Source organism: Lampropedia aestuarii (assembly GCF_004803635.1).
Taxonomy (GTDB): Bacteria; Pseudomonadota; Gammaproteobacteria; order Burkholderiales; family Burkholderiaceae_C; genus Lampropedia; species Lampropedia aestuarii.
The window spans coordinates 113,324-170,994 of the sequence record NZ_SSWX01000002.1 but is presented as its reverse complement, the minus strand read 5'-3'; the positions used below and the strand labels follow the sequence as shown (position 1 = coordinate 170,994).

Annotated in this window: 45 protein-coding genes and 1 pseudogene (2 of these 46 running past the window's edge); 30 read left to right on the top strand and 16 right to left on the bottom strand. The window is 58.0% G+C overall.

The annotated features are described in order from the left end of the window. The 8 genes from E8K88_RS02165 to E8K88_RS02130 form a co-directional block, all read left to right on the top strand. Positions 1-746: the 3' portion of a sulfate ABC transporter substrate-binding protein gene (locus E8K88_RS02165; RefSeq protein WP_136405003.1), read on the top strand. 289 nt of this gene lie to the left of the window's left edge; only the last 746 of its 1,035 coding nucleotides appear in the window; the start codon falls outside the window, past its left edge; the stop codon is at positions 744-746. Between the two features lie 57 nt (positions 747-803). Beyond that, the gene (locus E8K88_RS02160) at positions 804-1,448 is read left to right on the top strand and encodes an NAD(P)H-dependent oxidoreductase (protein ID WP_136405002.1); all 645 of its coding nucleotides are present in this window, start codon (positions 804-806) and stop codon (positions 1,446-1,448) included. Between the two features lie 69 nt (positions 1,449-1,517). Next, on the top strand, positions 1,518-1,793 hold the full coding sequence (locus E8K88_RS02155; protein WP_136405001.1) for a hypothetical protein: 276 nt from the start codon (positions 1,518-1,520) through the stop codon (positions 1,791-1,793). A 283-nt stretch (positions 1,794-2,076) separates the two neighbouring features. Further along, entirely contained in the window at positions 2,077-3,087 is a 1,011-nt protein-coding gene (locus E8K88_RS02150; RefSeq protein ID WP_136405000.1) for a sulfonate ABC transporter substrate-binding protein, read from the top strand. Between the two features lie 137 nt (positions 3,088-3,224). After that, a complete protein-coding gene (gene ssuD, locus E8K88_RS02145) occupies positions 3,225-4,385 on the top strand; it encodes an FMNH2-dependent alkanesulfonate monooxygenase (protein ID WP_136404999.1) in 1,161 nt (386 codons plus the stop codon). A gap of 102 nt (positions 4,386-4,487) precedes the next feature. After that, entirely contained in the window at positions 4,488-5,414 is a 927-nt protein-coding gene (gene ssuC / locus E8K88_RS02140; protein WP_136404998.1) for an aliphatic sulfonate ABC transporter permease SsuC, read from the top strand. A gap of 13 nt (positions 5,415-5,427) precedes the next feature. After that, complete coding sequence (locus E8K88_RS02135) at positions 5,428-6,357, top strand: ATP-binding cassette domain-containing protein (protein WP_136404997.1); 930 nt, start codon at positions 5,428-5,430, stop codon at positions 6,355-6,357. A 28-nt stretch (positions 6,358-6,385) separates the two neighbouring features. Beyond that, positions 6,386-6,601, top strand: coding sequence for a TOBE domain-containing protein (locus E8K88_RS02130; RefSeq protein ID WP_136404996.1), 216 nt, complete (start codon positions 6,386-6,388; stop codon positions 6,599-6,601). 96 nt (positions 6,602-6,697) lie between these two features. Here E8K88_RS02130 and E8K88_RS02125 read toward each other — a convergent pair whose 3' ends face one another. The 3 genes from E8K88_RS02125 to E8K88_RS02115 form a co-directional block, all read right to left on the bottom strand. Then, positions 6,698-8,173, bottom strand: coding sequence for a glutamate synthase subunit beta (locus tag E8K88_RS02125; RefSeq protein ID WP_136404995.1), 1,476 nt, complete (start codon positions 8,171-8,173; stop codon positions 6,698-6,700). A gap of 76 nt (positions 8,174-8,249) precedes the next feature. Beyond that, positions 8,250-13,025, bottom strand: coding sequence for a glutamate synthase-related protein (locus tag E8K88_RS02120; protein WP_136404994.1), 4,776 nt, complete (start codon positions 13,023-13,025; stop codon positions 8,250-8,252). Positions 13,026-13,690: 665 nt separating this feature from the next. Continuing rightward, the gene (locus tag E8K88_RS02115; protein ID WP_136404993.1) at positions 13,691-14,503 is read right to left on the bottom strand and encodes an IclR family transcriptional regulator; all 813 of its coding nucleotides are present in this window, start codon (positions 14,501-14,503) and stop codon (positions 13,691-13,693) included. Positions 14,504-14,635: 132 nt separating this feature from the next. Here E8K88_RS02115 and E8K88_RS02110 point away from each other — a divergent pair, with 132 nt between their 5' ends. From E8K88_RS02110 to E8K88_RS02065, 10 genes are all read left to right on the top strand, one after another. Then, entirely contained in the window at positions 14,636-16,351 is a 1,716-nt protein-coding gene (locus E8K88_RS02110; protein WP_136404992.1) for an FAD-dependent oxidoreductase, read from the top strand. A gap of 62 nt (positions 16,352-16,413) precedes the next feature. Then, positions 16,414-17,190, top strand: coding sequence for an SDR family NAD(P)-dependent oxidoreductase (locus E8K88_RS02105; protein ID WP_240754274.1), 777 nt, complete (start codon positions 16,414-16,416; stop codon positions 17,188-17,190). A gap of 68 nt (positions 17,191-17,258) precedes the next feature. Further along, complete coding sequence (locus E8K88_RS02100) at positions 17,259-18,455, top strand: ABC transporter substrate-binding protein (RefSeq protein ID WP_136404991.1); 1,197 nt, start codon at positions 17,259-17,261, stop codon at positions 18,453-18,455. A gap of 57 nt (positions 18,456-18,512) precedes the next feature. Beyond that, positions 18,513-19,436, top strand: a complete 924-nt coding sequence (locus E8K88_RS02095; RefSeq protein WP_136404990.1) for a branched-chain amino acid ABC transporter permease — start codon at positions 18,513-18,515, stop codon at positions 19,434-19,436. Continuing rightward, positions 19,433-21,223 carry a branched-chain amino acid ABC transporter ATP-binding protein/permease gene (locus E8K88_RS02090; RefSeq protein ID WP_136404989.1) on the top strand — a complete coding sequence of 597 codons (1,791 nt, stop codon included), beginning with the start codon at positions 19,433-19,435 and terminating at the stop codon, positions 21,221-21,223. The genes E8K88_RS02095 and E8K88_RS02090 overlap by 4 nt, the downstream gene beginning before the upstream one ends. A 10-nt stretch (positions 21,224-21,233) precedes the next feature. Next, a complete protein-coding gene (locus E8K88_RS02085; RefSeq protein WP_136404988.1) occupies positions 21,234-21,944 on the top strand; it encodes an ABC transporter ATP-binding protein in 711 nt (236 codons plus the stop codon). Positions 21,945-21,979: 35 nt separating this feature from the next. Continuing rightward, positions 21,980-22,939 carry an MBL fold metallo-hydrolase gene (locus E8K88_RS02080; RefSeq protein WP_136404987.1) on the top strand — a complete coding sequence of 320 codons (960 nt, stop codon included), beginning with the start codon at positions 21,980-21,982 and terminating at the stop codon, positions 22,937-22,939. Positions 22,940-23,108: 169 nt separating this feature from the next. Beyond that, positions 23,109-24,281, top strand: a complete 1,173-nt coding sequence (locus E8K88_RS02075; RefSeq protein ID WP_136404986.1) for an MFS transporter — start codon at positions 23,109-23,111, stop codon at positions 24,279-24,281. A gap of 83 nt (positions 24,282-24,364) precedes the next feature. Continuing rightward, complete coding sequence (locus E8K88_RS02070) at positions 24,365-25,552, top strand: NADH:flavin oxidoreductase/NADH oxidase (RefSeq protein ID WP_136404985.1); 1,188 nt, start codon at positions 24,365-24,367, stop codon at positions 25,550-25,552. 13 nt (positions 25,553-25,565) lie between these two features. Next, a complete protein-coding gene (locus tag E8K88_RS02065; RefSeq protein ID WP_136404984.1) occupies positions 25,566-26,261 on the top strand; it encodes an EthD domain-containing protein in 696 nt (231 codons plus the stop codon). Between the two features lie 311 nt (positions 26,262-26,572). On the opposite strand, the gene E8K88_RS02060 is transcribed toward E8K88_RS02065, so the two are convergent. The 9 genes from E8K88_RS02060 to E8K88_RS02020 all read right to left on the bottom strand — a co-directional run bounded on the left by E8K88_RS02060 (position 26,573) and on the right by E8K88_RS02020 (position 38,510). Next, entirely contained in the window at positions 26,573-28,321 is a 1,749-nt protein-coding gene (locus E8K88_RS02060) for a PhoH family protein (RefSeq protein ID WP_136404983.1), read from the bottom strand. A 218-nt stretch (positions 28,322-28,539) separates the two neighbouring features. Beyond that, on the bottom strand, positions 28,540-30,054 hold the full coding sequence (locus E8K88_RS02055; RefSeq protein ID WP_136404982.1) for an ABC transporter substrate-binding protein: 1,515 nt from the start codon (positions 30,052-30,054) through the stop codon (positions 28,540-28,542). Between the two features lie 231 nt (positions 30,055-30,285). Beyond that, positions 30,286-31,311, bottom strand: coding sequence for a class 1 fructose-bisphosphatase (locus E8K88_RS02050; RefSeq protein WP_136404981.1), 1,026 nt, complete (start codon positions 31,309-31,311; stop codon positions 30,286-30,288). Positions 31,312-31,758: 447 nt separating this feature from the next. After that, complete coding sequence (locus E8K88_RS02045; protein ID WP_136404980.1) at positions 31,759-32,754, bottom strand: Bug family tripartite tricarboxylate transporter substrate binding protein; 996 nt, start codon at positions 32,752-32,754, stop codon at positions 31,759-31,761. A 99-nt stretch (positions 32,755-32,853) separates the two neighbouring features. After that, the gene (locus E8K88_RS02040) at positions 32,854-34,563 is read right to left on the bottom strand and encodes a dynamin family protein (protein ID WP_240754273.1); all 1,710 of its coding nucleotides are present in this window, start codon (positions 34,561-34,563) and stop codon (positions 32,854-32,856) included. Continuing rightward, complete coding sequence (locus E8K88_RS02035; RefSeq protein ID WP_136404979.1) at positions 34,560-35,876, bottom strand: GTPase; 1,317 nt, start codon at positions 35,874-35,876, stop codon at positions 34,560-34,562. The genes E8K88_RS02040 and E8K88_RS02035 overlap by 4 nt, the downstream gene beginning before the upstream one ends. 27 nt (positions 35,877-35,903) lie before the next feature. Next, entirely contained in the window at positions 35,904-36,179 is a 276-nt protein-coding gene (gene catC / locus E8K88_RS02030; protein WP_136404978.1) for a muconolactone Delta-isomerase, read from the bottom strand. Between the two features lie 145 nt (positions 36,180-36,324). Continuing rightward, positions 36,325-37,260, bottom strand: coding sequence for a catechol 1,2-dioxygenase (catA, locus tag E8K88_RS02025; protein WP_136404977.1), 936 nt, complete (start codon positions 37,258-37,260; stop codon positions 36,325-36,327). 62 nt (positions 37,261-37,322) lie between these two features. Further along, positions 37,323-38,510, bottom strand: coding sequence for a muconate/chloromuconate family cycloisomerase (locus tag E8K88_RS02020; protein ID WP_136404976.1), 1,188 nt, complete (start codon positions 38,508-38,510; stop codon positions 37,323-37,325). Positions 38,511-38,716: 206 nt separating this feature from the next. Here E8K88_RS02020 and E8K88_RS02015 point away from each other — a divergent pair, with 206 nt between their 5' ends. Then, positions 38,717-39,625, top strand: a complete 909-nt coding sequence (locus E8K88_RS02015; protein ID WP_136404975.1) for a LysR family transcriptional regulator — start codon at positions 38,717-38,719, stop codon at positions 39,623-39,625. 10 nt (positions 39,626-39,635) lie between these two features. Here the strand turns inward: E8K88_RS02015 and E8K88_RS02010 are convergent, their stop codons facing one another. Beyond that, a complete protein-coding gene (locus tag E8K88_RS02010) occupies positions 39,636-41,381 on the bottom strand; it encodes a sigma-54-dependent Fis family transcriptional regulator (RefSeq protein ID WP_136404974.1) in 1,746 nt (581 codons plus the stop codon). A gap of 404 nt (positions 41,382-41,785) precedes the next feature. Between E8K88_RS02010 and E8K88_RS02005 the strand changes: the two genes are divergently transcribed. The 6 genes and pseudogenes from E8K88_RS02005 (at position 41,786) to E8K88_RS01980 (ending at position 46,636) form a co-directional block, all read left to right on the top strand. Then, entirely contained in the window at positions 41,786-42,016 is a 231-nt protein-coding gene (locus E8K88_RS02005; protein WP_240754272.1) for a phenol hydroxylase subunit, read from the top strand. An 80-nt stretch (positions 42,017-42,096) separates the two neighbouring features. Beyond that, positions 42,097-43,089 (top strand): ferritin family protein, encoded by a 993-nt coding sequence (locus E8K88_RS02000; RefSeq protein WP_136404973.1) that lies wholly within the window; start codon positions 42,097-42,099, stop codon positions 43,087-43,089. A 57-nt stretch (positions 43,090-43,146) separates the two neighbouring features. Further along, positions 43,147-43,428 (top strand): MmoB/DmpM family protein, encoded by a 282-nt coding sequence (locus E8K88_RS01995; protein ID WP_136404972.1) that lies wholly within the window; start codon positions 43,147-43,149, stop codon positions 43,426-43,428. Positions 43,429-43,483: 55 nt separating this feature from the next. After that, a complete protein-coding gene (locus tag E8K88_RS01990; RefSeq protein WP_136404971.1) occupies positions 43,484-45,052 on the top strand; it encodes an aromatic/alkene/methane monooxygenase hydroxylase/oxygenase subunit alpha in 1,569 nt (522 codons plus the stop codon). After that, positions 45,049-45,405 (top strand): phenol hydroxylase subunit P4, encoded by a 357-nt coding sequence (locus tag E8K88_RS01985; protein ID WP_136404970.1) that lies wholly within the window; start codon positions 45,049-45,051, stop codon positions 45,403-45,405. The genes E8K88_RS01990 and E8K88_RS01985 overlap by 4 nt, the downstream gene beginning before the upstream one ends. 165 nt (positions 45,406-45,570) lie before the next feature. Further along, positions 45,571-46,636, top strand: a pseudogene (locus E8K88_RS01980) (2Fe-2S iron-sulfur cluster-binding protein). Positions 46,637-46,691: 55 nt separating this feature from the next. Here E8K88_RS01980 and E8K88_RS01975 read toward each other — a convergent pair. After that, positions 46,692-47,603, bottom strand: coding sequence for a LysR family transcriptional regulator (locus E8K88_RS01975; protein ID WP_136404969.1), 912 nt, complete (start codon positions 47,601-47,603; stop codon positions 46,692-46,694). 84 nt (positions 47,604-47,687) lie between these two features. On the opposite strand from E8K88_RS01975, the gene E8K88_RS01970 reads away from it, so the two are divergent. The 5 genes from E8K88_RS01970 (at position 47,688) to E8K88_RS01950 (ending at position 54,579) form a co-directional block, all read left to right on the top strand. Next, on the top strand, positions 47,688-49,076 hold the full coding sequence (locus E8K88_RS01970) for an acyclic terpene utilization AtuA family protein (protein ID WP_136404968.1): 1,389 nt from the start codon (positions 47,688-47,690) through the stop codon (positions 49,074-49,076). A 12-nt stretch (positions 49,077-49,088) separates the two neighbouring features. Next, positions 49,089-49,523, top strand: coding sequence for an AtuA-related protein (locus E8K88_RS01965; protein WP_205880000.1), 435 nt, complete (start codon positions 49,089-49,091; stop codon positions 49,521-49,523). Positions 49,524-49,590: 67 nt separating this feature from the next. Continuing rightward, positions 49,591-50,562, top strand: a complete 972-nt coding sequence (locus tag E8K88_RS01960) for a Bug family tripartite tricarboxylate transporter substrate binding protein (protein ID WP_136404967.1) — start codon at positions 49,591-49,593, stop codon at positions 50,560-50,562. A 207-nt stretch (positions 50,563-50,769) separates the two neighbouring features. After that, the gene (locus E8K88_RS01955; RefSeq protein ID WP_136404966.1) at positions 50,770-52,887 is read left to right on the top strand and encodes an alpha/beta hydrolase domain-containing protein; all 2,118 of its coding nucleotides are present in this window, start codon (positions 50,770-50,772) and stop codon (positions 52,885-52,887) included. Between the two features lie 93 nt (positions 52,888-52,980). Then, positions 52,981-54,579 (top strand): tannase/feruloyl esterase family alpha/beta hydrolase, encoded by a 1,599-nt coding sequence (locus tag E8K88_RS01950; protein ID WP_136404965.1) that lies wholly within the window; start codon positions 52,981-52,983, stop codon positions 54,577-54,579. Between the two features lie 133 nt (positions 54,580-54,712). Here E8K88_RS01950 and pepN read toward each other — a convergent pair whose 3' ends face one another. Continuing rightward, complete coding sequence (gene pepN / locus E8K88_RS01945; RefSeq protein WP_136404964.1) at positions 54,713-57,418, bottom strand: aminopeptidase N; 2,706 nt, start codon at positions 57,416-57,418, stop codon at positions 54,713-54,715. Between the two features lie 212 nt (positions 57,419-57,630). Beyond that, positions 57,631-57,671, bottom strand: the 3' end of a protein-coding gene (locus tag E8K88_RS01940; RefSeq protein WP_136404963.1) for a TIGR04438 family Trp-rich protein. Its footprint extends 208 nt past the window's final position; 41 of the gene's 249 nt are visible here — the last part of the coding sequence; its start codon lies off the right edge, out of view — the gene reads right to left on this strand; it ends in the stop codon at positions 57,631-57,633.

Sequence of the window (57,671 nt, the reverse complement as noted above, 5' to 3'; positions counted from 1 at the left end):
CCTTGGCCGGTGACGTGGATGCCTTGCATACCAATGGCAATTACCTGCCTGAGAACTGGCAAGCCCGTTTGCCGCACAATTCAGCGCCGTACACGTCCACCATTGTGTTCTTGGTGCGCGCTGGCAACCCCAAGGGCATCAAAGATTGGGATGATTTGATCAAGCCAGGTGTTGAGGTGATTACACCCAATCCCAAAACCAGCGGCGGTGCGCGCTGGAACTACCTGGCTGCATGGGAATATGGCAGTCGCCACTACGGTGGTGATGACAAAGCCAAAGAGTATGTGCAAAAACTGTTTGAACACGTGCCCGTGCTGGATGCCGGTGCACGGGGTGCCACGGCATCGTTCACGCAGCGCGGTTTGGGCGATGTGCTGCTGGCCTGGGAGAACGAAGCATTTCTGGCTTTGAAAGAAGTGGGCAGCAGCCAGTTTGAAATTGTTGTGCCTTCTCTGAGTATTTTGGCTGAGCCCTCGGTCAGCGTGGTCGACAAAGTGGTGGACCGCAAAGGCACGCGCGAAGTGGCCAATGCCTACCTGGAGTATTTGTACAGCGAAGAGGGCCAGGACATTGCCGGGCGCAATTTCTACCGTCCAACCAACGCCGCCATCAAAGCCAAATACGCGGAGCAATTCCCCCAACTGGAGTTGTTCACGATCGACGAGAAGTTCGGCGGGTGGAGCAAGGCTGCGGCAGACCACTTTGCCGACGGTGCTTCGTTTGACCAGATCTACACCAAACGCTGATTGCACACGCCCAACCTGGGCTGCTTTTTACCACGCACCACATCGCAGGAGTTAGTCATGGGAATCATCTTGGTCAATGCCAGTCCAGTGCCACGCTCGCGCAGTGCTGCCTTGTTGGCAGCAGCTCGGCAAAAGCTCAACGTGCTTGGACATTCGCCTCGCCAGCTGTGCATTGCGGACTTGCCATCGGCCAGCCTGCTGAGCCAGTCGGTGCAAGAAGGCGCGATTCGCTTGGCCGTGCAAGCTGTCGCACAAGCGCAAGCGGTGGTGATTGCTGCGCCGGTTTACCAAGCGGCATTCAGCGGTTTGCTCAAGGTGTTTCTGGACGTGCTGCCTGCTGATGCCTTGCAAGGCAAAACCGTGGCGCTACTGGCCACTGGCGTGCAAAAAGGCCAGACGGTCACGCTGGCGCAAACCATTGCGCCGGTCCTGCAGTCCTTGGGCGCCGAGCGCATTGTGCCCGGCGTGTATGCGCAGGACCACCAAGTGACGCTGCTGCCAGAAGGCGCCAGCTATGTGGTGCACCAGGACGTTTTGCAGCGTTTGGATGAGGTTTTGCAAGCCGTGCTCAGCAGCAAGGCGGCCACACAGGCCTGGTGGTTGCACGCGCAGGATTCAGCGGCCTTTGAAGCCGCGCAGTACCGCGCCATGGGCAGTTCGCTGGCCAGTGCCTATGCACGTATTCCGGCTTACGGTGTTTGAAACCAGGGCCATTGTCGAGTCGCCATCGAGTGATTGATGGGCGTTAGCAAACCAGTCAGGAGAGTCACCATGCCATTGAAAGTCAAGAGAAGGTCCCAAAAATCCCATATCCAAGCCAATGCCCCGGTGACATCCAGGCAGCAGGGCAAAGGCTTGACTTTGGCTGTGACCTGCGCTGCTGATGTGAGTGACCCCCAGGCCCGCCATGCATCGATATGGCTGCGTATCAAAGAAACCACGGCCTTTCACTGGGGCATGGGGGGTGTCAACCAGGCTGTACCGCAGCCTGTGTTGGCCGACTTCAAGCCCATTTGCCACCGTGCGACGGTGTGGTTTGCCAACTGATGGCGCCCAGCACGGCGGCTGTCTTACAAGCCAGCGCACAGGCACAGCAGCATGCATGAGGAGCCAGGCTTGCCAGTGTCACGGTCATGTGTAGACGCCCGCTAGCTTCCCAAAAACACGGCTCCATTGACTGAAATCGGCCTTGCCGCTTATCAGTGCAGGGGGTGCTGCGCCTTATTTTTTTTTTTGAATGTGCATGAGGTTGCGCTTGAGCTTGAGCTTGCTTGGTATGGCAGCTATGAGCTGCAGCCTTTCCACCCCATTTTTTTGATCGGCATAGGCCATGAAGAAAATCCATTCCGAATCGACACAGCCCAGCGCGCAAACGCTGCCATCGCGCTTGAGTCGCAGACAGGCGTTGCAAGGCTTGGGCCAGCTTGCGCTGGCCACGTTGCCGGCGTGGTCCTTGCCCGCGTTTGCGCAGGCCAGCCAGCCAGCACGCACACGCGTGCTGCGCATTGGCCACCAAAAAGGACTTTTGAGTCTGCTCAAGGCGCGCGGTACTTTGGAGGAAAAGCTGGCGCCACTGGGCGTGCGCGTGACCTGGACCGAATTCAATGCCGGCCCGGTGCAATTGGAAGCCTTGAATGTCGGCGCGATTGATTTTGGCGATGTCGGCGAAGCACCACCGATTTTTGCCCAAGCTGCAGGGGCCCCTTTGGCTTATGTGGCCTCTACCCCGCCACGGCCGCAGCTGGAGGCCGTGATCGTGCCCAAGGATTCGCCGATTCAAAGCGTTGGCGACCTCAAGGGCAAGCGTGTGGCTTTCAACAAGGGCTCGAACGTCCAGTATTTCCTGGTCAAGTTGCTGGAAAAGCATGGCTTGCAGTATTCGGATGTGCAACCGGTGTTCTTGCCGCCTGCCGATGCCCGTGCCGCTTTTGAACGTGGCGCAGTCGATGCCTGGTTGATTTGGGATCCGTTCCTGGCCGCTGCAGAAACCAGTCTGGAGGCGCGTCAAATCGCCAATGCCAAGGACGTGGTGAACAACCGTGGTTACTACTTCTCATCGCTGGATTACGCCAAGAACAATGCCGATGTGATCGCTGCAGTGATTGATGAGCTCAATGCCGTTGATGTGTGGGTGCGTGATAACCGCGAGGCAGCGGCACAAGAGCTGGCCGCCATATTGGGCCTGCCGCTGCCAGTGGTGCAGCGCTACCTCAGTCGTGGCGAGTTTGGCGTGCTGCCGATCACGCCTGAGGTATTGGCCGAGCAGCAGCACATTGCTGACACGTTCCTTGAGCTGAAACTCATCCCCAAAGCTTTGAACTTGAAAGAGGCCGCTGTGTAAGAGCTTGCTCAAATTCTCCGCTGAGCCGCTGCTCAGCAAGAGTCTGGGCCGCCAGGGCAGGCCGTAATGCCCTGCCTGTGATTTTGCAACTGAGCGTGTGCTGCCTATTCCCATGCACACCATGACGAGAACACACCATGTCGATTTTTTGGTTTATTCCTACGCACGGCGACAGCCGCTATCTTGGCACTGCCAAAGGCTCCAGAAATCTGGATTTGAAATACCTGCAGCAAATCGCCACTGCCGCCGACAGCCTGGGCTACGAAGGCGTGTTGATTCCGACTGGCCGCTCTTGCGAAGACCCGTGGGTCGTGGCGTCAGCGTTGCTGCCCGTGACGCAGCGCCTGAAGTTCTTGGTGGCAGTCAGACCCGGCCTGCACCAGCCCGCCTTGGCTGCGCGCATGGCAGCGACCTTTGACCGTTTGTCTGGGGGGCGTTTGCTGGTCAATCTGGTCACTGGTGGCAGCGAAGAAGAACTGGCAGGTGACGGCTTGTTTCTCAACCACGCCCAGCGCTACCAGGAATCGGAAGAATTCATTCGTATTTGGCGCGAGATTTTGACGCGCAGCCACACCGGTGAGCCCTACGACTATGACGGCCAGTATCTGAGCGTCAAGGGCGCGAGGCTGCTGTACCCGCCGCTGCAAAAACCGTATCCACCGGTGTTCTTCGGTGGCTCCTCTGAAGCGGCGCACCACTTGGCCGCTGAGCAAGTAGACACCTATTTGACCTGGGGTGAGCCGCCTGCAGCGGTGGCAGAAAAACTCGCGGATGTACGTGAAAAAGCCCAGCGGCGTGGTCGCACATTGCGTTATGGCATTCGCTTGCATGTGATTGTGCGAGAGACCGAAGAAGCCGCTTGGCAGGCAGCCGATGAGTTGATCAGCCATGTGTCTGAGCAAACAGCAGCCGTCGCGCATGCTGCGTTTGCGCGCATGGACTCGGTTGGCCAGCAACGCATGGCCGCACTGCACAAAGGCCGTCAAGGCAAAACCAGAAAAGACCTGGAAATCAGCCCCAATCTGTGGGCCGGTGTGGGCCTGGTGCGCGGCGGCGCTGGCACGGCCTTGGTCGGCAGTGCTGAACAAGTGGCTGAGCGCATCAAGGAATATGCCGCTTTGGGCATTGAAGACTTTGTGTTGTCTGGCTACCCACACCTGGAAGAGTCGTACCGCTTTGCCGAATTGGTCTTTCCATTGCTGCCGCCCTCCTTGCACAAGGGCTTGCAAGGCCAGCACGACTTCAGCATTGGTGAAGTGGTGGCCAATTTGTACACCCCGAAGGTGGCACAAAGCTAAGAACGTAAACGCGTTCTTAGGCGATGAGCGGCCTGCACGCCGCTCGACATGGGCTGCTGACAGTGTGTCCGCACGCTTGCATTTGATATCAAGGAGAGGCTTATGCCATCACCGGTTCAAGAGCTATCGACCTCTGCAATGCCTTCATTGCAGCAGGCTCCGTCTGAGCGATCTGCTTGGCGTGGGTTCAGTCAAGCGTGTAAGAGGGTGCGCAGCCAGACAAGCAGTAAGGCGGGCGATCAACTGCAAGCACAACACAAGCGCCTGCTTGCAGGCAGTGTAGGGGTGCTGCTGCCCTGGTTGGTGCCGCTGTTATTGGTCGCAGTGTGGCAGCTGTCGTCGTCGCTGGGCTGGTTGTCTGCCCGGGTCTTGCCATCGCCAGTACATGTGGTGCTGGCATTCTGGAATTTGGCGGTGTCCGGAGAGCTTTACAAGCATGTGCTTGTGAGTACGCAGCGCGCCTTCTTGGGGCTTGCCATTGGTGGCGGGCTGGGCTTGCTGTTTGGCCTTGTGAACGGCTCGGCCAAGTGGTGCGATGCCTTGTTCGATTCCAGCATCCAGATGGTGCGCAATATCCCGGCGCTGGCGATGATTCCGCTGGTGATTCTGTGGTTCGGCATTGACGAGGCCGCCAAGCTGTTTCTGATTGCTGTGGCGGTGTTTTTCCCGATCTACATCAACACCTACCACGGCATTAAAAGTGTTGACCCGCAGTTGGTGGAGATGGGGCGCGCCTATGGCTTATCGCGCTGGCAGCTGTATTGGCAAGTTGTTGTGCCGGGTGCTTTGGCCTCGATTCTGGTTGGTTTGCGTTTCGCGCTGGGTTTGATGTGGGTGATTTTGATTGTGGCCGAGACCATTTCATCGCAGTCCGGCATTGGTTATCTGACGATGAATGCCAGAGAGTTCTTGCAAACCGATGTGGTGCTGGTGGGCATCTTGCTGTATGCGATTTTGGGCAAGATGGCAGATTCGCTTGCTCGTTTATTAGAGAAGCGCTTGCTGCGCTGGAATCCGAACTACCGTTAAGCAGGAGCAGGCGATGCCTTTATTCAAACGATTTGCCACAGAGTTGGCCGCCGCTGCACGGGCATCGGCCTATGAGTCAGCCGCACATACCGGTAGTTTGTACACCACTCAGGCTACTGCTGCGCAGTCTGCCAGCCAAGAGCCGGCCAAGGCCCAGCCTGTGCCGGGTGTGCGCTTGCAGTTGCAGGCGGTGAGCAAGCGCTTTGGCGAGCGCGAGGTGTTGCACCCGATTGATTTGGAGGTGCAGCCCGGTGAATTCGTTGCGATTGTCGGGCGCAGCGGCTGCGGCAAAAGCACGTTGCTGCGTTTGGTCGCGGGCCTGGAGGCAGCCAGTACTGGCCAGTTGTCGCTCGATGGCCAGCCCTTGAAGGGCCTCAATGAGAACACCCGCATCATGTTCCAGGATGCGCGTTTATTGCCCTGGAAGTCGGTGCTGCACAACGTCGCTCTGGGGCTGCCCAAGTCGCAGCAACAACATGCACTGCAGGTTCTGGCGCAAGTGGGCTTGCTCGACCGGGCGCAAGATTGGCCAGCGAATTTGTCTGGTGGGCAACGCCAGCGTGTTGCACTGGCTCGCGCTTTGGTGCATGAGCCCCGGCTGCTGTTGCTCGACGAGCCCTTGGGGGCTTTGGATGCCCTCACGCGCATTGAAATGCATGCGCTGATTGAGCGCTTGTGGAGCCAGCTGGGCTTTACCGCACTCTTGGTCACGCACGACGTGCAAGAGGCGATTGCCTTGGCTGACCGTGTCCTGCTGATTGAAGACGGTGCGATCGCATTGGATGAGCGCATCACGCTGGCACACCCACGTGTGCGCGGCAGTGCTGAGTTTGCCGCGATAGAGCAACGCTTGCTCGGCCGTGTGCTGGCCAAGCCGGCGCAGGCGGAGCCACCGCAAGCACCACCCAGTCCCACGCCAGCGCGCTGGCAGTGGGCCATTTAATCCATACAACACGCTTTAAGGAGTCAGCATGTCCATTCAAGCTATCAATGTCCGCAACCAGTTCAAAGGCCAGATCAAGGAAATTATTCGTGGCGATGTGGTCTCCGAAGTGGATGTCCAAACGCCGTGGGGCGTTGTGACGTCGGTGATTACTACGCGCTCGGTCGATGAGTTGGGCTTGCAGGTGGGCTCTGAGGTCGTGGCCTTGGTCAAGTCGACCGAAGTGTCGATTGCCAAACTGTGATTGTTGTGCAGTCGCGCGCACTGGATTGATTGATACTCGTAAAAAAAGCGACATGCGCATCAGTGCATGTCGCTTTTTCATTGTGCTTGGCTGGTGTCAGCGTGGCAGTTCGCTCGCACCCATCAGGAACTCATCGACTGCGCGCGCTGCCTGGCGGCCTTCGCGGATTGCCCAGACAACCAGGGACTGGCCACGGCGGATATCGCCTGCGGCAAACAGTTTTGGCACGCTGGTTGCATAGCCGCCGACCAGCTCGGTGCTGGCGCGTACATTGCCGCGTGCATCGGTGTCAGCACCAAAGGCTTTGAGCACGGTTTGCACCGGGCTGACAAAGCCCATGGCCAAAAACACCATATCGGCTTTGATGGTTTGTTCGCTGCCAGGCACTTCGGTCATCTTGCCGTCTTGCCACTCCAGGCGCACGGTTTTGACGGCTGTCAATTTACCTTTCTCACCGACGAATTCCTTGGTCGCAATCGCGAATTCACGGATTGCACCTTCTTCATGGCTGGAGCTGGTGCGCAGTTTGATTGGCCAGTAAGGCCAGACCAAAGGCTTGTTCTCTTGCTCGGGCGGCATGGGCATCAGCTCGAATTGCGTGACGCTGGCCGCGCCATGGCGGTTGCTGGTGCCTACGCAGTCGCTGCCGGTGTCGCCGCCGCCAATGACCACCACGTGCTTGCCGTCAGCGCGCAATTGGTTTTTCAGCTTGTCGCCCGCATTGGCCTTGTTTTGCTGCGGCAGGAATTCCATCGCGAAATGCACGCCATCGAGCTCACGGCCTGGCACGGGCAGGTCACGGCTTTGTTCGGCACCACCGGTCAGCAAGACGGCGTCGAACTCGGCCATCAGCGTTTCCGGGGCAATCGTTTCTTTGGCCCAGTTGGTCACTTTGCTGTCTTTACCCAGACCATCTTTGCCAGCAATCAGCACGCTGGTGCGAATCTTCACACCTTCGGCCACGAGTTGCTCCACGCGTTGGTCGATGTGGCTTTTGTCGAGTTTGAAGTCAGGAATGCCGTAGCGCAGCAAACCGCCGACACGGTCGTTTTTCTCAAACAGCGTCACATCATGGCCGGCGCGGGCAAGCTGCTGGGCAGCAGCCAGACCCGCAGGTCCTGCGCCCACCACTGCGACCGTTTTGCCGGTTTTGGTCTTTGGCAATTGCGGCTTGACCCAACCTTCTTGAAAGGCGCGGTCGATGATCGCGTGTTCAATGCTCTTGATGCCAACTGCATCATCGTTGATGTTCAGCACGCAAGCGGCTTCGCAGGGGGCCGGGCAAATGCGGCCGGTGAACTCTGGGAAGTTGTTGGTGCTGTGCAGCACGGCAATCGCAGCGCGCCAGTCCTGGCGGTAGACCAGATCATTGAAGTCTGGAATGATGTTGTTGACTGGGCAGCCGTTGTTGCAAAACGGTGTGCCGCAGTCCATGCAACGCGCGCCCTGGATCTTGGCCTGCGAGTCGTCCAGCGCAATGACGAACTCCTTGTAGTCCTTCAAGCGCTTTTGCACTGGCAAATAGCCTTCTTCAATCCGGTCGTATTCTAGAAAACCTGTGGTCTTTCCCATTTTAGGAATCCTTGTTCATCGTGGCAGAGGCGCTGGACTGGAGCACCGTGCGGTCCGTCCAGCGCCGCTCATGGTTTTATTTGGCGGCGGCTTCAGTCTTGCTGGACTTGCGTTTTGGTGCGACCTGCTCAGCTGCTTGCACACCGTTGTTGACGGCCACTGCCGTGCCTTCTTCGCGCAGCTGGCGGCGCTCGTACAGCTCGGCCAGGGCGCGCTTGTATTCGCTTGGGAATACTTTGACGAACTTGGTGCGGGCGCTTTGCCAGTTGTCCAGCAACTCACGGGCGCGGCGGCTGCCGGTCCACTGATTATGGGCTTCGAGCAGGGCGCGCAATTGCTTGTCGTCGGTCTGGTCTTTGTGCCAGATGTTCGGATTGATTTGCGACACATGCTCATCGTGCGGCAGCACGCGTTCGAGTGCGACCGAGGCGGTGTTGCAGCGGCTGGCAAATTCGCCATCTTCGTCGTAGACGTAAGCCACGCCGCCGCTCATGCCGGCAGCAAAGTTGCGGCCGGTTTTACCCAGTACGACCACGGTACCACCGGTCATGTATTCGCAGCCGTGGTCGCCCACGCCTTCAACCACTGCCGTGGCACCCGATAGACGCACGGCAAAACGCTCACCACCAACGCCGGAGAAAAAGGCTTCACCGCTGGTGGCACCGAACAAGACGGTGTTGCCAATGATGGTGTTGCGTGCAGCGTCACCACGGAAGTGCAGGTTGGGGCGCACAACGATGCGGCCACCTGACAGGCCTTTGCCGGTGTAGTCGTTGGCCTCGCCAATCAGGTACAAGGTGATGCCTTTGGCCAGGAACGCACCAAAGGATTGCCCGCCCACGCCTTCGAGCTGGATATGAATCGTGTCGTCTGGCAGACCTTCCGGGTGAACGCGGGTCACTGCACCAGACAGCATCGCACCGACTGTGCGGTTGACGTTGTGCGCCACTTCAATGAAGCGCACGCGTTCGCCTTTCTCGATCGCTGGTTGGCTGCGCTCAATCAGCTTGTTGTCCAGCGCCTTGTCCAGGTCATGGTCCTGGCTCTCGACATGGTAGCGCGCGACATCGGCTGGCACATTCGGCTGGGCAAACAAACGGCTGAAGTCCAGGCCCTGGGCTTTCCAGTGGTCCACGCCTTTGCGGGTGTCGAGCAAATCGGAGCGGCCAATCAGCTCGTCGAATCGGCGAATACCCAGCTGGGCCATGATGTGGCGCACTTCTTCAGCCACAAAGAAGAAATAGTTCACTACATGCTCAGGCTTGCCGGAGAACTTGCGGCGCAGCACCGGGTCTTGTGTGGCCACACCCACCGGGCAGGTGTTGAGGTGGCACTTGCGCATCATGATGCAGCCTTCAACGACCAGCGGCGCAGTGGCAAAGCCAAATTCGTCGGCGCCCAGCAAAGCGCCAATCACCACGTCACGACCGGTTTTCATCTGGCCATCGGCCTGCACGCGGATACGGCCACGCAGGCGGTTGAGCACCAGGGTTTGCTGGGTCTCAGCCAGACCGATTTCCCATGGCCCGCCGGCATGTTTGATCGACGACCAAGGCGAGGCACCGGTGCCGCCGTCATGACCTGCAATCACCAAGTGGTCGCTCTTGCACTTGGTCACGCCAGCTGCCACAGTACCAACGCCGACTTCTGCGACCAGCTTGGTCGAAATCGAGGCGTGTGGGGCGACGTTTTTCAAGTCGTGGATCAGCTGGGCCAAATCCTCAATCGAGTAAATGTCGTGGTGCGGCGGTGGCGAGATCAAGCCTACACCTGGCACCGAGTGGCGCAGCTTGCCAATGTAGTCAGACACTTTGCCGCCTGGCAACTGGCCGCCTTCACCGGGCTTGGCGCCTTGTGCCATCTTGATCTGGATCTGGTCGGCACTGCTGAGGTATTCCGCCGTGACACCAAAGCGGCCAGAAGCGACTTGTTTGATTCGGCTGCGCAACGAGTCACCGTCTTGCAGGGGCAAGTCGATTTCAACGTTCTCCGCGCCAATCACGCTCTTGAGCGATTCACCGGCTTTGATTGGAATGCCTTTGAGCTCATTGCGGTAGCGGTGCTCATCTTCACCCCCTTCGCCGGTATTGCTCTTGCCGCCAATGCGGTTCATGGCCACGGCCAGCGTCGCATGGGCTTCGGTCGAGATCGACCCCATCGACATCGCACCAGTGGCAAAACGTTTGACGATTTCGCTGGCAGCTTCCACTTCGTCGACGGGAATGGCTTTGGCTTGGTCGATTTTGAATTCGAACAGACCACGCAAGGTCAGCAGGCGGCGGCTTTGGTCATTGACCAGCTGCGCGTATTCCTTGTAGGTGTTGAAGCTGTTGGCACGCGTGCTGTGCTGCAGCTTGGCAATCATGTCGGGTGTCCACATGTGCTCTTCACCACGGGCACGCCATGCGTATTCACCGCCAGCGTCCAGCATGTGCTCCAGCACAGGGTCGTCGCTGAAGGCTGCTTGGTGTTGGCGGAAGGTTTCTTCAGCGATTTGGAAAATGCCGATGCCTTCGACCCGGCTTGGGGTGCCGGTGAAGTATTTCTCTACGGTTTCGCCGTTGATGCCGATGGCTTCAAACAACTGCGCGCCGCAGTAGCTCATGTAGGTGGACACGCCCATCTTCGACATGATCTTGGACAGGCCCTTGCCAATCGCCTTGATGTAGTTGTAGATGGCTTTGTCAGCCGACAAGTCGCCTGGTAGGTCCTGGTGCATGGCCTGCAGGGTTTCCATTGCCAGGTACGGGTGTACGGCTTCCGCGCCATAACCGGCCAAAACGGCAAAGTGGTGCACTTCACGCGCGGTGGCAGTCTCAACGACCAAACCGGTGGTGGTGCGCAAACCTTCACGGATCAGGTGCTGGTGAATGGCCGACAGCGCCAACAGGGCAGGGATGGCCACTTGTTCTGCCGAGGCAGAGCGGTCGCTCAGGATCAGGATGTTGGCGCCGTCTTTCAGTGCATCCACTGCGCGCGCGCACAACGAGGCCAGTTTGGCTTCGACGCCATCGGTGCCCCAGGCCAGCGGGTAGGTGATCTCCAACACGGCGCTTTTGAATTTGCCGTGGGTCAGCGCTTCGATATTGCGCAGCTTGGCAATGCCCTCGAAATCCAGAATTGGCTGCACCACTTCCAGGCGCATGGGCGGGTTGACCTGGTTGATGTCCAGCAGGTTGGGTTTGGGGCCAATGAAGGACACCAAGGACATCACAATCGCTTCGCGAATCGGGTCGATGGGCGGGTTGGTCACTTGCGCGAACAACTGGCGGAAGTAGTTGTACAGCGGCTTGCTGCGGCCAGACAAGACGGCCAGCGGGCTGTCATTGCCCATCGAACCAATGCCTTCTTCGCCGTTGGCGGCCATGGGTGCGAGCAGGAATTTGATGTCTTCCTGCGTGAAGCCAAATTGTTGCTGGCGTTTGAGCAGGGAGACGGTAGGTTCTGCAGTGCTGGCCGTTTGCGCCGGCGCTTCCACGCTGTCAAGCTTGATGCGCAGGTTGTCGTTCCACTGTTTGTAAGGCTTGGTATTGACGATATTGGCTTTGAGCTCGTCGTCATCGATCATGCGGCCTTGTTCCAGGTCGATCAGCAGCATTTTGCCTGGCTGCAGGCGCCATTTACGCACGATTTTGCTGTCCGGAATGGGCAGTACGCCCGCTTCCGAACCCAGGATTACCAGGTCGTCGTCGGTGACCCAGTAGCGGGCCGGGCGCAGGCCGTTGCGGTCAAGCGTAGCGCCGATTTGGCGGCCATCGGTGAACACGACAGACGCTGGGCCATCCCAGGGCTCAAGCATCGCAGCGTGGTATTCATAGAAGGCGCGGCGGCGCTCGTCCATGGTTTCGTGCTGCTCCCAAGGCTCGGGGATCATCATCATCATCGCTTGGCTGATCGAATAGCCAGCCATGGTGAGCAGTTCCAAGCAGTTGTCGAACGTGGCGGTGTCGGACTGGTCGGCAAAGCTGATCGGGTAGAGTTTTTTCAGGTCATCGCCCAGCACGGGCGAGGCCATCACGCCTTCGCGGGCGCGCATCCAGTTGTAGTTGCCTTTGACGGTGTTGATCTCACCGTTGTGGGCCACATAGCGGTAGGGGTGGGCCAGTGGCCATTCTGGGAAGGTATTGGTCGAGAAGCGCTGGTGCACCAGACCAATCGCTGAGACGCAGCGCGCATCTTGCAAGTCCAGGTAGTACTGGCCCACTTGGTCAGCCAGCAGCAGGCCTTTGTAGACCACGGTGCGGGTGCTCATGCTGGGCACATAGTATTCTTTGCTGTGCTTGAGTTTGAGCGCCTGGATATTGGCACTGGCGGTTTTGCGGATGACGTAGAGCTTGCGCTCCAGTGCGTCTTGCACGATCACATCGCCACCACGGCCGATGAACACCTGGCGCAGGATGGGCTCTTTCTCGCGCACAGCAGGCGACATGGGCATGTCGCGGTTTACTGGCACATCGCGCCAGCCCAGCAGCACCTGGCCTTCGGCCTTGATGGCGCGTTCCATCTCTTGCTCGCAAGCGCGGCGTGACGCGTGCTCTTTAGGCAGGAAAATCATGCCCACGCCGTATTCGCCAGCAGGCGGCAGTTCAACGCCTAGCAAGGCCATTTCTTCGCGGTAGAGCTGGTCGGGAATCTGAATCAAGATGCCCGCACCATCGCCCATCAATGGATCAGCACCCACGGCACCCCGGTGGTCGATATTGATCAGAATTTGCAGCGCTTGCGTGACGATGTCATGGCGTTTGATGCCCTTGATATGGGCAACAAAGCCAACGCCGCAGGCGTCGTGTTCATTCGAGGGGGAATACAGACCCTGCTCCTGCAGCTGCTGCAATTCTGACGCCTTGGTCATGGCGCACTCCTTACTTGTGGGTGTTCATCGTGGGGTGATCGCGTGCATTAGATTGAATGGCTCAAACCTATTGCACCAGGTCGGATGCGGAGAATACGCTGACTTTTTTGGTCTGGCAAGAAAATTAAATGGGGTCGGATATATTAAATATGTTGTTTTATAAATAGATAATTAATTGGGGACATATATAAATCGATTGTTGAAGGTAAGTGATTGGCATTGCGTTGCTTGTTCAGGAGGGTGTGACCCATCAGCTGGCTGACTTGACGCGCAATTAATGCCCGCAAAGGGGGTGTGGCCAAGGGGGAGGGCTCTGCAGAGGCCTGGTTGTTGGAATGAGTGCGGTATTGGGATGGGCCGCAAGGCATCTCTTTGTCCGTAGCGATTGCTATGGATGAAGAAAAACAACGCACACGGATCGACTGATGCAGAGCTCAGACGAGATCAAGGGGGCGAGCGTGTTTAGAGCCTGTTCATCATTTCCACGCAGCCGCGGAGATGATGAATAGGCTCTTAGAGGGACGTAGCTGTGGGCCATCGGCGGCCGTGTTCTTTGGGCCTCAAGAGCGCGCTGTACCTGAAAGCGCCAGTGCACTTGACTCCGATGCGCGCATGAGGCCGCTTGCTGGCAACGGCCTGAGTTGCATGCCAGAAACTGGCATTGCTTATTTTGACTGGTGCCCCAGTCGGCGCGAGACTTCCAGGCTGAATGATTTGATGGCCTTGGCTTCTTTGCCATCCCAGTCGGTGTCAAAAGAGCGGGTTCTGCCCATCAACGTGATGCCAAGAACAATATTGCCGGAGTAGTCAAACACCGGCGCCGCAAATGAAGACACACCCGGCGTTGGGTTGTTGATGGTGCGAGAGAGCCCATGTTTGCGTATTTCATTGACCAGGCTTTGCAGCTCTTCTCTGTCAATGGCTGTGGCAATGTCTGGGCCCAGGCGCCGCTCGTCTTCGAGCAAGGACTCTTCAATGAGCTTGGCGGGCAAGTAGGCAGCAAATAGGCGTCCGGTCGCCGTGCCAGCGAGCGACATGACGGTGCCGGTGCGGATATTCGTATGCAAGGGGTAAATCGCATCGAATTGAAAGACGATCGTCGGACCTTGGTTGCCCCAGACAGCCAGAGCCACGCTGTGGCCGGTCTCTCTTGCCAGTGCCTCTGCATACGAGGTGGCTTCGCGCACCGGGTTGAGCATGCGCAGCGTCACCAACCCCAATTGCATGGCTGTAGGCCCAAGCCAGTAGTGGCCGTTGGAGGCCTCTTGCGTCACCAGACCTAGCTTGCCAAAGCTGACCAGGTAAGGGTGGGCTTTGCCTGGGGCCATGTCTGCGGCCTTGGCCAATTCGCGCAGTGGCATCGGGTGGCCTTGCTCGGCCAGTGCCAGTAACAGTTGACCTCCCGCTTCAATCGATTGGATGCCGCGGCGTCCTTTTTCAGTGGCTGGATCGTCCGTTTCAATTTCAAGTTTTTGCATGGTTCCTCCTAATTTTTCGATTTTATCATCTTCGTTTGATTAGGGTAAATAATTAGTCTTGAACAAATAGATTAGTGTCATACTAATGCCACTTCTTGGTGAAGTGGTCACTGAAATGAGGAGCAACGGGCAATGAGTAAGTCGGGTAGTGAATACGATGTGTTGGTGGTGGGCACTGGCGCATCAGGAATGTCTGCAGCCATTACTGCAGCCTATGAAGGGCTGAAGGTTTTGGTGGTGGACAAGGCCTCGCTCTATGGAGGTACGACAGCAAGGTCGGGTGGATGGCTGTGGATTCCCAACACCAAATTGGCCAAAGAGCAGGGCATTCATGAGCCAGCAGGTGCTGCGCGTGCGTATTTGCAGCATGAAACCACCACGCATTTCAATGCGGAAAGAGTGGATGCATTTTTGGAAAATGGCCCTAAGGCGATTGATTTCTTTACAGAAAAAACCTGTGTGCAATTTGATATGCCGCCGGTGTTTCCGGACTACCACGCCGAAGCGCCTGGCGGTCAGCAAGGTGGACGCTCAATGGTGACGCGCCCCTTTGATGCGCGTGAACTGGGCCCGCGCATTGCGCAATTGGCACCACCCGTGCCGGAGCTGACGGTATTTGGAATGATGCTTGGCTCGGGCAAGGAACTGTGGCATTTTCTGCGCGCGTTCAAGTCGCTTGAATCATTCTGGTACGTGGCCAAACGCTTTGGCGGACATTTTGCAGATGTGTTGCGCCATGGGCGAGGCATGACCTTGACCAATGGCAATGCCTTGGCAGGGCGTCTTGCCAAGGCGGGCATGGATCTCAAGGTCGAGGTCTGGCTTGATGCGCCGGTCACCAAGCTGGTGCTTGAAAACAATGTCGTGACGGGGGCGGTTGTGGTGCGCGAGGGCAAGCCCGTCGAGGTGCGTGTGCGCAAAGGGGTGGTGCTTGCCTGTGGTGGCTTCCCGTATGACATTGAGCGTCGCAAGCAGTTGTTTCCCCATGCGCCTACAGGCAAAGAGCATTTCACGCCATCGCCACCGCTCAATACGGGTGATGGGCTGCGTCTTGGTGAGTCGGTTGGTGGCTGGGTCGATGCGTCGATTCCGAACGCGGCGGCCTGGTGCCCGACCTCGGTCACACAGCGCAAAGATGGTTCCCAAGGCGTAATGCCACACTTTATTGACCGAGCCAAACCAGGCGTGATCGCGATCACACCCAAGGGCCAGCGCTTCACCAATGAGGCGCTGTCCTACCACGACTTTATTCAAGACCTGGTCAAAGCCTGTGCTGGCCTGCCTGAGGTGTCTTGCTGGCTGATTTGCGACCACAAACATTTGCGTGAGTATGGGTTGGGCGCTGTCGCACCATTTCCTTTGCCGATTGGCAAACATTTGCGCAGCGGCTATCTCAAGCGTGGCAAGAGCGTGCAAGAGCTGGCGCAAAGTATTGGCGTGCCTGCCAAGGCATTGCAAGAGGCCGTGCAGTTGTTCAATCGCGATGCCGCCACCGGTAAGGACACGCAATTCAACAAGGGCAGTACTGCCTACAACCGGTTTCAAGGGGATTCTTTGGTTGCGCCAAATCCTTGCATGGCCGCGATTGAGCAGGGCCCGTTCTATGCGCTCAAGGTCGTGGTGGGTGAGATTGGCACATTTGCTGGTCTGGAGACCAATGCGCAATGCCAGGTGCTGAGCCAGCATGGAGACGCTATTGCCGGGCTTTACGCGGTTGGCAACGATGCGGCCAGTGTGATGGGCGGCAATTACCCTGGTGCAGGGATTACGCTGGGGCCCGCGTTGACCTTTGGCTATGTGGCTGGCAAAGCCTTGGCCAAGCAGCCCAATTTGCCCACTGCAGGCTAACCACAGTAGATCCAGGCTGGCCTGCCAAGCCAGGCGGTCACATACAACACAAGGGAATAGCAATGGAAGTAACGCAGCAGATGGCGCCGCAAGTGCTCGGTGGCCGGATTGCATTGGTCACAGGGGCCGGGCAAGGCAATGGCAAAGCGATTGCGAAAGGCTTGGCAATGGCCGGAGCGACGGTGGTCATCACCGATATCAATGAGGCCAATGCCCACTTGGTCGCCCAGGAGATTCGTGCAGCAGGCGGCGCCAGCCATGCCTACAAGCTGGATGTGAGCGCAGGCCAGGCCTGCGATGCATTGGCAATGGTCGTTGCGCGCGAAGTGGGCGACATCGACATCCTGGTGAATAACGCAGGCATCATTGTGCGCGAAGGTTTGGATAGTCCGAATGTGGCTGCCAATCTGCAGCGCACACTGGATGTCAATGTGATGGGGACGTTTTTGCCATCCCATGCCTGGCTGGGCGCACTGAGAAAAACACGCGGCGTCATCATCAATGTCGGCTCGATTGCGTCAACGACTGGCATCCCAAACGTGGTGGGGTATTCGCCCTCCAAAGGAGCGGTGAAGCTGCTGACGCAAGCCATGGCCGTGGAGCTGGCCAAAGACGGTATTCGGGTCAATGCCATTGCCCCAGGGGTGATTGAGACACCGATGACTTCTTACACGCGAGAAGCCCCTGAACGGCTGGACAAATTCATGCTGCGCACGCCGATGGCGCGCGTTGGCCAACCCGAGGAATTGGTTGGCCCGGTGGTATTTTTGGCCTCAGCGATGGCCAGCTATGTGACCGGTGTGACGCTTCCTATCGATGGTGGATTTTTAGCCGCTTAGGCCACTCATTGTCCAAGCACGCAACCCAAAATTCTTCGCAAGTTGAATAAATCACAATGGAGACAAACATGAGCAACACCTCGCTCTTCAAACGCAGCATTCTGACAGCCTGTTTTTTCGCAGCAGCTGCCTTGCATGCACAGGATATCAAGCTGGGCTACAACGGTGACTTGTCGGCTTCGCCATCTGCACAAAGTGGCCAAGCTGCGGTCTTGGGCATGGAGGCGGCTATTGCTGATCTCAATGCAAGCGGTGGTTTGCTGGGCAGACAAATCGTGTTGGTGAGCAGGGACGACACATCTGCGCCGCCCAAGTCGATCCAAAACATGAGTGAGCTGGTTGACAGTGAAAAAGTCGCTGCGGTGTTTGGCCCTACCAACTCTGGCAATGCGATGGCGTGGAAGCACATTGCCAACCAAAAAAAGGTGCCTGTCATTGGCAACGTCGCCTCTGGCACTGAGATCACCAAGCCGATGGCTGCTGGCGCTGACAACTACATGTTCCGTGTCTCGATGGTAGACCGCGAGCAGGTGGCGGCTTTAATGGCCTATGTCAAAAAGAACGAAGCCCAATCCAAAGTCGTCGGCTTGATGGCTGAGACCACTGGTTACGGCCAAGGGGGCTTAAAGGACATGGAAGCGCTTGCCAAGCTGCAAGGTATTCAGATTGCGGCCACTGAAAAGTTTGCTGTGGGCGATACAGACATGACGTCGCAACTGAGCAAAATGAAGTCCGCTGGTGTGGATACCGTGGTGGTGTGGGCACAGGGAACACCGATTGCGCAGTTGGTGCGCAGCATGGAGAAGATTGATTACTTTCCGTTGGTGCTGACCTCGTGGGCGGCTGACAACATCACGTTCTACGATGCAGCAGGTAAAACCTTGGCAGAAAAGCCAATTTTCATGCGCACCGTGAGCGAGAACCGCACGCCAGCGCAACAGGCACTGTTTGAGCGCATCGGCAGCCAATTGAAAGCGCCTGGCTCATTTTCTTTTGCCTTGCATGGCTATGACTCTATCCAGCTGTATGCCGCTGCTGTGAAGCAAGCGGGCAGCATTGAAGGCAATGCGGTGCGATTGGCGCTTGAAGATTTGCAAGCGCCCGTGCAAGGCATGTTAAAGACCTACGAGAAGCCGTTTAGCAAAACCAATCACGAAGCCTTGACAGCCCAAGACCTGGTCTGGATTCGCTGGCAGGATGGTTCGTTGCAACCGTATACGGATGCCATCGTGAACGCGCTGGTTCCGGCCGACTTCAAGCAATAAGGTTCGGCACACACCTGGGGCGGCTCTTGCCTGCCCCACTAATTCTTGGAGATAACAATGATTGAGCCGCTGTTACAGGCGATGCTCAGTGGCTTGGCTGTGGGCGGAGCATACGCACTAGTCGCACTGGGTTTTAGCATTACTTTTACAACCACCAAGACACTGAACTTCTCCCATGGCGAGTTCGTGTCTGCCGGGGCTTTCATCGGCATGAGCGCGCTCTTTCTGATGCTGGGCCTGCCTGTTACTTCTTCTAGCTTTGGCACTTTGCTGCCAGGCGCTGGCGCGCAGCTGATCGCTTTGCTGGTCACGCTGGGGGTGATGGGCTTGCTTGGCTGGTTGCTGTACTGGCTGGGTGTGCGCCCTTTTGCTGGGCGCCCTGGCATGGCGTGGGTGATGAGCACCCTGGGCTTTGGGGTCATCTTGCAAAGCATTGGCCTGGCCATTTGGGGGCCAAAGCCGGTTGTTGTGCCCGGCCCTGTTGGCGATGAGGTGATTCGATTCTTCGGCATCGGTGTGCGCCCGCAAGAGTTGCTGACTTTGGCTGTCGCAGTGCTCATCATGCTGGTGTTTGACTGGGTAATGAACCGCACCATGGTGGGCAAAACCATGCGTGCGGTCGCTGCAAATGGCCAGGTTGCCAGTCTGATGGGAATTAACACGAATGCTGTGATGGTGGGCGCATTCGTGGTCAGCTCGGCCTTGGCAGGTCTTTCCGGGTTTTTGCTCGCCCCTATCGCGCAGGCCTCTTTGTTCATGGGCCTGGCCGTGGGCCTGAAGGGATTCTCGGGCGCAATGATTGGCGGGCTTAGCAATCCACGCGGCTGTGTCATTGGTGGCTTTGCGCTTGGCGTGCTGGAGTCGATGGTCAATTTGTGGCAAGCACAGTGGCGCGAGGTGGCGGTGTTTGCGCTGGTGATTCTGGTGCTCGCTTTCCGCCCTACAGGCCTGTTTGGTAAGCCCATGGTGGAGAAGGTATGAGTCGCGTAATCAATACTCTGGATGTCGCTCTGGTAGCGGCCGCTGTGATCGCAGCCACGTCATTGCTCAGCAATGACTACTACCTGCGCATCATTTTCATGATGTGTGTTTACTACCTGTGTGCCGTCGGCATGAATGTCCTGGTGGGTTACGCGGGACAAAAGTCGCTTGGCCAGGCCGGTTTGTTTGCCGCAGGCGCTTATGCGGTGGCGTTGCTGACCACCAAAACCGAGATCAGTCCTTGGTGGGCCCTCGTGCTGGCGGCGGTGATTGCTGGGCTTTGTGGTGTATTGATTGCCTTGCCTTCCTTGCGGGTCAAAGGGCCTTACCTCGCGATGGTTACGCTGGCTTTTGGCATTGTGGTTGAGAAGCTTGTGGGCGAGTGGACCGAGGTGTTTGGCGGTGCGCAAGGCATTTATGGCATTCGGCCCATCAGCTGGAATGAGCAGCCACTAACAACCCAGCAATGGGTCTGGTTTGCTGTCGTGCTGTGCGCCGTTGCGCACGTGTTGATCCGCAATTTGTTGCATGGCCGATTTGGCCGGGCGCTGTTGTCGCTGCAGGCCGATGAGATTGCGTCGTCGTCGGTTGGGGTGCGTGTCTACCGCGCCAAAGTGATCGCTTTTGTGGTGGCGGCTGTCACCTGTGGCATTGCTGGTGCGCTGGTTGCACAGCAGAACCAATACATCAACTCTGACTTCATCACCTTCCATTTGTCGATTTTCATTTTGCTGCTGGTTTTGTTTGGTGGTGCAGGTTCGATGTATGGCCCGCTGGTTGGCGCCATTGTGTTGACTGCGATTGATGCTGCGCTGGCACGCTGGCCATCCGCACAGCATTTTTTATACGGTTTTTTGTTGCTGTTTGCCCTGTATGCAATGCCCGGTGGTGTCACTGGCGCGCTGCAAACATGCTTTAAGCGCAAGCCTAAAAAACAGCGCCTCAGCACGGGCGAGACGCCAAAAACAACGCGTATAGGACCTGTTGCGAGTGGCGATTTGCTGGTCGTTGAAGGGGTAACAAAGGCTTATGGCGGCGTCAAGCCGGCTCAGAACGTGTCGTTTTGCTTGCAGCGCGGCCATATCCACGCCTTGATTGGCCCCAACGGCGCAGGCAAAAGCACGATGATCAATATGCTGACCGGCGTGGTGGCACCGACCTCAGGCTCGATCAAGTTCCTGGGGCAAGAGATTGCAGACAAGCCTGCACACGAGATTTGCCGCATGGGCATGGGACGCACGTTCCAGAATTTGCGCCTGTTTGCGGATTTGTCCGTGCTCGATAACGTCATGCTTGGGCATCACACCAGAATGCGCAATGGCTTTGTGAGCTCTTTGCTTGGACTGCCTGGTGCGTTAAAGCAAGAGGCCATCACCCAGGCCCGAGCACTGGAGTTGCTTGAATTGGTTGGATTGTCCCATTTATGCGAGCATCCGGCAGGTAGTCTTTCCTACGGCCTGCAGCGCCGCGTAGAGCTAGCGCGTGCGCTTGCCACCGAGCCTCAGCTGTTATTACTCGATGAGCCTGCAGCAGGCCTCAATCCCCAGGAAACCGCGGAGCTGGGGCAGCTGCTGCTGCGTATAGGCCAGTGTGGCGTGAGCATTTTGATGGTCGAGCACCACATGGATCTGGTGATGTCTGTGTCTGACCACGTCATTGTGCTCGACTACGGCACCAAGATCGCCGAAGGCAAGCCTGTCGAGGTACAAGCCAATCCACGCGTCATCGAGGCCTATCTGGGTGTAGATGACGAGCCAGACGCGTCTGAGATACATGCCACAGCCTAAGGACCCAGCGATGCTCAAACTCAACTCTGTCAAAGTGTCCTACGGCGCTATCGAGGCGGTCAAAGGCGTCAGCCTCGAAGTGCGCGAAGGCGAGGTCGTGACCATCATTGGTGCCAACGGTGCGGGCAAAAGCACTTTACTCAAAAGCATCGCCGGCCTGGAGCCTATCCAGGCAGGTCAGGTCTTGATTGGCGGCCAGGATTGCACGTTGGTTCCCTCGCACAAGCGGGTGGGCCTGGGGGTGGCGATGTCGCCTGAAGGCCGGGGCGTTTTTGCCGACCAAACCGTGCGTGAAAACCTGCTGCTGGGCGCCTACACGCGCAGAGGCAATGCAGGCGCAATCGAGGCAGCGATCGAGCGTGAATTCACGCGCTTTCCGCGCCTTCGAGAGCGGCAGAACCAGTTGTCTGGCACCTTGTCAGGGGGCGAGCAGCAAATGCTGGCGATTGCACGCGCGCTGATGAGTGAGCCGAAATTGCTCTTATTGGATGAACCCTCTCTGGGCCTGGCACCACTGGTCATCAAAGACATCTTTGCTGCGATTCGGCAACTGCGCCAGTCTGGTCTGACGATTTTGCTGGTTGAGCAAATGGCCAGGCAGGCGTTGGGCGTTGCTGACCGTGCCTATGTACTGGAGACCGGTTGCATCACGTTGGAAGGCTCTGGCAAAGCGCTTCTCAATGACCCCAAGGTCAAGGCGGCCTACCTGGGTTCGCATTAATTTTTTATTCCAACCGACTAACCAAGGAGGTCGCAATGACCGAAGTCAAAAAATTCGCCAGTCAGGCAGACTTAGAAGAAAAAAACGTCACGTTCAGCCAAATTTCCGAGCATGCTTGGGCATACACCGCTGAAGGGGACCCGAATACCGGCATTATTATTGGTGATGATGCGGTCTTGGTTGCAGATACACAGGCAACGCCTGCCATGGCTGCAGATGTGATTCGCCGTATCCGCGAGGTCACGGACAAGCCGATCCAATACGTGGTGCTGACGCACTACCATGCGGTGCGCGTGTTGGGCGCCAGTGCCTACCAGCCGCAGCAAGTCATTGCCAGCCAGGACACCTACGATTTGATTGTTGAGCGAGGCGAGCAGGACAAGGCCAGTGAGATTGGCCGTTTCCCACGTCTGTTCAGCAATGTGGAAACTGTACCGCCTGGCATGACCTGGCCAACGCAGACCTTCACAGGAAAAATGACGCTGTGGCTGGGCAAGCTCGAGGTGCAGTTGCTGCAAATTGGGCGCGGCCATACCAAGGGCGATACGATCGTCTGGTTGCCGGGCGAAGGCACGCTGCTCTCGGGTGATCTGGTCGAGTTTGGTGCCACACCTTACGCTGGCGATGCCTACTTCAAAGATTGGCCGCATACCTTGGACCGACTTGCGGCCATGCAAGCCAAAGCATTGGTGCCAGGTCGCGGGCCTGCACTGACAACGCCTGCAGATATCGCCAAAGGCATTTCTGAGACACGCGAATTCATTGCCGATATCTATAGCAATGTGCAAAAAGGTGTGGCTGCTGGCAAAGACCTGCGCGGTGTTTACCAGGATACTTTTGCTGCGATGCAACCCAAATACGGACATTGGGTGATCTTTGAGCATTGCATGCCATTTGATGTCACCCGCTGCTATGACGAAGTGACCCAATATCCTGACCCACGCATATGGACCGCTGAGCGCGACATAGAGATGTGGAAGAGCCTTGAGGGCTAATGGCCGCATAAGGCAGCCCATCGGGCTGCCCGCTTCGAACACGTTCTGAGGCGGCGGCCTTGCGGGCTGGCGTGCCAGTTTCATCTTTTGGCCAGGCGCCCGTACAGATCTTGAATGCGCTTTTTGCCGCGCATTGCATCCTTTGGGGCCTCAACGCGGCTGCGTCGAGATGGTGAGCAGTAAAAAATCTTTATTTGTAGTGGTCGCAGGCTGTGCTTTTACGAGCATGGCCTCCATGCGTGTCTGCGATGCCATGTTGCCTCAGCTCGCACAGGAATTTCATCTCTCTACGGGCGAGGCGTCAAGCGTCATCTGGGGCTTTGCGCTGGCATATGGCGTCTCGCAACTGGTGTACGGCCCTATGGGGGATCACTATGGCAAGCTGCGCATGATTGCGTTTGCCACGCTTGCCTGTGCATTGAGCAATGCCTGGTCGGCAGTCTCCAGCAATTTTGATTGGCTGCTTGTAGCGCGCTGCGTTGCCGGGGCCACTGCTGCAGGAATTATTCCATTGGCGATGGCCTGGATTGGCGACACGGTCGCCTACGAGGCGCGGCAGGTGGTGCTGGCCAAACTCTTGGGCGCGACGGTTTTCGGCATGATGAGCGGTCAGTGGCTGGGGGCAGTGGCAGCCGATGCGCTGGGCTGGCGCTGGGCGCTGGCCTTGCTGGCCATGGTGTTTGGCGTTGCTGCAGTGGCGCTATTCAAAGCGGGTGGGCACCGGTGCACTCCGGCTGCCCGCCCATCGCAGGGGGGCAGGCACGTGTATTGCGCGGTGCTGCAGCGCCCATGGGCCAGAGTCGTGTTGCTGGTGACCGCCATGGAAGGAGCGTTTGCATTCAGCGCGCTCGCATTCATTCCCAGCTATTTGCAGCTGCGATTCGGTTTGACGGCTTCTGCTGCAGGCTTATTGGTGGTTTTTTATGGCATCGGCGGTTTGATTTTCAGCCGTGTCGCCGGCGGACTTGTGCGGCGTTGCCAAGCGGCTGGACTCGCAAAAATCGGTGGTCTTTGCGCTGGCCTGGCCTTCATGGCTATGGCTGTGACGCCGTCTTGGTATGCCATTCCTGTGGCTTGCTTGTGCGCAGGATTTGGCTTTTATGCCTTGCACAACACGCTGCAAGTCAACGCAACCCAAATGGCACCAGCACATCGAGCAACAGCTGTTGCGATGTTTGCCTGCTGCCTTTTTCTGGGGCAATCGCTTGGTATAGCGGCCGCTTCTTGGCTGATCGAGCAATCCACACCCTCGTTGGTATTTGGTGTTGCTGGGCTTGGACTGCTGATGCTTGGTTTTTTATTCTCGGGGGCGATGCGGCAACGAGGCCCAAATGCAGCCTGACACCAGGCAGGCCAAATGGCCACAGCGACGCAGGCCAATGCACGCCCCATTCACGATTTAACTTTTGATACTTTTTGCCACACATGAGCTCTTCTCTCCCTTTACTGTTTCAGCCACTGCAGCTGCGTGATGTAACGCTCAGGAACCGCATCGCCATCTCACCCATGTGCCAGCATGCTGCCGACAGGGGGCACGCAACGCCCTGGCATATGGTGCACCTGGGCAAGTTTGCGTTGGGAGGTGCGGGCCTGATTTTGACGGAGAGCACAGCCGTTGAGCCACGAGGGCGCATTGGCGTGGCTGATCTGGGCTTGTGGCGTGACTCTCAGATCGCGCCACTCAAAGCCATTGTCGATTTTGTGCATGCCCATGGTGCTGCAATCGGCGTGCAGTTGGCCCATGCAGGGCGCAAATCAGGCAGCCAGCCCTTGTGGGAGGGCGGGGCCGCACTGGCTGAAGCGGCTATGGCCGAAGATGCTGAGCCATGGAGCCGGCTTGGCCCAAGTGCGATTGCTGCGGGGCCCGCCTGGTCTAGTCCGGTGGCGATGGATGCGGCTGAAATTGAGAAAGTCATCGGGTATTTTGTGGCTGCCGCGCAGCGCGCAGACCAGGCCGGATTCGATGTCGTAGAACTGCACTTTGGCCATGGCTATTTGGTGGCCAGCTTCTTATCGCCCGCATCGAACGCCCGCAGTGATGAGTGGGGGGGCGACCGTGCAAGCCGCATGAAGCTTGCCCTGGCGATTGCGTCACGGGTTCGAGCGGTCTGGCCCGCGCACAAGCCACTGTTTTGCAGACTCTCCGTGGTCGACGGGAGTGTTGGCGGCTGGGATGTTGACGACTCGGTCGTGCTGTCACAAGAGTTGGCACGACTGGGGGTCGATGTGATTGATTGCTCGTCTGGTGGCTTGACCGAAGAGACCCGTGCATTGCCTGTGCCCCGTGGACTGGGGTTTCAAGTGCCTTATGCAGAGCGCATTCGCCATGAGGCCAAGGTGCGCACCCAGGCGGTCGGCATGATTGTCAGCGCCAGCCAGGCCGAAGCGGTGCTGCAAGAGGGGAAGGCGGACTTGGTGGCGATAGGCCGAGAGGCGCTGCTCGATCCTTATTGGGCCCACCATGCGGCGGCCGCGCTTGGCGTTGATCCGGCCTACCAGCGCTGGCCTGTCAACCATGGGGTATGGCTGGCCAAACGAGCACCCGGGCTTAGAAAAGCCCAAGCCCAAGCCCAAGCCCAAGCGACTGAGGCTTTGGCGGCTTCCAACGATTGAAAGGACACAGAGCATGACAGTACGCATGGGGTTGATTTACAAAAAACCGGATTGGTCATTGTCTGCATTTGATGCCTATTGGCGTGACCAGCATGGCGCATTGGCCAAGCGAGCCCCCGATTTGCGTGCGTACTGGCAAAACGCCGTGGTGGACAAACTGCAGCGTGGCATTGCATTTGCGCGCGGGGCATGGGATGTGGATGGCTTTTCTCAGTTGTCTTTCGACGATGGCAAACAGTCGGACCAGGCTTTTCTTCACAGCGATTTTGCTGCGCGGCTGATCCGCGATGAGCAGCACTTTCTTGGTGATCTGCACATTGTTACGGCTGAGCAGACCGAAGTGATCCCCGTCCCTGCAGCGGATGTGCGCGCCAAACTGCTCAAGCGCATGTCGATCATTACCCGCCTGCCCTCGATGGGGGAGGCGGACTTTCGCCGTGAATGGGCTGTCCATGGTGAATTGGTTCGCCAAATGGCAGGCGTGAGTGCGTATCGACAAAACTATGTGGTGAGCCGAGAGCGCGTGAAAGGGCATCTCTGTGGCCATGATGCGCTGCCGATTGATGGGATTGTCGAGATGTGGTTCAAAGACACCACTGCGCTTGAAGCCGCGTTCAACTCGGAGGCAGGGCTTCGCACGATGGCGCATGCGCAATCGTTTTTATCTGAAATCACGGCGTTTGTTGTGCACGAGCGCCAAATTCTTTAACACCAGACGGCATATGCCATGGCCAAACGCATGACGCTTCTTGCCAAAAAAGAGGACATGCGCACCAGTGGTTTTCGCGCCCATTGGGCGGGCCCCATGCGCATCTCGCGCTGCGTATGGAAGGCATTGCCGAGTAGAGACAAGGGCCGCACAGAAACAAGGCCGCACAGGCATCGCGCAAAGGCCTTTTTGGCTGTTGGCCCCATCGGATTGCGGGTGGCGATTGAGCGAGCTGTACAAAAAAAACTGCCCCGTATGGGGCAGAGTGTGGCAGAGGCATGGCAGCGGGAAATAGCCCGCCAAATCCTTGTTTACAGCACGTCGCTGGCAAAGTCCGCCAGGCGTGAGCGCTCACCACGTGCCAGCGTGATATGGCCGCTATGGGCCCAGCCTTTGAAGCGGTCAACCGCATAGGTCAGGCCCGATGAGCCTTCGGTCAGGTAGGGCGTATCGATCTGCGCCAGGTTGCCCATGCAAATGATTTTGGTGCCTGGCCCAGCACGCGTAATCAGTGTTTTCATTTGCTTGGGCGTCAGGTTTTGCGCCTCGTCAATGATCACGTACTTGTTCAGGAAGGTACGCCCACGCATGAAGTTCATGCTCTTGATCTTGATACGGCTTTTGATCAGGTCGTTGCTGGCCGCACGTCCCCATTCACCGCCAGAGCCAGTGCCCTTGCTGAGAAACTCCAGGTTGTCGTCAAGCGCGCCCATCCATGGACCCATTTTTTCTTCTTCGGTGCCAGGCAGAAAACCGATGTCTTCGCCGACGCTGACGGTGGCACGCGTCATGATGATCTCGCTGTAGCGGCGCTCGTCCAGCACCTGCGTCAGGCCCGCGGCCAAGGCCATCAAGGTCTTACCGGTGCCGGCTGTGCCGGTGAGGGTGACGAAATCAATGTTCGGGTTCATCAGCAAGCTGAGCGCAAAGTTCTGCTCGCGGTTGCGGGCATTGACGCCCCAGACATTGTTTTTGGGGCTGGTGTAGTCGCGCAGTGTGCGCAGCACGGCCGTGTCGCCTTGCAGCTCCTCAACAATCGTGTAGAGGCCGGCCTCACCAGGGGACTCGTAATAAACGAATTGGTTGATCAGCATCGACTGGACCGTTGGGCCATGCACACGGTAGTAGGTATCGCCCTGGGACTGCCAGCTCTCTAATTTCTTGCCTTGCTTGAGCCAGAAGTTGTCAGGCAGTGCCAAAGCGCCGTTGTAGAGCAACTCATCGTCATCCAACGCCTTGTCGTTCTGGTAGTCCTCGGCAGCCATGCCCAATGCACGTGCCTTCACGCGCATATTGATGTCTTTGGAGACCAGGATGACCTCGCGTGGTGCGAACTGCTTTTGCAGCGCATGCACAACACCCAGGATTTGGTTGTCGGCCTTGCCTTGAGGCAGGGCTTTGGGCAGGCTCTCGTCGAGCAGTGTGGTCTGGAACAGCAGTTTGCCGCTGGCCTGTTTTTGGCCGGTGCTATCCAGGCGCAAACCTGCACTGAGGTCCCCGTTGTTCAACGAAACCAGTGCATCAAGGCTGCGGCTGACCTGGCGGCCATTGCGGGCCACTTCGGTCGTGCCTTTCTTGTGCGCGTCCAGCTCTTCCAGCACGATCAGCGGCAGATAAATGTCGTGCTCTTCAAAGCGGAACAAGGCTGTGGGGTCGTGCAGCAACACGTTGGTGTCCAGTACAAACAAGCGCGTTGAACCTGCGGCTGGCTTTTTGCGTGCTGGTTTTTCAGTGCGGGCTGGCCGCGTTTGTGGCGCAGCTTGTTTGGTCGCCGGTGCTTGGCTGCTTGGCGTGGGGGCGCTGGACTTGGCTGCCGGTTGGGTATTTGGCGCAGGCAGGACTGCTGCTGGCGCTGGTGCACGTTGGGCAGGACCGGTCTGCGCAGGATTTTGAACTGCGGCAGCGGCGCTCGCAGGCGCTGCCGCTGCGAGCGGTGCAGGATTTTTGTGCAAGGCGCTGACTGCCATTAATTTCTTGGCATTGGGCTTGGCACTGCGACCAGTGCTTTCGCTTGCTTGAACCTTGTCACCGCGGGTTTTGGGGGCTGGAGGCAATGGCATGAGAGATCAAATCCAATCGCAAGTCATGAAAGAACAAAGCCGCCAGCCATCAAGGATGGAGCTGGCGGCTGAAAGAATGGGTGGGCAAGAAGGCGCACCGGCTCTGGATGCAGCCTTGCACTGCTGTGCAGTGCAAGAGGGCGGAGCAATCGGTGTGGGCCTGAGTGGTGCATTGCAGACATTATGCACACGATTGCTGGCAGTTTCTGCCTGTCTGTTTAGTTTGCGCCACTCCAGCGCAGTGTGGAGAGGTCGTTTACAAAGACCGGCATGTCACGCCATAGGCCGCGCACGTTTTTATTGGCAACCGTGACCCATTGCGGCTGGTAGAGGAAGGCGTTGACCGAGTCCTCGGCAATCTGGCGCTGCGCACTGCCAAGCAAGCGTGCGCGCTCAGCTGGCTGTGTGGCGGTTTTGATTTGCTCAAACAGTTTTTGAAATGGTTCGGAGTCGTAGCCCCAGTAGTACTGGGGATTCGCATAGTTGCCCAGATCGAAAGGCTCGACATGCGAGATCAGCGTCATATCAAACTGGTGTTTGCCCATGACGTTGTTGAGCCACTGGGCCCATTCGACGTTGTCGAGTTCAGCGTCGATGCCGACTTTGGCCAACATCGAGGCAATCACGATGCCGCCTTGGCGCGCATAGGGCGTGGGTGGCAGCGCAATGCGCAGCTTCAGCGGGGTTTTGACCCCTGCCTCTTGCAGCAGCCGGATGGCTTTTTCTGGGTCATAGGCATTGATGCCCGTGGTGTCGACAAAGCCAAATGCACCTGGAACGTAGTGGCTTCCGATGGCCGCGCCATAGCCGTCGCCTGCGCCGTCGATGACGACGCGCCGGTCAATTGCGGCTGCGATGGCTTGGCGCACCCGCAGATCATTGAGCGGTTTGCGGCGGTTGTTGATGGCCAAAATGGTTTTTGCACGTGAGCCGCTGACAATGACCTGGTAGTCCTTGTTCGATTCGAACTGGCGCACGCTGCGCGGCGAAACACGGGGGAATACATCGACATCACCGGCGAGCAAGCTGGCGACTTGGGCCGCTGGATCGGAGATGAAGCGGAAGGTGGCGTTTTGTATGCGCAACTGATTGGCACGCGGGTGTTCATCCCAGCGTTTGAGCTGCAGTGAGGTGCCACGGCTCCAGCGCGCCAGTTGGTAGGGGCCTGTACCTGTTGGAGCACTGGCATTTTTGGCGGCACTTTTGGGCTCGACAATGGCGGCTGTGGCTTGGCCCAGCATGAAGAGCAGCTCTGGCTCGACATCGGTGTTGGTGATGCGCACGGTGTGGTCGTCGATCACATCGGTGTTGAGCTTGGCGAAGGTGGCCTTGTCTTTGTTGGTGCTATTGGCTGCTTTGGCGCGGTCAAAGCTGAATTTGACCGCCTCTGCATTAAAGGGCTCGCCATTGTGGAAACGGGCCTCTTTACGCAGCTTGAAGGTATAGGTTTTCAAGTCGGGAGAGACTTCCCAACTCTCAGCCAGTAACGGCGAGACACTGCCATCCGCATTGATTTTGGTGAGGGTCTCGTAGATGTTGTAGAGCGTGATCTCTCCAACGGATGATGCCGCATTGGCGGAGGGGTCCAGACTCGGCGGCTCGAGCGACATCCCAATGGTGATGGCAGATGATGGGCTGCCTGCGCTTTGCGCAGCAGCAAGGATGTGCACGCCGCTGCCAGTGAGGGCAAGCAACGCAGCGCTGGAAGTCAAAACGGTACGCCTATTCAACATCTGCTGGGGATCTCCTTATAGTGTGGCTATTATTTCACGATGCTTGTGAGTCCTTGGCGTATGCGGGTATTGGGTATAAAAAAAGCACCCAGGTTTTTGTAAGCGCCTGTTCATCATCTCGACGCAGACCGCGTTGGAGATGGTGAACAGGCGCTGAACCTGGGTGCTGGCGCGCCTTAGAACGTGTTTACGCTCTTAGAGCGCGCCGGTGCAGGATGGACCGCCGACGCTTTAAGCCGATGGCTGTTCGTTCAATTCCGCGTAGTATTGGGCCACGCGCTCGACCTCGTTTTTCGAGCCCATGATGACGCTGACGCGCTCATGCAATTGGGTGGGCTGCACATCCAGAATGCGCTGTTTGCCATTGCTGGCAGCGCCGCCGGCTTGCTCGATCAACCAGCCCATCGGGTTGGCTTCGTACATCAGGCGCAGCTTGCCTGGTTTGTTGGGCTCGCGTTTGTCCCATGGGTACATGAAGATACCGCCACGGCTCAGAATGCGGTGGATGTCGGCCACCATCGAGGCAATCCAGCGCATATTGAAGTTCTTGCCGCGTGGGCCGTCCTCGCCTGCCAGGCACTCGTCGATGTAGCGCTTGATTGCTGGGTCCCAGTGGCGCATGTTCGACATATTGATCGAGAATTCCTTGGTGTCCTCAGGAATCCTGACGTTTTCCTGCGTCAGCACAAATGAGCCTTGTTCGCGGTCCAGCGTGAACATCGACACGCCGTCACCCACGGTCAATACCAGCGTGGTTTGTGGGCCAAAAATGCAATAACCAGCGGCGACTTGTTTGGCACCGGCTTGCAAGAAATCGCCCTCGGTCACGCCGGGGTGGTCTTGAGGTTTTTCCAGCACGCTGAAGATCGTGCCGATGCTGACGTTGACGTCGATGTTGGAGGAGCCGTCCAGCGGATCAAACATCAACAGGTATTCGCCTTGCGGGTAGCGGTTGGGCACGATGTAGATGCCTTCCATTTCCTCGCTGGCCATCGCTGCCAAATGGCCGCCCCATTCGTTGGCCTCGATCAGCACTTCGTTGGCGATGATGTCGAGTTTTTTCTGCACCTCGCCTTGCACGTTCTCGCTGCCCGCGCTGCCCATGGCATCGCCCAGCGCGCCTTTGTTCACTTCAAAACTGATGCGTTTGCAGGCACGTGCCACGACCTCCAGCAGCAAGCGCAGCTGGCCGGGAATGAGGCCGTCAACGCGTTGTTGTTCAACCAGGTAGCGGGTGAGGGAGATTCGTTTGGACATGCGATAAATACCAGTTGGAAATTGCAAGAAAGATAGGATTGGGCGCAATTATCGCCCGATCTCAGGTCTTTGGATGCATTACTCCCTGGGTTCATTGCGCAATTGCTTGTCGTGCGCAGGTGGCTGTGCTTTAGAACGTGTTTACGATCTTTTTGCAGTCGCGCAAGGCACAAAAAAGTGGCAGTGCAAGGCGCCTGTTGCCGCTCATACGTCTGTATGAGCAAAACGGGCAACGCCGCAATGCGCTTTTTTGTGCCTTGCCCTTCGGGTTGGAGTCCAAAAGGCACGCTGCTTTGTTAAAAATCCTCGCCGGGCAGATAGCCCGACTGCGGTTTTTGCCGCGCACCGTATCCTTTTGGGCTCCAACGCGGTCTGTAAAAAGATCGTAAACACGTTCTTAGGGACGCATTGGCGCCCTTATCGGCCCACCTGCTCAGACAAACAGGCTCAATCCAGGCGTATCTCGGCTGCGCGGATGATTTCGCCCCAGCGCTGGGTTTCCTTGTCCAGGTGCTCGGCCATCTGCGCAGGGCTGGAGACGATGGGTTCTGCGCCAATGCTGGCAAAACGGGTTTTCACCTGGTCGTTGTCCATGGCCTGGCTGATCGCGTCATGGATGCGTGTGATGGTGGCCTGCGGGGTTGCGGCAGGTACAAACACGGCAAACCAGGGGGAGACTTCATAGCCACTCACGCCTGCTTCGGCCAAGGTTGGCACCTGGGGCAAGGCGCTCGAATGCTGTGTGGTGGTCAGGCCCAGCGCGCGTAAATTGCCCGCTTCAATGTAGGGCTTGGCAGAGGTGATGCTGTCAAACATCATGTCGACCTGACCACCCAGCAGGTCGGCCACTGCTGGGCTGCTGCCTCGGTAGGGCACATGCAGCAGGTCTGTGCCTGTCAGGTGGGTGAAGTTCGCACCAGCCAAGTGGATCGATGTGCCATTGCCTGCGGATGCGTAGCTGAGTGAGCCGGGGTCGGCTTTCGCTTTGGCAATGAGTTGGTTGACAGAGGACAGGTCTTCGTTGTCAGCGCGCACAACCAGCACATTGGGCACGACAGCTAACAAGGTGACGGGTGCAAAGTCCTTCGTTGGATCGTAGGCGAGTTGGCTGTAGAGGTGCGGGTTGGTGGCCATGCCGATAGAGGTGATCATCAGCGTATGGCCATCAGGTGCTTGCTTGGCGACATGCTGCGCGCCAATATTGCCGCCCGCGCCAGGGCGGTTATCAACGACGACCGTTTGGCCAAGGTCTCGCCCGAGCTGGTCGCCCAGGGTGCGGGCCATGACATCCATTGCCCCGCCTGGCGGAAAGGGCACAACCCATGTAATGGTTTTGCTTGGCCAAGTGCTTGTGGAGGCTTCTTGAGCGGCTGCTGGCATCACGCTGCACAGTGCAAGACTGCAGGCTGCGAGCCACTGGGGCCATTGGGTGGAATGGGACATGTTAGGTCTCCTCATAGTGGTGGGTTGGAAAAGGCAAGGCCATCGCCCGGGAGCCTTGGCTACAGGCTTGCGGGCGATGGCCGTGCCTTGATTGAATACTCAGGCCGCTGGTGCAGCCAGTGGTTCGTGCGAGAGCGCATCCCTGTTGTGTGCTGGGGGCTGCGGTGCTCTCAATTGCTGTGCCAGATCGGTGAGCGCATCGCGCTGTGCGTCGAGGCGGGCGAGCCACTGCGCGCTGCGCTCTTGCATCTGCGTGGCGGTCTGGCCAAGCGGGCTAAGCCAGTCACTAAGCCAATCCGGGTGGTGCAACTGCGATTGCAGCAGTTGGCCGAGCTGGCCGTAGAGTGCCTCTGCCCAATTGGGGGCGGATGCCGCTTGTCGTTGCACGATTGCAAGCGATTCTTGCGGCAGGAGCGGTGGCGCGCTGATGGCGCAGCGCCAAGGCTGGCTATGGGTTTGCCACAAACCAAGCAGTTGGCTTTGCAATGCCTGCTGCAATTGGCTGCAAACTTGCTGCGTGTGCTCTGCGCGCGCTGCTGGCATGTGCTGCTGGACTGCGTGCGCGTCACTCCCAAGGGCCTGGGGCGCTGGGGCTGCGTCGGTCTGGGCAATCCATTGGGCCACTTGGGGCATCAACTGGCGCCACAGTGTGCGAGCGATCGTCTCTGGCAGATGCGCAATGCGCTCCGTTTCTGCGTCCAGCGCATCCATCCATTGCAACAGCGGCAGGCGCACTTGCTCTTGCAAGGGTGCCAGCACCTGCTCTTGCATATGGTGCAGCAGCACTTCGGCCGACTTGCGCTGTTTGTAGGCTTGTGCAGGCTCTGCCAAAGCGTGCAGGGCGGCAAACCATGCACCAAAGCCCGCCTCTTGCAGTGCGTGTACAGAATCGCCGGCACTAGTTTGCGCCATATGCACCGAGATCGATACAGGGGGGCGCAGCAAATCGCAGGACACACCCAGCTGTTGCAGCTTGGCGTGCGTGCGTTGCGCCACATCCTGCTCCTGCATGGCGCGTCTATCGGGTGTTTTATTGCACAGCACCGTGCAAATGCGGCCATCGATTTCGTCTTCATCGACAACGTCGCTGCGGGTGATGACGGGCAGCAGAGGTTTGTGGCGTTGCAGCTCGCGCACCAGCGCGTCCAACTCTTGCACCTGGCCTGGTGCGGTGGAGCTGGTGAGCCATAGTACGGCATCGGCACTGTCGGTAAAGCGCTGTGTCAGCTCGGCATTTTCTGGCGTGACTGAGTGCAGTCCAGGGGTGTCGAGCAATACCAGTTGCTCGCCAAGGACCACGCCCTGCATGCGGGCGGTGGTTTCGGTCGCGCCTTCAGCCAGTGGCTGCTCGCTATGGATGAGGCGGCCTTGCTCAAAGTAAAAATAACGGCAGGACCAGCCTTGAGCGGCCCAGCGTCGGGCTAAAAAATTGCACAAAGAGCTTTTGCCGGCGTTGAATTTGCCAAATACCAAGAGCATCAAAGGCGCATCAAAACTCGCCGCCAATTGCCGTGTCGCTTGTGCCTCAGCCCAGGCGCTGTGCCATGTTGCGGGGCTTTGCTGGGCCGTCTGCAGGAGTTTTTCCAACTGGGCCGCCAGAGTGCTGCCGGCTTGCAATGCACCGCTGTCAGGGGCTTGGGAGACCAGGGTCGTGTGCAACTGTGTTTGCCAGTCCCACAGCTGGTCCTGGATTGGTTTGCTTAGGTGTGGCGCAGCGGCTGGCGCGTTGGCCTGCTGGCTCAAGCAGTCCATCAGCGCCTGTTCGCTTGGCAGGCGGGGCTGGAGCAGCGCGGTGTCTGTGGGGTTCATGCTGCAGCCTGCTCGACTGCTGGTGGGCGCAGTTGTTCTAGCATCGCAGCGGCCTGCTGGCTTTGGGCCAGAGCGGCCTCTCGCGCTGCGAGCTGGGTTTGCAGCGCCGTTTGCTCTTCGCACAGCGAGAAGTAGCGGCCAAATTCGCGCTGCAGACGCGCCTGTCCTGCCGGGCTGAACAGGGCGCGCAAGTCGTCACGGAATTTCACCGAAATGCCCAACACTGCCACGATGACGCTGTTGAGGCTCTCGACCTCAATGCGTTGCGCAGGGGGCAAGCTGGTGACACCGTGTCGGATCAGCACGCCGTCAATGTCAATGCAGGCGCGTGAGTACGCCACTTGCAGGCGTGCGCGTTCTTGTTTGCCTGCAGTGACTTTGAACATATTGGCAAATGAATCGGGCTCCAGCGCGCGGTCTGCGCCTGCGCTGCTGAGCACCGGCTGCAGATCGTGTTCGACTTTGCGCAGCACTGCGGCCATGTCGTGCTCAAAGGCTTGGCGCTGTTGCTGCTGGCGTTGTTGCACGTCAGCCCAATCTGCTTGCGCTTGTTGGGTGTGGTGTTCGGCAGCGGTTTGCAGCGCAGCAAACAGCGTGCGCCATTCGTGTTGGCGTGCCGCAGCCACGGCAGCCTTGGCCTGGCTCAAGGCCGTTTGCAGGCTGGGGATGCCGCTTTTCTCAATCAATAATTGCTTGCCTTCTTGCGTGCCACGCTGGTAGCGCGTGGCGGAGACACCCAGCCATGCCCAGGGTGGGCTGGGTGGGGGGCAGTTGTTATCCAGTGTTTGCAATTGCGCTGCCAAGGCGCTCATCACCCGCTGCGCAACGGCTTCATCGGGTATTTGGTCGATTTGGGTCAGCACCAGCACGGTTTGCCGTTGGCTGTACTGGGCATCGTGGTAGAGCTGCTCTAGCAAAGCCCGTTCAGCGTGGTCTAACTCGCCTTCTTTGGCTGCATGCACCAGCAGGCGAATATCAGAGTATTGCCAAATGGCCTCTTCTGCCAAGGCATCATCGCCTGCGGCCACATCGGCATCCAGGCCAGGAGCATCGAGCCAAGCCACGCCTTCGTGCATGTGCTGCTGCAACTGCACGGTCTCGCGCCGATCCGCCACCGCAAAGACATCACTGCCCAGCAAGGCGTTGAGCAGGCTGCTTTTGCCGTGGTTGTATTTGCCAACGACGGTGACCACAGGTGCTGCGCTTTGCCTGGCAGCATGGACTACATAAGACAGGCGCATCAGCTCACGTGTTCGCTGCGGCAACACGGCACTGACTGCGGTACAGATGGCGTTGGCGGAGTGGGTGGGCATGGGTGCGCTCCTGTCTTGGCTGCTCAATCAGATCGCAGAGGGGTGCTTGGCCAGTGGCGTGACCTTGATTTCCATGAATGGGAACAAGGGCAGCTGGCTCAGCAGTGTGTGCAATTCATCGTTGCTTTCAACATCAAAAATGCTGTAGTTGGCGTATTCGCCCACGACACGCCAGATATGCGGCCATTTGCCCGAGCGCTGCAAATCTTGTGAGTAGTTTTTCTCGCGCAGCTTGATCTCGTTAGCCTGCTCTTCAGGCAGATCTCGAGGGATGTTGACAATCATATGAACCAAGAAAAGCATAGAAAACCTTTGTAAAAATGAAGGGTAGGAGAAGCTGTCATTATTGCTCCTGCTGAGTGCAGCGTGCCGCTAAAGCAGCTTGGCACGCTGGTAATGCGTTTTAACGTGCGTCTGTGCGTGGTGTCGCTGGCTGAACTGAGCCGCTTTAAGCGGACAGACGGGCGCGTTCCACGATTTGGTTGTCTACGCCGTCAACCAGCGAGGTCAGGTTGAAGTCAAACACGATTTCGGCAAATGGGGCATCAACGCCATGTGCTTGCATGCTGGCCGAATCGTTGCGCTCAACCAATGGTGGCACCAAACCTTCGCGTGTGGCATAAGCAAAGTCGTCATACACCAGTGGGTCACCATCGATGTTGATTTGTGTTGTCAATTTGCGGTGACCGTCCGCCGAGATGAAGAAGTGGATGTGTGCAGGTCGGTTGCCATGGCGGCCCAATTGGTTGAGCAGTGCCTGGGTTGGGCCATCGGGCGGGCAGCCATATCCTTTGGGAATAATGCTTTGGAATTTGTAGCGGCCTTGTGCATCGGCAATGATGGTGCGGCGCATATTGAAGGCTTGCTGCTCACCAGTCGGGTCAAAGTGCGAGTAGAACCCTTTGGTGTTGCAGTGCCAGACTTCGACTTGAGCGCCCGGCACAGGCTTGCCATCGGCGCCGAAAACGGTGCCGTGCATGATCAGTAAGTGGCCGTCGGTGTCACTGCCATCGTCCAGGCGGGCAAAGCCGTGCTCTACAGGCGCGCCAGAGACATACAGGGGGCCTTCAATGGTGCGGGGCGTTTTGTTGTCCACGCCCAGCTCTGCGTCCTCAGCGTCCATGCGCATGTCCAGGAAGCGGTCAAAGCCCAAGCCTGGCGAGAGCAAACCTGCTTCGCTGCGTGCGCCCAATTGGTTGAGGTAGGCGATGCCGGCCCAGTATTCATCGGCGGTGATATCCAAATCTTCCACCGCCTTGAACAAGTCGGAGATGATGCGGTGCACGATGGCTTTGGTGCGTGGATTGCCGCCGTCATTGGTCAGGCCTGCCGCAGTGCGCAGAAAATCTTGCACTTCTTGGGTTTCAAAAATCTTGACACTCATGGAGGTCTCCTTCTAGTCGTGGGGAAGTCGTGCTGCACACCCGCAGCCGGGAAGTAAAAAAATCAAACGGCGTTCGCTGTAGCACCCATGGACACGCTTGCGCTGCGGCTGCGGTCACGTCTGAAGTGCTCAATACGCTCTTCATCAAGCGCAATGCCCAGGCCCGGGCCTTGGGGAATACGCAGTTGGAAGTCTTGGTATTGCAGTGGTTGCTGCAAAATCTCCTCAGTCAGCAACAGCGGTCCAAACAATTCTGTGCCCCATTGCAACTGGCGGAATGTGGCAAACGCATGGGCTGAGGCAATGGTGCCAATGGCTCCTTCGAGCATGGTGCCGCCATACAGTTCGATGCCGGCGGCATCGCCGATCGCGGCAACATGCTGCGCAGCCTGCAAGCCGCCTGATTGTTCGATCTTGATGGCAAAGACATCTGCCGCTTGCGCGCGGGCCAAATCCATCGCAGAGCCAGGTCCGACCAAAGATTCATCGGCCATGATGGCAATGGGGTAGCGGCCCCGTAAACGTGCCAGTGCCTCGGCCGAGGCCACTGGCTGCTCGGCCAATTCACAACCTGCATCGGCCAATGCGGCCAGTCCGTGGCGGGCCTGCAATTCAGACCAGGCCATGTTCACATCGACACGCACTTGGCCACGCTCGCCTAGGGCTTTTTTAATGGCGGCAACGTGGGCCACGTCTTGGGCGACGCTGCGGCGGCCAATTTTGAGTTTGAAGATCTGGTGGCGCCGTTGCGCCAGCATCTGCTCGGCCTCTTCGATATCGCGTCCAGTATCGCCAGACGCCAAGGTCCAGGCTACTGGTAGGCTGTCGCGGTAGCTGCCGCCCAGCAACTGCGAGATTGGCAGGCCAAGGCGATGGCCCAAGGCATCAAACAAAGCGGTTTCGACCGCGCACTTGGCAAAGCGGTTGTCGCGAATGGCTTTGTGCAGACGGGCCATCACCGCTGGCACCGCATTGGCATTTTGACCAATCAGCAAGGGCGCAAAATAGGTATCAATGGCCAGTTTCATGCCTTCTGGCGATTCGCCGCCGTAGGCCAGACCGCCAATGGTGGTGCCTTCGCCGATGCCTACGCTGCCATCAGAGCAGCGCAGGCGCACCAGCATCAGGCTCTGGCCTTGCATAATCGCCATGGACAATTGGTGTGGGCGAATGGTCGGCAAGTCGACGATAAAGGTCTCAACCTGTTCAATCAGAACAGGTGCTGTGGTGGAATAGTGATCGTGTGGCATAGCGCCATTGAAACGCAGCGCAGGGCTTTTTAACCAACACTGTTTTGATCTGGTTCTATACTTAATAGGTATTGATAGGGGATAGTTTTCGTCATATCAAGTACTTATCAATTTCGGCGGGAGTGGCCTGTGGTTTTCCCTAGTATGGTTCTCCCTTGATTGCATGGCAGTGCCTTGGGCCTGCTGTGGCTGTGCATGGAGCAGCAATGGAATTGCGACAATTGCGATATTTTGTAGCGGTGGCCGAGGCGCGGAACTTCACCCGTGCCTCAGAACAACTGCATATTGCCCAGCCGCCTTTGAGTCGGCAAATTCAGATGCTGGAGACGGAGTTGGGCGTGGCCTTGTTGCTGCGCAATAGCCGCTCGGTGCGCCTGACCGAAGCGGGGCGGGTTTTCTACGAGCAGGCGTTGCGAGCGCTTGCGCATATTGAGCAGATGAAGACTGTGGCCCAGCAGGTCGGTGCCAACCAGCAGCGCCGCCTGTGCATCGGCTTTGTGCCTTCTGCGCTGTATGGGGGCTTGCCTTTGCTGATTCGCAAGTTGCGCCAGCGCTTTCCGGATATTGATTTGCACATGCTTGAGCTGAGCACCTCTTTGCAGCAGGTCAGTGCACTGCAATCCGGGCGCATTGATATTGGCGTGGGGCGCATTCGCAGTGCCGATCAGTCTGTCGAGCGCATTGTGCTGGGAGAGGAGAAGTTGGTGCTGGCCGCTCCAGCAAGCCACGCGCTGGGCAGCGCCGATTCTCCCGTGAGCTTGCAGGCGTTGGCAGGCCAGCGCCTGATCGTGTATCCACAAGAGCCGCGCCCCAGTTTTGCCGACCACGTGGTGAGTTTGCTGCGCGACCATTCCGTGCGGGTCAAGGAGACCATTGAAGTGCGCGAGCTGCAGACCGCTTTGGGCTTGGTGGCTGCTGAAGGCGGCGTGAGTTTGATTCCGTCATCGGCGCGCATTCGCACCGATGTAGTCTACCGCGAGGTCAAGGAAGAACGTGCGACCTCGCCGATTATCCTGATCCATCGCCTCGCAGATACCTCCTGGTACATCGAGCCGGTGTTGCAACTGAGTAGGGAGGTCTTTGCCGAGGCGGCGCTGGATGGAGACAGGCCTTGATGAACAGGCTCTAAGTGTTTTTATCCTCCAAGCGTCCTAAGCGGTAGGTGAATTTGGGGCGGGACATTTTCAGCAGCCGTGCTGCGGCTGCCTGGTTGCCTTGGCTGCGCGCCATGGCTTCTTGCAGCAGTTGATGCTCCAGTTCATCCATGCTCAGGCCATGCTGCTGCAGCAATTGCAGCACTTGCGCTGAGGGACTGGGCGCGGGGGTTTGCGGGCTTTGCTCGCCGTTGGCAGAGCGCGGGCGCGTTGCCGCCGATTGCAGTTGTCCGCTGGCGCTGATGCGGTCGACCAGCGGAGCGGCCATCGCTGGGAACAAGCTGGACATCGGGATATTCAACTGCCCGATAGGCGCCAGAATCACCGCACGCTCGACCGCATTGCCCAATTCACGCACATTGCCAGGCCATGGGTGGTTGTGCAGGGCCTGCATCGCAGCGTCTTCAAAACCCACGATGCGCTTATTGTGCAGACGTCCGTAGTGCTCGAGAAAGTACTTGGCCAACAGGGCTATGTCGTCGAGACGCTCGCGCAGTGGGGGAATTTCAATCGGGTAGACATTGAGGCGGTAGAGCAAGTCCTGGCGAAAACGCCCAGCCTGTGCGGCCTCTGTCAAATCCACATTGGTGGCAGCGACGATGCGTACATCGATTTTGCGCGCTTGGGTGCCGCCTAAGCGCTCAATTTCACCTTGCTGTAAGACGCGCAGCAATTTGGCTTGGGCGGGCAAGGGCAACTCGCCCAGCTCATCGAGGAACAGCGTGCCACCATCGGCTCTTTCAAAGCGGCCCATGCGGGTGGCCAAGGCGCCGGTATAAGCGCCTTTTTCGACGCCGAACAATTCGCTCTCGATCAGATCAGCAGGCAGGGCGGCGCAATTAATCGCCACAAAAGGGCGCTCGCTGCGTTTGCTCAGTGCATGCAGCGCGCGCGCAAACTGCTCTTTGCCGACACCGGTCTCGCCGGTCAGCAAGACGCTGACCTGGGTAGGGGCGGCTTGGCGCAGCAACTCAAAGGCCTGGACAAAGGCCGGCGAGCGGCCTGTCAAAGGCGTTTTGGCCAGCTCCATGTATTGCTCGTGGGCGCTGCGGGCTTGAAACGCTGCGGCACCGCCAACCCACAGCAGCCCTGCGGTAGGCTTTTTTTTCACCGCCATGTCTGCGTCGCCAGACTCCCATTCGTGCAGGAAGCGCCCCTCAATCTGGCAGTGCGATTTGCCGCAGGCTTCGCACTGCGTTTCCTTGAAGAGCACAGGTTGTTGGAAAAACGCACTGGAATAGCCGCAAGCGTATCCCAGCAGGCTCCAGCAGGCCGACTCGTGTTGCAAGCCATGGTCGGCGCGGTGCGCTTCTGCCTCCCAGCTGTGGTGCCAGTTGAAGATCGCGTGAAAATGGCTTTGCAGCGGGTCGGCGTGCGGCTTGTAGTCAAACGCGACCGGTTTGACCTGCACTGCGCCTTCAAGCATGTGCAACTGAGGCCCCACTGCATAGGCTTCATAGGTGCCCATTTGGCTGCGCACTTGCCGCGCCAGCAAGCCATCGCGGGTGCCGGCACTATGGCCGGCGCGCATCAACAGCTTGCGCGCCTGTGCCAGGCCCAGGGTGTGGATGATTTCATTGCGCAAGGCTTGCAAAGCGTTGACGTGCATCAGCAGCATGCGTTGTCCGGCAAGCCAAATGCGGCCATCCGAATTGGAAAAACGCAGCAGCTCGCGCAAATCCATATCAGAAGGCAGATCGTTGAGGTGGTCGGTCATCGTGTAGGAACTTGTTCGCTTTCATGCGCCGGATACGCATTCTCCGGCTGGGCCGCCATTGTCCCCTTCAGAGGCGCTTGGCACTCCACTGGCTTTCCCTGATGCCAGGCGCTGGCTGGGGCTCTGGCTCGGTGCAATCCCTGATGCGCAATTGCTGCACCCTGCAGCAAGCCGGTGCAGCAATTGGTGCAGTCGCAGCCAGGTGCCAGGGCTGTGTGTGCGCAAGACCCGCAGTGGCTGGCTGCAAGCCGCACTCATTCGCTATGAATTGGGCAGATTGGCGGTGTTTTTTTAATGGTTAACCCGTGACTTTTCCCCAAAAGCCAAAGTTGGCACAGGCATTGCAAAACACCCTGTATCAGCGCCACACATTGGCATATTGACCGATCAACCAAGGAGACTGCATGACCGATGCCGCCATGACTGATACCAGCATTGCCTTGCCCAGCGTGGATTTGAGCCGCCGTTATGTGCGTGTGCGGGGACACCAAGACAACGGATTCATTGATTTTGACTTTTCGGTGGGCTGGCCCGAGCTGGTGGTGGAGCTGCTGCTCCAGCCCGAGGACTTTGATGCGTTTTGCCGTGACAACAGCGTGCAAATCCTGCCACCGATGCCGCGTGAGGACGACTAGGCCAAGCCTGGTGAGCCAACCAGTGCCATGCCACTGAACCCATCGCCGTGATTCATTTTTTTGCACAAGGAGACAAGCCCATGAACATTGACTTGCAAGCCAAGGACATCAAGCCGCTGCGGCAGACATTTGACCGTGTCAAAGCCTATACCGGTGACAAGCCGGCCTCGCGTTACCAAGAGGCGATTCTGGCCACGCAGCCCAAGGAAAACTTCCATTACCGCCCAACCTGGGAGCCCGAGCGTGAATTGTTTGATGTGCGCCGCACAGCGATTGTGATGGCGGACTGGAACACATTGCGTGACCCACGCCAGTACTACTACGCCACCTGGACCATCACACGGGCCAAGCAGCAAGAGACCATGGATGCGAACTACCAGTTTGTTGAGTCGCGCAAACTGATGGAGCGCATCGATGAGCGCCTGCGCAACGATGTCGCGGCCGTTTTGATGCCGCTGCGCCACCTGGCCTGGGGCGGCAATATGAACAACTGCAGCATGGCCAGCCGCGGCTATGGCACGGCATTCACCGCTCCGGCGCTGATGCATGCGATGGACCATTTGGGCGCGGCGCAATACCTGACCCGCCTGGGTTTGCTGATGGGCGATGCCGCCTGCTTGGATGCTGGCAAAGCCGATTGGCTGGAGAGAGCCGCATGGCAGCCACTGCGCAAATGGCAGGAGGACTCTTTTATTGAGCAGGATCCGATGGCCCTGTTTGTGCTGCAAAACCTGGTCATTGATGGTCTGCTTTATCCGCTCATGTACGACCAGTATGTGGAGGAATTCGTCACTGCGCTAGGCGGTAGTGCAGTGTCGTTGTTGACGGTGTTCATGCCTGACTGGCACCAGGAGTCTGCACGTTGGGTCGATGGCGTCTTGAAAGTGGTAGGTGCCGAGTCGCCCGCCAACCAGGCGCAGTTGCAGGAGTGGGTCTTGCGATACGTCTCCCCCACGCTGGAAGCCTTAGCCCCGGTGGCCAAGCTGGCCATGGGCCAACAGGGCAGTGTGGCCTTGGCTGCAGCGCAAGCCAGCTTGCAAGTGCGCCTGGGCAAACTGGGCTTGAGCGCCTAAGTCCTGGTTGTGCACTGCCATCCGCGTATTGACCACCTATTGATTGAGAACTACCCCATGAGCGATCACGTATCCAATGTTTTTATTGCCTTCCAAGCCAATGAGGAATCACGCCCCGTGGTGGAAGCCATTTTGCAAGACAACCCCCAGGCCCAGGCAGTGTACTCGCCAGGCCTGGTCAAGATCGATGCGCCCGGCCAGCTGGTCGTGCGCCGCAGCACCATCGAAGAACAAACAGGCCAGCGCTATGACCTGCAGCAGCTGCAAGTCAATCTTGTGACGCTGTCGGGCAACATCGACGAAGACGACGATGCCTTCACCCTCAGCTGGGGCCGCTGAAGCGCGTCTTGAATGGCAGCGCACTCACCATTGATTTGATTTCAGGAGCAACACCATGGACACCAGAGTCAACAAGAAAAAACTCGGGCTCAAAGAACGCTATGCGGCCATGACCCGAGGCCTTGGTTGGGAGACAAGCTACCAGCCAATGGACAAAGTATTTCCCTACGACAAGTACGAAGGCATCAAAATCCACGATTGGGATAAATGGGAAGACCCATTTCGCCTGACGATGGACGCGTACTGGAAATACCAGGGCGAGAAAGAGAAAAAACTGTATGCGGTGATTGAGGCATTTGCGCAAAATAACGGCCAGCTTGGCGTCTCCGATGCACGTTATATCAATGCGCTGAAACTCTTTATCCAGGGCGTGACGCCGCTGGAGTACTACGCTTATCGCGGCTTCTCGCATCTGGGGCGCCACTTCACTGGCGAGGGGGCTCGGGTGGCCACGCAAATGCAGGCCATTGATGAGCTGCGCCACTTTCAAACTGAAACCCATGCGCTGAGCCACTACAACAAATACTTCAACGGCATGCACAACTCCAACGAGTGGTTTGACCGTGTCTGGTATTTGTCCGTGCCCAAGTCCTTTTTCGAGGACTCGTTGACCGCAGGCCCATTCGAGTTTCTAACCGCGATCAGCTTTGCGTTTGAATACGTGCTCACCAACTTGCTGTTCGTGCCCTTCATGTCAGGCGCTGCGCACAACGGCGATTTGTCGACGGTGACATTCGGTTTCTCGGCGCAGTCGGACGAGTCCCGCCACATGACGCTGGGCATCGAATGCATCAAGTTCATGCTGGAGCAAGACCCAGACAACGTGCCGATTGTGCAGGGCTGGATCGACAAATGGTTTTGGCGTGGCTACCGTGTGCTGACGCTGGTGGCGATGATGCAGGACTATATGCTGCCCAAGCGCGTGATGAGCTGGAAAGAGGCCTGGGAGATGTACGGCGAGGCCAATGGGGGGGCGCTGTTCAAGGATCTGGCACGTTATGGCATCCGCGAGCCCAAAGGCTGGCAGCAGGCGATCAAGGAAAAAGACCACATCAGCCACCAGGCGTGGAATATTTTCTACAACTACAGCGGCGCAGCAGCAATGCACACCTGGGTGCCCACGGACGAAGAACTCGATTGGCTTTCTGCCAAGTACCCGGACACGTTCGATCGTCTGTATCGCCCACGCTTGCTGCAATACCGCCAGTGGCAGCAAGAGGGCAAGCGCTATTACAACAACACGCTGCCCATGCTGTGCACGGTCTGTCAGGTGCCGATGGCCTTCACTGAGATGGACGATCCCGAGCAAACGGCGATTGCGTTCCGTGAAAGTCAGCACGAAGGCGACAAATACCATTTCTGCAGCGATGGCTGCAAACACGTGTTCGACTCTGCACCCGAGAAATACCGCCAGTCCTGGTTGCCTGTACATCAGATCTACCAAGGCAATTGCTTCAAGGAAGGGGTAGACCCGACTGCAGAGGGCTTCGATCCGCTTGCCGCCGTGCTCGATTGGTACGGCATCAAGCAGGGCGAGGACAACATGGAGTTTGAAGGCTCGCTCGATCAAAAGAACTTTGCGCAATGGTCTGGCAAGACCCAGACACCAGGAGAGACACAATGACACTGCCCACACTCGGACCCTACGAATTTCCGGCCAAAGACGTGCAGGCCAACTTTCCGGCCCCCCTGCTGTATATCTGCTGGGATGCGCACACGATGTTTTGCTCGCCGGTGTGCATCCCGCTGCCGCCTGAGACCCCGTTTACCGTGCTCAGAGACCAGATCCTGCCGCGTGTATATGGCCAGCACCCTGATTTTGAGAAGATCGACTGGAGCCAGGTGCAGTGGTTCAAGTCGAGCCAGTCGTGGCAGCCGGAACCGACAGCGACATTGGCGGGCAATGGGCTGGGGCACAAGGACCTGATCCGGTTTCGCACACCGGGTCTCAACGGTATCAACGGCAGCGGCAGCTGAAATTGCGTCAATCGCGGCCTGGCAGTTAAGAGCCGCACCCCATGCACACATGGATAGCCAGTTGGCATGCACAGCACCAAGAAAGGGTGTGGTGCATGCTCACTGACTGGCTGACCAAAGGTGTGGGGGAGCTTGCCGCCAAGCCATTCTTTTTGGAGACCAGCCATGAGCTACCAGCTCACTATTGACCCTCTGGGCGCAACCATTGACATTGACGATGGCCAGACCATCCTCGATGCCGCCTTGCGCCAAGGTATTTATATTCCCCATGCCTGTGGCCACGGCCTGTGTGGCACTTGCAAAATTCAAATCTGTGATGGCGACATTGACCATGGCAATGCCAATCCTTTCGCCTTGATGGACTTCGAGCGCGAAGAAGGCAAGACACTGGCTTGTTGCGCCACCCTCAACAGCGATGCAGTGGTCGAGGCGGATATTGACGAAGACCCCGATGCGCGCATCATTGCCGTGCAGGATTTTCAAGCCACAGTGCAGCGCATTGAACAACTGACACCGACGATCAAAGCCATCCATTTGCGCCTGGACAAGCCGATCGCGTTCCAGGCAGGCCAGTACGTGCAAATACACATCCCCGGCGTTGAAGGCGCACGTGCGTTCTCGATTGCCAATCCGCCTGATGCCAATGGGCAGAGCGTGGACGTCGAGCTCAATGTGCGCCAGATTCCCGGTGGGGCTGGCACCCAATGGCTGCATGAGCAGCTCGCTGAGGGGGACAGCGTGTCGATCAGTGGTCCGTATGGACGCTTTTTTGTCCGTGAGTCCGCACAGATGCCTATGCTGTTCATGGCTGGTGGATCAGGCCTGTCGAGCCCGCGTGCGATGATTTTGGAGCTGCTGGCCAAAGGCTGCAAGCAAGACATTAGCCTGGTGTATGGGCAGCGCAGCCGTGCTGAGCTGTACTACGATGCGCAATTCCGTGCACTGGCTGAGCAGTACCCTAATTTCCACTACATTGCGGCCTTGTCAGATGAGCCTGCAGGCACGGATTGGGACGGCTTTCGTGGCTATGTGCACGATGCAGCCCAGGCGCATTGGAGTGGCAATTTCTCAGGCCAGAAAGCCTATCTATGCGGCCCCCCCCCCGATGATTGAGGCCTGCATTGGCACGCTGATGCAGGGGCGCTTGTACGAGCGTGACATCTACACCGAGCGGTTCCTGTCCGCCGCCGATGCGGGCAATACCCGCAGCGCCTTGTTCAAACGCATTTAAGCCTTGGTGCCAGCGTGTGCGCCGATCTGCCCCGGCGCGCCAGTGCGACCCATGTTCAGGCCTGGTGCTGGCGATTGCCAGGCGCAACCGGTCTGGCATCCAATACCTGTTGGTACAAAGCCTGGGCCGCTACAGACAAGCTGGTGGCGCGTCTGCGCACCAAGTAAATCTCGCGCTTAAGGCCTGCGATGTGCAGCGGTAGAATCCTCAGGTCGGGGTGCTCAAAATGGAACAAGGTCATTGCTGGCACAGCAGAAATGCCCAAGTTCGCTTCTACCAGGCCTTTGACGGTGGCCAGCTGTTCAACCTCTACAAAAGTGCGCAGTGTTTGAGGAAACAAGGCCGCTTCCAAATACTGGCGCACACTGCTGTGGCGTGCCAAATGAATGAAACGATAAGGCAGCAGATCGGCCATTGCAATCTGCGTTTGGCCTGCCAGCGCATGGTCTTTGCGGCAGACCAGATAGAAATCATCACTGCAAAAATACTCTGCTTGCAATTCTGGCGTGTCCACGCGCATGGCGGCCAAAGCAAAGTCGGCATGGCCTTGCGCAACCGCTTCGATACAGGGCTCTGAGAGCACATCCATGATCTCCAGCTCAATGCCCGGGTGCTGCGTGACAAAGCTGCGCAGCACGCCTGGCAACCAGCCCGCTGCCAACGAGGGCAGCAGCGCCACACTGACATGGCCTTGTGCCAGTTGCGCGGTATCGCGCATGGCTTTTTCACAGGCTTGCAACTCGGCCTGAATACGCAGCGCCGACTGCATGAAACGCTCGCCTTCGCGGGTCAGCACCACATGGCGTGTGCTGCGGTCAAACAGGCGTAGACCCACGCTGTCTTCCAGCGCTTTGATTAACGCACTAAAGGCCGGCTGCGACAAATGGCAGCGGCTGGCTGCACGGGTGAAGTTGTGCAGCTCTGCCAAAGCCAAAAAAGCCGCAATGTCGCGTGAAGAGAGATTCATTTGAAAAACAGATTATTTAATTCTAATAATCGATTTTACCGATTATGCGAATTAATTTACATTGGGCCGCAGGAGATACAAGAGATGAACCAGGCCCCACACAAACCCCCACTGCTAGTGGGCTGCGCTGCCGGCTTTTCGGGCGACCGCATCGATGCGGCAGGACCGGTGGTGCAAGAGCTGATTGCCCGCGCCCAACCGGCCGTATTGGTATTTGAGACCTTGGCCGAGCGCACTTTGGCGTTGGCCCAATTGGCCAGGCGCAGTGACCCGAATGCGGGCTTCGAGCCCTTGATGTTGGATTTTTTGCGCCCGATTTTGGCCGACTGTCTGCAGCACGGCATTCGGATTGTCAGCAACTTTGGCGCAGCCAACCCCGATGGTGCAGCCCGTGCCATCACAGAGTTGGCCCAGCAGCTAGGGGTGCCGCTGCCGCGCATTGCGGTAGTGCATGGCGATGATGTCAGTGCGTCGGCACATCGCCAGTTGTTGCAAAACGCTTTGGGTACGCAGATGCCGAGCCAGCCACTGGTCAGTGCGAATGCCTATATTGGCGCGCGCCCGATTGCTGAGGCTTTGCAGGCGGGCGCTGACATTGTGGTCTGTGGGCGCGTGTCAGATCCCTCCCTGGTGGTCGGGCCGGCGATGGCGCACTACGGCTGGTCATGGGACGATTGGGACCGTTTGGCGCGCGCGACGATGGCCGGCCATTTGCTGGAGTGCGGCACGCAAGTCAGCGGCGGGTATTTCGCCGATCCGGGCTACAAAGACGTGCCCGATATGGCGCACCTTGGCTACCCGATTGCCGAGATTGATGCCGATGGCCATTGCACGCTCTTTAAGCCGCAAGGCAGCGGCGGCTGTATTACTTCTGCGACGGTGAAAGAGCAACTGCTCTACGAAATCCACGACCCGCAGCAGTACTTCACTCCTGATGTGGTGGCAGATATCAGCCAGGCCCAGGTTGTGCAAGTTGGACCCAATCAGGTGCGTTTGGAAGGCGTGCGCGGCCATGCCCGGCCAGATAGCCTGAAAGTCAATATTTGCTACGCCACTGGCTGGTTTGCCGAAGGCGAGATTTCGTATGCCGGACCACGTGCTGCCGAGCGGGCCAAACTGGCCGCGCAGACCATTGCCCAGCGCCTGGCGGGTATTGCCCCGTTGCGCACCGACTTGATTGGTGTGACCAGCGTGTGGGGCAACGATGCGAGCGACTGGCTGGCTGCCACGGACTTCAGCCATGCGAGCGAAGATGTGCGCCTGCGCATGGCTTGGCAGCACGAAGACCACGCCTGCGCCGCGCGCCTGCCGCGCGAAATCAATGCCTTGTATTGCTGCGGCCCTGCCGGCGGCGGCGGTGTACGCACCCATATGCGCCAGCGGCTGGGCTTGGTGTCGTGCCTGGTGCCGCAGCAAGACATTGCGACCGGTTTTCATTGGGCCAGTGCGAGCGCACAAGCGGCCCTTGCTTGAAGGAGTGCTTCGATGACATTGCATGCCACACACACCGCCGCAGTGAGCGCAGCACCTGTCGATGACAGCAGCTGCCTGATTCCTCTGTACCGCTTGGCCCATGGCCGCACCGGCGACAAAGGCAACCGCTCGAACATCAGTGTGATTGCCTGGCAGCCGCAATTTTGGCCCTTGATTTGTGAGCAGGTCACAGAAGAGGCCATTGCCGCTGAGTTTGCCGACCGCCAACCCAGCCAGGTTACGCGTTATTTGCTGCCGCAATTGCAGGCGATGAATCTGGTGCTCGATGAGGTGCTCGATGGTGGGGTGAATGGGGCGCTGAACCTCGACAGCCATGGCAAGACCTTGTGCTACCGCGTGCTGCAAATGCCCATTCGCGTACCACGTGCGCAATTGGCCCAATGGTCAAGCCTGCTCGCAGGCCCAGCGCTACAGCCCGGCTTGTAAGTCCGTGCCTGGCGCTGGGCGGTTTCTTTTTACAAGCACTTAAAAACCATTTCAACAGGAGACGACAATGACAAATTTGACACGACGCAGCGTACTGGCAGCCAGCATTTTCCTGGCACTGGGCAGCACCGCTTTTGCGCAGGGCAACTACCCCAATAAGCCGATCACCTTGGTCGTGCCGTTTGCTGCAGGCAGTGCAACCGACCAGCTGGCACGCGCACTGGGCATGTCAATCACCGAGCAAACCAAGCAGCCGGTGGTGGTCGAGAACCGCGCCGGAGCCAGTGGCATGATTGCCGCGCAAGCTGCTGCCCGTGCTACACCCGATGGCTATACGGTGCTGATCACCACCAACACCACGCATGCGGCCAACGAGCACTTGTACAAAAGCCTGTCCTACAAACCAGTTGAAGACTTTGCGCCGATTTCGGGTTTGGGCAAGGGCGGGCAAGTCTTGGTTGTGCCAGAGAATGCCCCTTATAAAACCGTTGAAGAGCTGTTGGCCTTTGCCAAAGCCAATCCTGAAAAGCTCAGCTTTGGCAGCGGCAGCTCGTCGAGCCGTATTGCGGGAGAGCTGCTCAAGCAATTGGCTGGTGTAGACATCCTGCACGTGCCTTATAAGAGCAATCCACTGGCAATCACCGATTTGCTGGGTGGGCAGATTGACTTGATGATCACCGATGTCTCTACTGGCGTGCCGCAAATCAAGTCCGGCAAACTGCGCGCTTTGGGCTACTCCAGCAAGAGTCGCAGCGCCTTGCTGCCAGATGTACCAACCATTGCCGAAGCGGGCGTGCCAGGTTACGACATGGGATACTGGTTTGCCGCTTATGCGCCAGCGGGCACGCCCGAGCCGGTCGTGACCCAGCTCAATGGTTTGCTGGCCAACGCGGTGCAAAGCAGCGCCACGCAGGCATTCTTTGACCAGTCCGGCTCTGAAGCCTGGACTTCCACACCGCAAGAGCTGGCGGCTTTCCAAAAAGAAGAAACCCAAAAATGGGGCGAGATCATTCAAGCTGCCGGTATTACGCCTGAGTGATGGGGGGAGGGCGTGTAGCAGAGCAGCGGCATGCCCATCCCAATGCCTGGGCTGAACGCCTCGGTCAGTTAATAACAAGACGCGCTTTCATTGCAAGAGCCTAATCGCTGTAGCGCATAGGTAGGCGCTAGCCTGCCTGCGATGGACTCCAGCTTGAGGCACAAGCTGATTCAAAAACAAGATTCAAACAAGACAGGAGACAACAGCATGCAAACCTTTAAATTCACAGCCATCGCGCTGGGCGCTGCCACCCTGGTGGCCTGCGGTGGCAGCAGCAATGACGATGTGCCGGTTGCCAACAGCCCACAGCTGACATTGCAGATCACGGCCACGCAAAATTTTCCCGGTAGTTATGGAGAAGTAGGCGCTTATGAACGCCTGAGCGGCACGCTGTCTGGTGAACTCGATCCCAAAGACGCCAAGAATGCGGTGATTCAGGACTTGGCTTTGGCGCCGGTCAACGCACGCGGCATGGTTGAGTACAGCACCGATTTTGTGATGCTCAAGCCCAAGGACATGCGCAAGGCCAGTGGCGTGCTGCGCTACGACGCGCCCAATCGTGGCAATATCCTGACCATGCTCAACCCTACCAGCAATCCTGGCGATGCCGTGTATTTGGAGCGTGGCTATGTCGTGCTGTACGCGGCTTGGCAAGGCGATGTGCCCAAATCTACGCCAGAGCGCTTGACAGCTCAGGTGCCAGTAGCAAAAAATGCCGATGGCTCCAGCATCACCGGGCCTTACCGCGCGGAGTTGGTGCCGCAGTCAGCGACCAGCACCATGAGCTTGCCTGGCGGTGTATTCAACGGCAGCATGCTGCCGTACGAACCAGCCAGCCTGGACAATACTTTGCCTGGTTACACACTGACCAAACGCATCAATGAGAGCGATGTGCGCCAGCCAATCGCAGCTGCCGAATGGAAGTTTGCCAACTGCACGCAAGCCGTGCCGTTTCCGGGCACGCCAGACCCCAGCAAAGTCTGCTTGCAGTCGGGATTTGACCCTTTGTACTTGTATGAGTTGGTCTATGTCGCTAAGGACCCTAAGGTAATGGGCGTGGGCTTGGCGGGATTGCGTGACACCGTGCATTTCTTTCGCAACGCCCAGGCCGATGCTGCTGGCATGGCCAATCCATTGGCAGGTCGTATCCAGCACACGATTGCACAGGGCACCTCGCAATCGGGCAATGCGATGAAGACGTTCTTACACCTGGGTTTTAACCAGGCAGTCGATGGCTCACGAGTATTTGATGGCATGTTCGCCCACGTGGCCGCGCGCCAAACCCATGTCAATACCCGTTTTGCTGTGCCAGGCGGTGGTGGAGGTCTGCGCACCGACCACACGGCGTTCGGCCAGACTGCGCCACGAGGCCTCGACAAGGACTACTACGACGAGATCAGCGGCCGCAGCGGCGGCGTGATGCGCCGCTGCAGCGAAAGCAACACCTGCCCGAAATTCTTCCTCGGCCTGTCTGGCACTGAATTCTGGCAATTGCAAGGCTCGCCTGTGCTCACCAATGCCAGTGGCACGCAAGACTTGGTGCAACCTGACAACGCCCGCATTTACTACTACGCCAGCACCCAGCACGGCGGCGCAGGTGGTGAGGCCAGCATCAGCTTTGCGCCCAGCCGCAGTGTTTACCCTTCAGGCACGGTCGTGCATTTCAACGACACGTTCCGAGCCTTGTTCATCGCTTTGGAAGAGTGGGTGGTCGAGGGCACAGCACCACCGGCCAGCCAAGTTCCACAACTGGCCGATGGCAGCCTGGTGCGACCAGATCAAGTGCGCTTTCCTGTGATGCAGGGAGTGCAATGGCCGGTCAATGGCGTTGCGACCGCGATTCCGCGTTTCAATTACTTGGCGCGCTACAACGATTTTGAATTGCTGGATTTTGGTCCGCAGTATCTGCCGCAAGATGAAGCTGGAATTGCCACGCTGCAGCCACCAGTACAAACGGGCCAGCACTATGCGATTTTGGTGCCCCAAGTGAGTCCGCGCACGGGCCTGACACTGGCCGGTATCCAGTCGGTTGAAGCACAGGCGCCGCTGGGCACCAGCATCGAGTTCAACTATGTCAGCGATGAACGCTTGGTGGACTTGGCCAACTTGGCTGGCAGCTATATCCCGTTCCACCACAGCCTGGCAGAACGCATGGCCGCAGGCGATGAGCGGCCTTCGCTTGAAGAACTGTACGGCACGCAAGAAGCTTATGTGCAAGCTGTCAGCCGTGCTGCGCAAAGCCTGATTGCGCAGCGCTTCTTATTGCCTGCGGATGCAGAGCGGATCATCGACAAGGCGCGACAAACAGCGCTGTTTGATGAATGAGCAAGGCCTGCCGGTGGGGTCGTGCAGCGGTCACTGGCCGGCAGAGTGCTTTGCAGTGTGTGATCTGGCAAGTACAACAAACTAGGAGACGACATGCAATTCTTTAAACCTACGGCCATCACGCTGGCCACTGGCTTGCTGGTGGCTTGCGGCGGCGATTCTTCAGATGGCCCGCCAGCGGTGCGCAACTTGGCCGAGCACAATTGCAATGTGGCCGCATTGCAGGCGGGGCTGCCTGCTTCAGACAAACTTTTGTCGGCCACGCTGGTTAAAGCTGGTTCACTGCCGCTTGGGCCCAATACCACTTTGCAAGATCTGCCGGAATTTTGCCAAGTCATGGGCCAGACCTCGGCCAGCGCCAATTCTCTGATCAACTTTGAGATCTGGACGCCGCTGGGGCAGGCATGGAATGGCAAGCTGGTCGTCACCGGCAATGGGGGGTATAGCCCAGCCTTGAGTTACAACGACATGGCCTATGCAATGCGCCAGGGCTATGCGGTGGTTGGCGGGGATACGGGCCACCAGTCCAGCAACCCTAATGCGATGGACTGGGGCGTGGGCAATCCTGAAAAAATTCTCGATTGGGGCAAGCGCTCGATCCATGCGATCACCCAGCCCTCCAAGCAACTCATTGAGCGCCTGACCAGCACTGCCGCGAGTCGCTCATACTACTACGGCTGCTCCACCGGTGGCCACCAGGCATTTGCACAAATGCAGCATTACCCTGCCGATTTTGATGGTGTGATTGCAGGCGCACCGGGCCATAACCGCACACGTTTGAACGTTGATTTTTTGCACCGTTTTCTAGCCAATCGTGAGCCAGGCAGCAATGGCGCGGTGATTCTGACACCTGCCAAAGCCCGTTTTATCACACAACAAGTGGTTGCAGCTTGCGATGGCCTTGATGGGGTTGTCGATGGGGTGATGGAAAATCCGCGCATGTGCACGCCTGCGCATTTCGATATTCGTAGCTTGCAGTGTGAAGCCGAAGACAACGAGGCCTGTCTGACCACCGCGCAAATCGAGGTGGTTGAAGCAATCTACCAAGGCCCAGTGAACCCGGTGACCGGTGAGCAACTCTATCCCGGCCATTTGCCCGGTAGCGAAGCCGGCTGGCCCAGTTACTGGGGCAGTGACAGCCCAGTGCGAGCCGACTATTGGCGTTTGTGGGCGTTTGATGACCCACAATGGGACTGGTGGACGTTTGACTACAACCGCGATGTGGCACGTGCCGAAAAGGTGCTGGGACCCTTGGTTGACCACACCAGTGCTGATTTGCGTAGTTTTGCGACACGCGGTGCCAAAGCCATTGTCTACCATGGCTGGCAGGATGCGGTGGTGAACCCGGTCGACAGCATCCACTACTACGAGCAAGTGCAGGCCTTGCATGGCGCGCAAACGGGTGACTTTATGCGTTTGTTTATGGTGCCTGGTATGGGCCACTGCAGCGGCGGCACCGGTGCTGTGGTGTTTGGCAATGGCGGACAGCAAGCTGCCAACGCCCATGCGGGCAATGACTTATTGCATGCGCTGGATGCCTGGGTAGAACAGGGCAAGGCTCCTGAGCAGATTGTCGCCAGCGCTGCCAGTAACGCTGCGCCGCGTAGCAAACCGCTGTGTGCCTATCCGGCCAAGGCGGTGTATGACGGCCGTGGCAATAGCAGCGACGCGGCAAGCTATTCTTGCCAGTAAGCTGCCATTGTTAGGCCTTGCAGTAAAAGCGCCCTGGAGAGTTGCTCTTTCAAAGCTGTTTACGATCTTTGCGCTGACCGCATTGCATCCTTTGGGATTTCAATGCGGTTGCGCGGAGATGATGAATAGGCTCTTAGGCCAATGACTTCTCAATGATCTCGCGCACGTCTTTGCTCAGCTTGCCATGCGCGGCTACGCGTTGCAGAGCGGTTTGCGCTTGCGCCTGGAAAGGCGCATCGAGCTTGCGCCACGCGTCCATTGCACGGGCCAGGCGCGCAGCGGTTTGTGCGTTGATGGCATCCAAGGCGATTACCTGATCGGCCCAGAATTGGTAGCCAGCGCCGTCGGCACGGTGGAAGCCCGCCGGGTTGGCATTGGTAAAGCCAAAAATCAGGCTGCGTGCGCGGTTGGGGTTTTTCAGTGTGAAGTCCGGGTGCTGCATCAGCTGCTGCACTTTGGTCAGAGCATCTCCTTGCAGACCGGGTGCGCTGGCTTGCAGCTGGAACCATTTGTCCAGCACCAGGGCATTGTCTTTGAAGAGTTGGTAGAACAGCGCCAGCGCGTTGCCAGCGAGTGGGTGCCGTGCGGACACCAGGGCTGCCAGTGCATTGAAACGGTCGGTCATATTGCTGGCGTCTTTGAAGCGCTGCAAGGCTTTGCCTGGCCAGACGCTGTCGCCACTGTGCATCGCATCAAGTGTCAACATGGCCAGGGCTTTGCCTGCCAGAGCACGGCGACCTGTAGAGATCGCGTCTGGCGTGTAGGCGCCTGTGTCGTTGTGCAATTCCCAAACGCGCTGCCAATCAGCTTTTAGCGCAGAGGCCAGTTGAGACAGCAAGGTTTGGCGCACAGCGTGAATGCGTTGTGGGTTGACCACGTCAAGCTGCTCGGCGATATAGCCTTCGGTCGGCAGCGTCAGCACCAGGTCTTTGAATGCCGCATCCAGCAGTGGATCGTTGAGGACTTTACGCAATGCGGCCAGATAGCGCTCGGGCAGCATTGGCGCGTCATTGCCGTCGCGCAATGCATTCAGCATGATTTGCTGGGCCCAGCGTTGGCTCGCTTCCCAGCGGTTGAATGGGTCGCTGTCGTGCTCGAGCAGCACCTCCAACTCTTCTTCGTCGAGTTGCTGGTGCAGCACAACTGGGGCGCTGAAGCCACGCAACAGCGACGGCACTGGCGCTTGGGCCAGATTGACAAAGGTAAAGGTTTGCTGCGCTTCGGACAGCACCAAGGTTCTCTCAAACTGGGCTTCAGTGGCCTCACCTTGCAGTTGTAGCGGCAGGGCCTGGCCGCTGCGTGTCAGCAAACCGAGCTTGACTGGAATCACTGCTGCCTGTTTGTCGGGCTGGCCGGGGGTCGGGCGCAGGGATTGTGTCAGGCGCAGGGTGTATGTTTGCGCCATCTCATCGTAAAGGCCAGTCGCTTGTACGTGTGGGGTGCCGGCCTGGCTGTACCAGAGTTTGAACTGGGGCAGCAGCTTGTGCAGTGCGCTGTCAGGGTTGGCGTCAGCAATCGCCTGGGCGAAATCATCGCAGGTCACGGCCTGGCCATCAAAGCGCTCAAAGTACAGTGTGATGCCTTTGCGGAAACCTGCCTCACCCACCAGCGTGTGCATCATGCGCACGACTTCAGCGCCTTTTTCGTAAATCGTCAGCGTGTAGAAATTATTGATTTCCTGGTAGCTGTCTGGGCGCACTGGGTGGGCCATTGGACCGGCATCTTCAGCAAACTGGTTGGTGCGCAAAAGGCGCACGTCTTCAATGCGTTTGACTGCGCGGGCGCTGTCGCTGCCGGCCATGTCCATGGAGAACTCCTGGTCGCGGAATACGGTCAGACCTTCTTTCAAGGACAGCTGGAACCAGTCGCGGCAGGTGATGCGGTTGCCAGTCCAGTTGTGGAAGTACTCGTGGCCAACAACGCTTTCGACGTTGGCAAAGTCCACGTCGGTGGCCGTTGTTTGGCTTGCCAGCACATACTTGGTGTTGAAAATGTTCAGGCCTTTGTTTTCCATTGCGCCCATATTGAAGTCGCTGGTGGCCACAATCATGAAACGGTCCAGATCCAGGTGCAGGCCAAAGCGCGCTTCGTCCCAGGCAATCGACGCAATCAGGGATTGCATCGCATGCTCGGTTTTTTCCAGGTCACCTGGGCGCACATAGACTTGCAGCAAATGCTCTTTGCCATTGCGCGCAATGATGCGCTGCTCGCGCGCGACGAGCTTGCCTGCGACCAAGGCAAACAGGTAGCTTGGCTTTTTGAACGGGTCATGCCATTTTGCATAGTGGCGGCCGTCTTCCAATGCGCCTTCTTCGACCAGATTGCCGTTGGAGAGTAGCACCGGGTAGAGCGCTTGATCGGCCCGCAAGGTGACGCTGTAGATGCTCATCACATCAGGGCGGTCCAAGAAATAGGTGATGCGGCGAAAGCCCTCTGCCTCGCACTGTGTAAAAAAAGCACCTTGGCTGGTGTACAGGCCGGACAGCGAGGTGTTTTTTTCCGGCTGGCACGTGGTGAATATCTCTAGATCAAAGCCAGACTCATCAACGGGCAGGTTGGAGAGTACCAGCTGGCCATTGTCCATTTTGAACGTTGCGCCTTGGCCATTGACCAGTACGCGGGCCAGATTCAAATCCTCACCATCGAGACGCAGTGGTAGATCGGTGCCCACTGCGGTGTTGCGGCGCACGCGCATTTTGTTGAGTACGCGGGTTTTGGCTGGGTCGAGGTCAAACGTCAGCTCGACAGTGTCAATCCAGAAAGCTGGCGCAAGGTAATCCTCTCGATGGATAGTGTGGGGCTGCGGTGAGTCAGGCACGAGGATAGATGTATCGGTCATGTGTATTTTTTGCGAGATCGGTTCGGAGTACTGAACAGTATTCAGCACTTGAAAAAAAGAATGCCGCCCTTGGCAGCTTGAGCCACATTATCCTTAATGCGCACCGCAATGACAAAAGCTGCTGTTAAATGCCATTATGAAAGCGTTTCAATTGAGCGGTAGTGCATGTTGTTGTGGGCTCGGCAGCGCACCTCAGATCCACTTGGGGTGCTTTATTTTTTCGGTTTTCGGGGCGAGGTCAGGCCAAGGCGCG

What these genes read in the sequence shown, in the direction of transcription:
- E8K88_RS02040 (WP_240754273.1), bottom strand. Translation starts at nt 34,563, where the DNA reads ATGAACCCCACAGACACCGCGCTGCTCCAGCCCCGCCTGCCAAGCGAA.
- E8K88_RS02135 (WP_136404997.1), top strand. Translation starts at nt 5,428, where the DNA reads ATGCCTTTATTCAAACGATTTGCCACAGAGTTGGCCGCCGCTGCACGG.
- E8K88_RS02095 (WP_136404990.1), top strand. Translation starts at nt 18,513, where the DNA reads ATGATTGAGCCGCTGTTACAGGCGATGCTCAGTGGCTTGGCTGTGGGC.
- E8K88_RS02015 (WP_136404975.1), top strand. Translation starts at nt 38,717, where the DNA reads ATGGAATTGCGACAATTGCGATATTTTGTAGCGGTGGCCGAGGCGCGG.
- E8K88_RS02125 (WP_136404995.1), bottom strand. Translation starts at nt 8,173, where the DNA reads ATGGGAAAGACCACAGGTTTTCTAGAATACGACCGGATTGAAGAAGGC.
- E8K88_RS02085 (WP_136404988.1), top strand. Translation starts at nt 21,234, where the DNA reads ATGCTCAAACTCAACTCTGTCAAAGTGTCCTACGGCGCTATCGAGGCG.
- catC (WP_136404978.1), bottom strand. Translation starts at nt 36,179, where the DNA reads ATGCTTTTCTTGGTTCATATGATTGTCAACATCCCTCGAGATCTGCCT.
- E8K88_RS02155 (WP_136405001.1), top strand. Translation starts at nt 1,518, where the DNA reads ATGCCATTGAAAGTCAAGAGAAGGTCCCAAAAATCCCATATCCAAGCC.
- E8K88_RS02055 (WP_136404982.1), bottom strand. Translation starts at nt 30,054, where the DNA reads ATGTTGAATAGGCGTACCGTTTTGACTTCCAGCGCTGCGTTGCTTGCC.
- E8K88_RS01955 (WP_136404966.1), top strand. Translation starts at nt 50,770, where the DNA reads ATGCAAACCTTTAAATTCACAGCCATCGCGCTGGGCGCTGCCACCCTG.
- E8K88_RS01985 (WP_136404970.1), top strand. Translation starts at nt 45,049, where the DNA reads ATGACACTGCCCACACTCGGACCCTACGAATTTCCGGCCAAAGACGTG.
- E8K88_RS02075 (WP_136404986.1), top strand. Translation starts at nt 23,109, where the DNA reads ATGGTGAGCAGTAAAAAATCTTTATTTGTAGTGGTCGCAGGCTGTGCT.
- E8K88_RS01970 (WP_136404968.1), top strand. Translation starts at nt 47,688, where the DNA reads ATGAACCAGGCCCCACACAAACCCCCACTGCTAGTGGGCTGCGCTGCC.
- E8K88_RS01995 (WP_136404972.1), top strand. Translation starts at nt 43,147, where the DNA reads ATGAGCGATCACGTATCCAATGTTTTTATTGCCTTCCAAGCCAATGAG.
- E8K88_RS02035 (WP_136404979.1), bottom strand. Translation starts at nt 35,876, where the DNA reads ATGCCCACCCACTCCGCCAACGCCATCTGTACCGCAGTCAGTGCCGTG.
- E8K88_RS02000 (WP_136404973.1), top strand. Translation starts at nt 42,097, where the DNA reads ATGAACATTGACTTGCAAGCCAAGGACATCAAGCCGCTGCGGCAGACA.
- E8K88_RS02100 (WP_136404991.1), top strand. Translation starts at nt 17,259, where the DNA reads ATGAGCAACACCTCGCTCTTCAAACGCAGCATTCTGACAGCCTGTTTT.
- pepN (WP_136404964.1), bottom strand. Translation starts at nt 57,418, where the DNA reads ATGACCGATACATCTATCCTCGTGCCTGACTCACCGCAGCCCCACACT.
- E8K88_RS02090 (WP_136404989.1), top strand. Translation starts at nt 19,433, where the DNA reads ATGAGTCGCGTAATCAATACTCTGGATGTCGCTCTGGTAGCGGCCGCT.
- E8K88_RS02150 (WP_136405000.1), top strand. Translation starts at nt 2,077, where the DNA reads ATGAAGAAAATCCATTCCGAATCGACACAGCCCAGCGCGCAAACGCTG.
- E8K88_RS02010 (WP_136404974.1), bottom strand. Translation starts at nt 41,381, where the DNA reads ATGACCGACCACCTCAACGATCTGCCTTCTGATATGGATTTGCGCGAG.
- E8K88_RS02115 (WP_136404993.1), bottom strand. Translation starts at nt 14,503, where the DNA reads ATGCAAAAACTTGAAATTGAAACGGACGATCCAGCCACTGAAAAAGGA.
- E8K88_RS01960 (WP_136404967.1), top strand. Translation starts at nt 49,591, where the DNA reads ATGACAAATTTGACACGACGCAGCGTACTGGCAGCCAGCATTTTCCTG.
- E8K88_RS01965 (WP_205880000.1), top strand. Translation starts at nt 49,089, where the DNA reads ATGACATTGCATGCCACACACACCGCCGCAGTGAGCGCAGCACCTGTC.
- E8K88_RS02045 (WP_136404980.1), bottom strand. Translation starts at nt 32,754, where the DNA reads ATGTCCCATTCCACCCAATGGCCCCAGTGGCTCGCAGCCTGCAGTCTT.
- E8K88_RS02060 (WP_136404983.1), bottom strand. Translation starts at nt 28,321, where the DNA reads ATGCCATTGCCTCCAGCCCCCAAAACCCGCGGTGACAAGGTTCAAGCA.
- E8K88_RS02110 (WP_136404992.1), top strand. Translation starts at nt 14,636, where the DNA reads ATGAGTAAGTCGGGTAGTGAATACGATGTGTTGGTGGTGGGCACTGGC.
- ssuD (WP_136404999.1), top strand. Translation starts at nt 3,225, where the DNA reads ATGTCGATTTTTTGGTTTATTCCTACGCACGGCGACAGCCGCTATCTT.
- E8K88_RS02050 (WP_136404981.1), bottom strand. Translation starts at nt 31,311, where the DNA reads ATGTCCAAACGAATCTCCCTCACCCGCTACCTGGTTGAACAACAACGC.
- E8K88_RS02160 (WP_136405002.1), top strand. Translation starts at nt 804, where the DNA reads ATGGGAATCATCTTGGTCAATGCCAGTCCAGTGCCACGCTCGCGCAGT.
- E8K88_RS01950 (WP_136404965.1), top strand. Translation starts at nt 52,981, where the DNA reads ATGCAATTCTTTAAACCTACGGCCATCACGCTGGCCACTGGCTTGCTG.
- E8K88_RS02065 (WP_136404984.1), top strand. Translation starts at nt 25,566, where the DNA reads ATGACAGTACGCATGGGGTTGATTTACAAAAAACCGGATTGGTCATTG.
- E8K88_RS02020 (WP_136404976.1), bottom strand. Translation starts at nt 38,510, where the DNA reads ATGCCACACGATCACTATTCCACCACAGCACCTGTTCTGATTGAACAG.
- E8K88_RS01990 (WP_136404971.1), top strand. Translation starts at nt 43,484, where the DNA reads ATGGACACCAGAGTCAACAAGAAAAAACTCGGGCTCAAAGAACGCTAT.
- E8K88_RS02070 (WP_136404985.1), top strand. Translation starts at nt 24,365, where the DNA reads ATGAGCTCTTCTCTCCCTTTACTGTTTCAGCCACTGCAGCTGCGTGAT.
- ssuC (WP_136404998.1), top strand. Translation starts at nt 4,488, where the DNA reads ATGCCATCACCGGTTCAAGAGCTATCGACCTCTGCAATGCCTTCATTG.
- E8K88_RS02080 (WP_136404987.1), top strand. Translation starts at nt 21,980, where the DNA reads ATGACCGAAGTCAAAAAATTCGCCAGTCAGGCAGACTTAGAAGAAAAA.
- E8K88_RS02120 (WP_136404994.1), bottom strand. Translation starts at nt 13,025, where the DNA reads ATGACCAAGGCGTCAGAATTGCAGCAGCTGCAGGAGCAGGGTCTGTAT.
- E8K88_RS02130 (WP_136404996.1), top strand. Translation starts at nt 6,386, where the DNA reads ATGTCCATTCAAGCTATCAATGTCCGCAACCAGTTCAAAGGCCAGATC.
- catA (WP_136404977.1), bottom strand. Translation starts at nt 37,260, where the DNA reads ATGAGTGTCAAGATTTTTGAAACCCAAGAAGTGCAAGATTTTCTGCGC.
- E8K88_RS01975 (WP_136404969.1), bottom strand. Translation starts at nt 47,603, where the DNA reads ATGAATCTCTCTTCACGCGACATTGCGGCTTTTTTGGCTTTGGCAGAG.
- E8K88_RS02105 (WP_240754274.1), top strand. Translation starts at nt 16,414, where the DNA reads ATGGAAGTAACGCAGCAGATGGCGCCGCAAGTGCTCGGTGGCCGGATT.
- E8K88_RS02005 (WP_240754272.1), top strand. Translation starts at nt 41,786, where the DNA reads ATGACCGATGCCGCCATGACTGATACCAGCATTGCCTTGCCCAGCGTG.